The organism is Micromonospora sp. NPDC049049, from assembly GCF_040649115.1.
Taxonomy (GTDB): Bacteria; Actinomycetota; Actinomycetes; order Mycobacteriales; family Micromonosporaceae; genus Micromonospora.
In genome coordinates this window covers 1-57,480 of the sequence record NZ_JBEZEX010000030.1, presented here as the reverse complement: position 1 = coordinate 57,480, position 57,480 = coordinate 1, and the positions used below count along the sequence as shown (strand labels likewise).

The following is a 57,480-nucleotide window of genomic DNA, read 5'->3' as shown; positions in this document are numbered from 1 at the left end:
ATCTCGGTCTGCGTCACGCCGCGGCTGTCGACCTGACGGCCGTCCACCGTCAGCATGATCATTTTTCGACCGTCGGCGCTGAACCCGACGGCGGTGCGGGGTGCGAGGGTCGGGTCGGCGATGGCCTGCACGACGCCGTCGCGGACCAGGACGTTGCCGCCCCCGACCGCCGCGTGCAGGGTGCTGCCGTCGGACGGCTTCGGCCGCCAGGCGACCGCCACCGGGTCACCGGGGCGCAGACCGGCAAGCGCGTCCGCGCCGAGGTCGCGGCCGAGCAGCACGGTGCTGCCCGCGACGATCGGGCCGCTACCGGCCACGCTTCCCACCGCGGCCACCCGACCGCCGGTCACGGTGACCTCGACCACCCGGACCGCGCCCTCCACGGCACGCTGCCGGGAGTACGTCCCCCACAGCTCGGTGAAGGCGCCGATGCCGTCGGCCTGCACCATGTTGTTGAACTGGGTCAGCGGGACCGGCCCGGTGGGCAGGGCGGCGCTGCCGTCGAAGTTCACCTCGATCACCCGCCCGACCCCGTTGGTGGTGACCGCCACCGCGTTGCGATGACCGTTGACCCCCGACTGGATCAGCTCGCCGTCACGGACGCCGACGCCCTGGGCGGCACCGGAGTTGTTGATGTCGAAGAAGTCGCCGTTGACCGCGGCGACAGCGCGCGACTGGTCCACCGCCTTTCGCAGGGGCTCGGCCCGGCTGACCGCGCCGGAGTTGACGTAGTCGACCGTGGAGCCGCCGGCCAGGTCGGTGGTGAGCGCGTCGGCGCGCAGCCAGCCCTCGGCGTCGTACCGGTCGAAGGACGTCAGTTGCACGCCCGGCGCGACCGGCCGGGTGGCCTTCGTGGTCTCCAGCCCACCGGCCGGCTCCAGACCACCAGCGCCGGTGGTCGGGGCGGTCGCGACCGTCGGCGCGGCGGACAGGCTGACCGAGCCGGCCGGGCGGGAGGACGCGGGCGGCGCTTCCTCGGCGATGGTGGGTGAGGCCACGGACGGTGAGGCCGGTGTGGGCGGGTCGATGGTGGGTGCGGCGGTGGCCGGCGGCGACAGGGCCAGGGCGAGCAGCGGCGTCAGCAGCAGGACGCCGGTGCGGCGGGCGGATCGTCTGCGGGTACGCATGGACGACAGTCAACCCGGCGATGAATAGAAGTTTCAATACCTGTCGACTGAACCGAAGGAAAATTCCATCATCTGACGGCGTGGAGGTCATCGCCCGCCGGCTGCGGATGTCGGCTCGGAAACATGACGAAGGGGCACGGCCGCGATGGCCGTGCCCCTTCGTCGTCACCCGGGGATGGTTACTCCCCCGGCGTCGACTTCGCGATCTGCATCAGGAACTCGATGTTCGTGCGGGACTGCTTGAGCCGGTCCAGCAGAAGATCCATCGCGGCCTGCGAGTCCAGCGAGTGCAGCACCTTCCGGAGCTTGTGGATGATGGCCAGCTCTTCCGGTGCGAGCAGGACCTCTTCCTTACGCGTACCGGACGGGTTGATGTCGATGGCCGGGAAGGTCCGCTTGTCGGCGATCTTCCGGTCCAGCTTCAACTCGGCGTTGCCGGTGCCCTTGAACTCCTCGAAGATGACCGTGTCCGCCATGGACCCGGTCTCCACCAGCGCCGTGGCGATGATGGTCAGCGACCCGCCGTTCTCGATGTTGCGGGCCGCGCCGAGGAAGCGCTTCGGCGGGTACAGCGCCGTGGAGTCGATACCACCCGACATGATCCGGCCGCTGGCCGGCGCCGCCAGGTTGTACGACCGACCGAGCCGGGTCACCGAGTCGAGCAGCACGACGACGTCGTGCCCAAGCTCGACGAGGCGCTTGGCCCGCTCGATGGCCAGCTCCGCCACCGTGGTGTGGTCCTGCGGCGGACGGTCGAACGTGGCCGCGATGACCTCGCCCTTGATCGACCGCTGCATGTCGGTGACCTCTTCAGGCCGCTCGTCCACCAGCACCACCATCAGGTGGCACTCCGGGTTGTTGCGGGTGATCGCGTTCGCGATCGCCTGCAGCACCATCGTCTTACCCGCCTTGGGCGGAGACTGGATGAGTGCCCGCTGGCCCTTGCCGATCGGCATGACCAGGTCGATGACCCGGGTGGTGAGGATGTGCGGCTCGGTCTCCAGCCGCAGGCGCTCCTGCGGGTAGAGCGGGGTGAGCTTGTAGAACTCCGGACGACGCCGGGCCTCCTCGGGCTCCATCCCGTTGATCGTGTCCAGCCGCATCAGCGGGTTGTACTTGTCGCGCCGCTGGTCACCGCTGTTGCCGCCCTCTCGGGCCGCCCGCACCGCACCGGTGATCGCGTCACCGCGGCGCAGGCCGTACTTCTTGATCTGGGACATCGAGACGTACACGTCGTTCGGGCCGGCCAGGTAACCGGTCGTCCGCACGAAGGCGTAGTTGTCGAGCACGTCGATGATGCCGGCCACCGGGACGAGTACGTCATCCTCGTTGACCTGCGGCTCACGCCCGCCGGTGTCGGTACCGGTCTCGGTACGCTCGCCGCGCCCACGGCGACGGTCCCGGAAACGGCTGCGCCGGCCGCGCCGGCCGCCACCCTCGTCGTCGTCGTCGCTGTCCCGCTCGACACGCTGACCACGGTCGTTGCGGTCGTTGCGGTCACCGCGGTCGGGTCGGTCGTTGCGCTCGGCCCGCTCGCCCCGGTCGGAACGCTCGCCCCGGTCGTTGCGCTCGCCCCGCTCGGCCCGATCGCCACGCTCGGCACGGTCGCCCCGGTCGTTGCGCTCGCCACGCTCGGTCCGCTCACCCCGGTCGGCACGCTCACCGCGGTCGGCCCGCTCGGTCCGCTCGCCACGCTCGGCCCGCTCGCCCCGGTCGGAACGCTCATTCCGGTCGGCACGCTCGCCCCGGTCGGCACGCTCGCCCCGGTCGGCACGCTCGGCGCGCTCCGGACGCTCGGCCCGGTCGCGGCGGTTCTCGCCACGCTCGGCCCGCTCGCCGGCTTCCGCCTCGTCGCTACGCGGCTCGGTCGTCCGTGCCTCGGTTGCCCGTGCCTCGGTTGCCCGCGGCTCGGTCGTCCGCGCCTCAGCGGGGCGAGCCTCGGTGGTACGGGCCTCCGCCGTTGCGGTCCGGCTCCGCCGGGTGCGGCTACGGCCCTCGGTCTCGGCGGCCGGCTCGGCCGGCGCCTGCTCGGCACCGCGTCCTTCGGCTGCCGGCCGGTCGGCGGTCTCCCGCACCTCGGCGCGCACTCCCTCACGGGTCGGGGCGGCCGCGGCCGCGACCTCGGCCCGTGGTCGAGGGGTCCCGGCGGCGTTGCCGCCCTGCCGCTCGGAAATCGCGGCGATCAGCTCGCCCTTGCGCATGCGAGCCGTGCCGGAGATGCCGAGCGACGCAGCCAGGCTCTGCAGCTCTGGCAGCAGCATCGCCGACAGACCGGTGCCGCTACGCCGCCGACGGGCGGGAGCGGCTGCGGTGGCATCGCCAGCGACGTTGGAAACATCCGACGTCACGTCGGTGGTGTCGCTCAATGGATTCCTTCCCTCGATAGGCCGGGACTGCCCGGAGTCGGAGCTCAGGTGGCCGGGCGGCCTCGGTGCACCCGCCTCGCAAGGACGCGTCGCGGGAGTCTGTTACACAGCAGCCGGTCGGTATCCCGACTCACCAACGTCGGTGAGCAGGTCTCGCCGTCTGCGGCGACCTGTGGAAACTGCGGTGCGGCGTGGGCCTTTGGCAGGGGTAGACGGGCTGACCGCCGAGAGCTTCGGGGGTGCGCCGCCCCGCAGGAGATCGCGTGCTTCGCGGCTGTGCTAGGTCTAGAGCGTAATCAACTCTTCCGACCTGCGGCAACAGGGTCCCGCTCGGCGTGTCCAAGTCTACCCCGTGCGACCCGCGCGCCGCTGACGTCTATCGGTAACTGCCAGATCTCCCAGTCTGTTCCCACTGGGAAGCCCGCCGGAGGCTGACTGAGCGCCAGAACAGTCGGCCCCGCCCCACTGACCACAGCTGCCACATCGGCCGCACGCAGCGCGCTGACCAGGGCAGATGTGCCTGGCATGCCCGCTGCGCGGTAATCCTGATGGAGTCGGTCGACGGTCGCCGGCAGCAGCAGGGTCGGGTCCGTGGTGAGCGCGTGCACCAGCAGCGCCGCGCGCCCGGCGGTCAACGCGGCGTCACCATGCGGCACGGTTGCCGGCAGAGCCTCCCGCGCGGTCGCGGTCAAACCGCGTTCCGCCGGAACGAAAACAGTGGGCCGCACCGCTGCGGCGACCGGCAGCGAAACCGCCCGGGCGCCGCCCGGCTCGGACCAGGCCACAGTGAAACCGCCGAGCAGGCACGGCGCCACATTGTCGGGGTGGCCCTCGATCTCGGCGGCCAGTCGCAGCGCGCCGGCGTCGTCGAGGCGCTGCTCCCCATCGACGACCAGGGCACGGGCCAGCAGCACCCCGGCGACGATCGCGGCGGACGAGGAGCCCAGCCCACGTGCCTGCGGGATCCGGTTGACACACTCCACGCTCAGCCCTGCGGGGTGGGCCCCGAGCACGTCGAACGCGGCGCGCATGGCCCGCACCACCAGGTGCCGGTCGTCGTCGGGCAGCTCACCGGCGCCCTGCCCGGTCACTGTCACCCGGACACCGCCCGAGGCGACCTCGGCGGCCACGTCGTCGTAGAGCCCGAGGGCGAGACCCAGCGCGTCGAAGCCCGGGCCCAGGTTGGCGCTGGTCGCCGGGACGCGGACCCGGACCGGCTCGGCGGTGAAGTTCGTCGGCACGCGCCCATGCTAGGGCTCGGGACCGACGAACCGGTCCCGCGCCCGCTGCCTGGGACCGTCGAGTTCAGCCGGCCGGGTCCGGGACCGGCTCGACGGCCGGATCGGTGAGCGACAGCCGGCGGGTGGCGATCCGCCAGCCGACCGCGTACACGAGGGTGATCAGACCGCAGCCGGCGAGCACCACCCGTTCGTCGACCGAGTCCACCACCAGGGCAACCGCCAGTTGACTCACCGAGATCGCCAGCGTCGCCAGCATCATGTCGGTGGCGAAGACGCGGCCCCGCAACCGGTCCGGGACTTCACCCTGAAGGGCGAAGTTCGACATCACCCAGTTGCTGCCACCCGCGAAGTGCGCCACGAAGACCAGCAGCAGCACCAGCGGAAACCATCGCACCACCGAGGTGCCCAGGTAGGACAGGCCATAGAGCGACATGGACAGCGCGAGCCCGGGCAGCAGCCAGGCCCGGTTGGTCAACACCCGGCGCATCAGGATCGGCCCCACCAACGCTCCCGCGCCGCGTACGGCGAACAGCAGGCCGGCACCGAGCGGGCCGACACCGTACACGCCGGCCAGCAGCGGAAACACTGTCAGCACGCCGTTGCCCAGGCCCACCGCGGACTTGACGGTGACAAGCGCGAGCACCCGGGGGCGGTGACCGATGTAGCCGAGCGCCTCGCGGACCGCCGACCAGGTTCGCTGGGCCGGTTGGTCGGCGTCCCGAGGCGCCTGCAACGGCCGACGGATCCGGGTGGCGAGGGCCGCGGCCGCCGCCAGGCCCACCGCCGCGACCCAGAAGCAGACGTACGGGCCGGCAGCGGTGCTGAGCACGCCGCCGAGCGACGCACCGACCACGGTCATGGTGCCCCAGGCCGAGCCGGCGACGGCGTTGCCAGCGGCGAGTTCGTGGGGCTCCAGCACGTTGGGCAGCGCAGCCTGGGCGGCCGGCGAGTAGAACGCCTTGGCGACCGCCACCACTCCGATGGCGACCAGCGCCAGCCACGCGGTTCCGGCGTTCCGCACGCCGAGCAGCAGCAACACGCCCGCCAGCGCGGCCACGTTCGCGGCGATCATGATCTTTCGGCGGTCGAAGCGGTCGGCGATGGTGCCGGTGTACGGCAGCAGCAACGCCACGATGCCGGTGTCCACGGCCAACACCAGCGCGCCCCAGACGCCGCTGCCGGTCAGGTGCGGCAGCAGCACCAGCAGCGGCACCATGACGAACCAGTCGGCGCCGAAGACCACCAGCTCGGCGGCGAAGAGGTTGCGGAAGCTCCGATTGCCGGTCAGAACCGAGAGGGTGGACGCCACGGAGCGCGACCCTACCTGGTCGGTGTCGTACCCACACCCGCTCCCAGCAGCGCCGAAACCGTGACGAAGGTGTAACCACGCGACCGTAGCCCGTTGATCATGTCGGTCAGACCCCGCAGTGCGACCAGCCGCCGGTGCGCCCCCACATCGTGGCCGAGCACGATCGTTCCCGGTCGAACCTCGGCCACGATCCGTTGGGCGTGACCGGCCGGATCGTCGGGGAACTGGCGCTCCACCATCTGCAACGACCAGAGCACCAGCCGATAGTCCAGCCGGGCCGCCGCGTGCAGCACCGCCCCGCCCAGGTGGCCATACGGCGGGCGGAGGAGCGCCGGCGGCACCCCGGTCAGGTCGGCGATCGCGTCGTGGCTGCGGCGCAGGTCGTCGTACGCCTCGGCGGCGTCCAGTTCGGCCAGGTCCCGGTGTTCCCAGCTGTGGTTGCCCACCTCGTGCCCGGCGAGCCGGTCGCGGACGACGTCGGCGTGTCGACGGACCTGCGCGCCGACCATGAAGAAGGTGGCCGGCACCCGGTGCTGGGCCAGTGTGTCGAGCACCATGGGAGTCCACTGTGGTGCCGGCCCGTCGTCGAAGGTGAGGGCCACCAGGCGCTGGTTGGTCCGCCCGGACCAGACGACGTCCACCGCGCCGGAGCCGACATCCTGTTGGCCGTTACCGAGGGTGGCGCTGGCGGGGCCGCCGGCGATCGGCATCCGGCGATGGGTGATCCACCACGCCTCGGACGTCCCCGCGCCGATGGCCACACCGCCCACCACCAGCAGGCCACGGCGCAGCAGGTCGCGTCGGCCCCACCCGCGCGCGCCCTCGGCCATCTGCCCGCCCCGCTTCACCCACACCCCCACCCGTCTACGAGGAGTATGCAAGAAGTTACACAAAGTGTGGGGTGGTCGAGTCGGAGTGTTTTCGGTCGAATGAACCGGGAACGCCCCCGGCGACAATCCGCCGGGGGCGTTCCGAACTGCTCTGCGACCTACTCGGTCGGCTCCGCCGGAGGCAGCGGGGAGGTACGGCTACGCGGCAACCGCAGCACCTCGAACTGGTCCGTGCCCTCCACCAGCGCGGCCGACGGCGCGGGTCGCGCGGCCGGCTGCACACCCTCGGTCGCGACCGGGGCGGGTGCGCCACTCGGCACCGCGACCTGGTTCGGCGCTGGCGTCTCGTCGGCCTCCGTCGTCGTGGTCACCGCCGACCCGCCGGAACGCCGTCGTGCGCGCCGAGCCCGCAGCGACTCCTTGGTGTGCTCCACCATCGTGTAGAGCGTCGGCACCAGGATCAGCGTGAGCAGCGTCGAGCTGAGCAGACCACCGATCACCACGACCGCCAGCGGCTGAGAGATGAAGCCGCCCTCACCGGTCAACCCGAACGCCATCGGCAGCAGCGCGAAGATCGTCGCTACCGCCGTCATCAGGATCGGGCGCAGCCGGCGACGACCACCCTCGACCACCGCTTCCCGGACCCCCATGCCCTGCGCCCGGTACTGGTTGATCAGGTCGAGCAACACGATCGCGTTGGTCACCACGATGCCGACCAGCATCAGCACACCGATCAGCGCCGGCACACCGAGCGCCGTCCCGGTGATCAACAGCAGACCGATGGCACCGGTCGACGCGAACGGGATGGAGATCAGCAGGATCAGCGCCTGAGTGAGGCTACGGAACGTGGCCACCATGATCAGGAAGACGATGGCGATCGCGGCCAGCACCGCCAGGCCCAGGTCCGCGAAGGCGTCCGCCTGGTCCGCGCTGACACCACCGATGGTGAAGCTCGCACCCGGCACGTTGAGGCCGTCCAGCCGCTTCTGCAACTCCTTGCTGGTCGCGCCCAGGTTCGAGCCGGTCGCCGCGCCGGTCACCGACACGCTGCGCTCACCGTCGATGCGGGTGACCTGCTGCGGGCCCTCACCCTGGGTGACCTGCGCGATGTCGCCCAGCTTGACCGGACCAACCGGCAGTGCCCGCAGCTCCTCCACCGTCATCGGCGGCTGCGTGCCCAACCGCAGCACCACGTTCTGCTGCTGGCCGTCGAGCGCGACCTGACCCAGCGGCGCTCCCCGGAACGCCTGCGACACGAGCTGCCCCACGGCGGCCTCGGTGAGCCCGACCCGACCGGCGGCGACCCGGTCCACCACCACGTCGACCCGCGGCACCCGCGCGGCCAGGCTGGTGGACACGTCCTCGACGTCCGGCAGGCCGGCCATCGCGGCCCGCGCCTCCTCGGCGGCCCGGGTCAGCGCCTCCGGGTCGCTGGCCTGGACGATCACCTCCAGCTGGCTGGTCGACGCCTCCTGCCCGCCACCGAAGCTGATCTCACCCACACCGGCGCCGAGCTTGTCGAACTCCTTGCGCAGCACCTCACGCATCTGCTTCGCGTCGGTGTCACCGTCGAGCGCCAGCGACCAGCTGGCGACGTTGTTGCCGCCGCCGCCCGCCCACGGGTTGTCCCCACCGCCGGCGGTCACCTGGTACGTCTCGACGCCGTCGGTGTTCGACAGCACCGACTCGACCTGCTTGGCCGCCGCGTCGGTGGCCGCCAGGCCACTGCCGGCCGGCAGCTCCTGGCTCATGTTGAGGGTGTCCTGGCCGGAGTCGTCCAGGAAGTTGGTCTCCAACTTCTGCGCCAGACCGAAGGTGCCGAAGAGCACCAGCAGGCCGAGCCCGACGGTGATCCAACGGGTCGACCGCTTGCCGGTGGCGAACCCGATCACGGGCAGGTACGCCCGCTGCAACGGGCTGCGCAGCTCCTTCTCCTCCGCCGCGTGGCGTACCGCCTCGTCGTCAGCGGTGCCGCCGCGCGGCTTGAGGAACCAGTACGCGAGGACCGGGATCACTGTCAGCGACACCAGCAGCGAGGCGAGCAGGGCCACCGTCACGGTGATCGCGAACGGCGCGAAGAGCTGGCCCACGAACCCGCCGACCAGCGCGATCGGCGCGAACACCGCCACCGTGGTGAGGGTCGACGCGGTCACCGCACCGGCGACCTCCCGAACGCCGGTGATGATGGCGTGCCGTTTCTCCTCGCCGTACTCAAGGTGGCGTTTGATGTTCTCCAACACCACGATCGAGTCGTCGACCACCCGACCGACCGCGATGGTCAACGCGCCGAGGGTGAGCAGGTTGAGCGAGTAGTCACCGATCCACAGGGCGATCAGCGCCACCAGCACGGAGAGCGGGATGGAGACCGCGGTGACCACCGTCGAGCGCACCGACAGCAGGAACACCAGGATGACGATGACCGCCATCACCAGGCCCAGCAGGCCCTCGGTGGTCAGCGACTCGATCGACTTCTCGACGAACGGCGCCTGGTCGAAGACCACTGTCAGCTCCGCGCCGGAGGCGTCCTTCAGGTCGTCGAGCCGGTCCCGGATCTCGTGCGAGATCTCCACGGCGTTGCCGTCCGGTGCCGCGGTGACCGCGATGCCGAGGCTGTCCTTGCCGTTGGTCCGGGTGATCGCCGTGGCCGGGGCGAGCTGCTGCTCGACCGTCGCCACGTCACCGAGGCGAACGGGTGCCGCGGCTGGGACGACCACGATGCCGCGCAGGTCCTCCAGGGTGGCGATCGGCGTGCCGACCTGCACCGGGAGGGCCAACGCTCCGTCGGTCACCGCGCCGGCCGGAACCGCCACGCCGTTGGTCTTCAGCGCCGCGCCGATTGCCGTCGGCTGGATCTTCGCTGCGGCCAACTTCGCCGGGTCCGGGGTGACCACCACGACGTCGTCGCGGGTGCCGGTCACCTCGACGGTGCGTACCCCCTCGATGCCCTCCAGCTCCGGCACCACAGTCGCGCGCAGCTTCTCGGCCAGCGCCCGCTCGTCCGCGGCGCCGGCCGCGGCCAGCACCACCGCCGGCAGGTCGTCGGTGCTACCCGCGATGACCTGCGGGTCGACGCCCTCCGGCAGTTGGGAGTCGATCCGGCTCAACGCGGTCTGCATCTTGTTGACGACGTCGTCGAGGTCGGTGCCGAACTCGTACGTCACCTGGACGGTGGCCGCCCCCTCGCGGGAGGTGGAGGTGACCTGGTCCAGCCCCGGGATGCCCTGGAGGGCGTTCTCGATCGGCTCGGTCACCTGCGACTCGACGATCTCGGGGCCGGCGCCGGGGAAGGGAGCCACGATGAACGCGGCCGGGAACTCGAGCGACGGCAGCAGTTGCTGCTTCAGCGACGGCACGGCGAACACTCCGAACACCGTGGTCACCACCGCGATGAGGGCAATCAGCCCTCGGTTGGCGAGGCTGAATCTGGCGAGCAGCGACATCGGCCTGGCTCACTCCTGAACGAGAATGCGGGCGGGGATACCCGAAAGTGTGCCGGACTCGCATACCTCGGCCCCCGCCGCCCCCGGGCCGTCGCGCCGTTCAGCTGCCCGCCGTCGAACACCGCCCGGACGGCGGCGCGCTCAGGCCAGGTCGAGGGCGCGCGCCGCGGCCAGCGGGTCGTTCGCGATGGTCACCGGTGCCGGCGCGGTGGAAATCGCCCATTCCGGGTCCTTCAGCCCGTGGCCGGTCACCGTGCAGACCACTGTGGAGCCGGGCGGCACCGCGCCCGCCGCGGCCTGCTGCAACAGGCCGGCCACGCTGGCCGCGCTGCCCAGCTCGACGAAGACCCCCACCTCACGGGCGAGCAGACGGTACGCGGAGAGGATCTCCCGGTCGGTCACCGACGCGATCAGGCCACCGGAGGCGTCTCGGGCATCCAGTGCCTTGGTCCAGCTCGCCGGGTTGCCGATCCGGATCGCGGTGGCGATGGTGGACGGCTCCGGCACCACCTGGCCGGTCACGATCGGGGCCGCGCCGGCGGCCTGGAAGCCGTACATCTTCGGGGTGCGGGTGGTGGCACCGGCGGCCCGATCCTCCGCGTATCCCATCCAGTACGCGGAGATGTTGCCGGCGTTGCCGACCGGCAGGCAGTGGATGTCGGGCGCGTCGCCGAGCGCCTCGACGATCTCGAAGGCTGCGGTCTTCTGGCCGTGCAGCCGGTCGATGTTGACCGAGTTGACCAACGCGACCGGGTAGTCCTGGGCGAGCTTGGCGGCCGTCGCGAGGCAGTCGTCGAAGTTGCCGTTCACCTGGAGCAGCTTCGCGCCGTGCACCAGCGCCTGGGCCAACTTGCCCAACGCGATCTTGCCCTGCGGCACCAGCACGGCGCAGGTCAACCCGGCCCGGGCCGCGTACGCCGCGGCGGAGGCGCTGGTGTTACCGGTGGAGGCGCAGATGATGGCCTTGTTGCCGGCTTCGACCGCCTTGGACACCGCGAGGGTCATCCCCCGGTCCTTGAAGGAGCCGGTCGGGTTGGCGCCCTCCACCTTGAGGTGCACGTCGCAACCGAGCCGGGCGGACAGCACCGGCGCCGGCAACAGCGGGGTGTTGCCCTCGTGCAGCGTGACGACCGGCGTGGCCGCGGTGACCGGCAGCCGATCCCGGTACGCCTCGATCAGACCCCGCCACATGTCGCTCTCCTCGCCTCTACCGCCGTGCCCACCCGATTGTCAGGGCCACCTTGGACCAGCCTGCTGGAGTGGTCAATGGCACACCCCTGCCTACCCACCTGGCGGGACGCGCGCGCCGCCCCGTCGATGATGCAACGACTCAGGCGCCGCCCTCGACCCGCAGCACACTGGTGACCGACCGGACGATGTCCAGACCGCGCAGCTCGCCGACGGTCGCGGCGAGCGCGGCGTCCGGTGCCACGTGGGTGACGATGACCAGCTCGGCGTCGCCGTCGCGACCCGCCGGCCCGCCCGCCGAGCCCTGCCGCACCGTCGCGATCGACACGTCGTGCCGGGCGAACACGCTCGCCACCGACGCCAGCACACCCGGGCGGTCGGCCACGTCGAGGCTCACGTGGTAGCGGGTCAACGCCTCACCCATCGGCCGGACCGCAAGGTCCGCGTACGCGCTCTCGCTGGCCGCGCGCACCCCGGCGAGCCGGTTGCGGGACACCGCGACCACATCACCGAGCACCGCGCTGGCGGTGGGCGCGCCACCGGCGCCCCGACCGTAGAACATCAACTGCCCGGCCGCGTCGGCCTCCACGAAGACCGCGTTGAACGCGTCCCCGACACTGGCCAGCGGGTGGCTGCGCGGGATCATCGCCGGGTGCACCCGGACGCTGACCGTCTCCTGGCCGGTGGAGTCGACACCCCGGGCCGCGATGCAGAGCAGTTTGATCGTGCAACCCATCGCCTGGGCGCTGGCCATGTCCGCGGCGGTCACCTCGGTGATGCCCTCGCGGTGCACGTCGGCGGCGCCGACCCGGGTGTGGAACGCCAGCGAGGCGAGGATCGCCGCCTTCGCCGCCGCGTCGAAGCCCTCCACGTCGGCGGTCGGATCGGCTTCCGCATATCCCAGGGCGGTGGCCTCTTCAAGGGCCTCGGCGAAGCCGGCGCCGGTCGCGTCCATCGCGGAGAGGATGAAGTTGGTGGTGCCGTTGACGATGCCGGTGACCCGGTTGATCCGATCGCCGTGCAGCGACTCGCGTAGCGGGCGCAGCAGCGGGATGGCCCCGGCCACGGACGCCTCGTAGTAGAGGTCGCCGCCGCCCTCGGCCGCCGCCTCGTGCAGGGCCACGCCGTCCTCGGCCAGCAGCGCCTTGTTGGCGGTGACCACGCTCTTGCCGGCGCGCAACGCCTCGACCAGCCAACTCCGGGCCGGTTCGATGCCACCGACCACCTCGATGACCACGTCCACGTCGTCGCGCTTGATCAGGCCGAGCGCGTCGGTGGTGAACAGGTCCTCGTCGACCGGCAGGTCACCCCGGTCGCGGCCGAGCCGACGGACGGCGATGCCGGCGATCTCCAGCGGGGCGCCGATCCGCGCGGTGAGGTCGGCCGACTGCTCGTGCAGCAGCCGGACCACCTCCTGGCCGACAGTGCCACAGCCGAGCAGCGCCAAGCGCACAGGTGACGTCATCCAACATCCAATGCGAGCAGGTCCTCTTCGGTTTCCCGCCGGACGATCAGGCGCGCCTGGCCGTCGCGCACCGCGACCACCGGTGGCCGGGGCACATGGTTGTAGTTGCTGGCCATGCTTCGGCAGTACGCACCGGTGCCGGGCACTGCGACAAGATCTCCGGGCTGCACGTCGGCGGGCAGGAATTCATCCTTCACCACGATGTCCCCGGACTCACAGTGCTTTCCCACCACGCGGGCGAGCAACGGCTGCGCGGTCGAGGCCCGCGAGGCCAGCGTCGCCGAGTAGGACGCGTCGTAGAGGGCGGTGCGGATGTTGTCGCTCATCCCGCCGTCGACGCTGACGTACGTCCGGAGGCCGTCGAGGTCCTTGACCGTGCCGACCTCGTAGAGGGTGAACACGGACGGGCCGACGATGGCCCGGCCCGGCTCGATCGACAGGTGCGGCACGGCCAGGTTCTCCGCCGCGCACTCCGAATCGACGATCTTGCGAAGCCGCTTGGCCAGATCCTGCGGGGTCGCCGGGTCGTCCTGGGTGGTGTACGCGATACCGAAGCCGCCGCCCAGGTCCAGCTCGGGCAGCTCCACCCCGCGCGCGTCGCGGATCTGCGCCTGAAGGGCGAGCACCCGACGGGCCGAGACCTCGAAGCCGCTGGCGTCGAAGATCTGCGACCCGATGTGCGAGTGCAGGCCGCGCAGCTCCAGCACGCCCTCGTCGAGGATCTTGAAGGCGGCGGTCGCCGCGGCACCGCCCGCGAGGGAGAAGCCGAACTTCTGGTCCTCGTGGGCGGTGGCGATGAACTCGTGGGTGTGCGCCTCGACGCCCACGGTGACCCGGACCAGCACCCGGGGCCGGACCCCGCGCTCGCGGGCCAGCGCGGTGAGCCGGTCGATCTCGGTGAACGAGTCGACGATGATGCGGCCCACCCCGGCGTCCAGCGCCCGGCCCAGCTCGGCGACCGACTTGTTGTTGCCGTGGAAGCCGATCCGCTCCGGCGGCATTCCGGCCGACAGGGCGGTGGCCAGCTCGCCGCCGGTGCAGACGTCGAGGAACAGCCCCTCCTCGGCGATCATCCGGACCACCGCCCGGCAGAGGAACGCCTTGCCCGCGTAGAAGATGTCCTCGGTCGGGAAGGCCGCCCGGAAGTCGCGGCAACGCGAGCGCAGGTCGGCCTCGTCGAGGACGTACACCGGGGTGCCGAACTCGGCCGCGATGTCGCGGACGCTGAGGCCCGCGACGGCGACCGCGCCGTCCGCGCCGCGCGTCACGCTGCGCGGCCACAGCGCCGGCACGAGGGCGTTGACGTCTGCCGGGGTACGCAGCCAGGCCGGCCCCTGGTTGCTGATGTCCGCGTGCAGCGCACCAGCCTCATGAGCCCTCATGTCACATCCTCTCGGGTGCGGAGACGCCGAGCAGGTGCAGGCCGTTGGCGATCACCGTGCGGGTGGCGTTGTTGAGCCAGAGCCGTGCGCGGTGCAGGTCGGTGATCTCCTCGTCGCCCAGCGGCAGCACCCGGCAGTTGTCGTAGAACCGGTGGTAGGAGGCGGCGACGCTCTCCTCCAGGTAGCGGGCGACCCGGTGCGGCTCGCGCAGCTCGGCGGCCGTCGCCACCACCGCGGGGAACTGGGCGAGCGCCTTGAGCAGCTCGTTCTCCTTCTCGTGGTCGAGCAGCTCGGGGCGGAACGCGTCGGCGTCACCCGGGACCAGCCCCACCTCGGCGGCGTTACGGGCCACACCCGCCGTCCGGGCGGCCACGTACTGCACGTAGTAGACCGGGTTGTCGCGGGTCGCCCGGGTCCACAGCTCGATGTCGATGTCGATCGGGGAGTCGCTGGAGTAGCGGGCCAACGCGTACCGGGAGGCGTCCACGCCGATCGCGTCGACCAGGTCCTCCAGGGTGATCACGGTGCCGGCCCGCTTGCTCATCCGCATCGGGGCGCCGTCGCGCAGCAGGTTGACCAGCTGCCCGATGAGGATCTCCAGGTTGCGTTCCGGGTCGTCGCCGAAGCAGGCGGACATCGCCTTCATCCGGCCGATGTAGCCGTGGTGGTCGGCACCCAGCATGATCACGACCCGCTCGAAGCCGCGCTCGCGCTTGTCCAGGTAGTAGGCGCAGTCCGCGGCGAAGTACGTCCACTCGCCGTTGGACTTGCGCAGCACCCGGTCCTTGTCGTCGCCGAAGTCGGTGGTGCGCAGCCAGGTGGCGCCCTCGGACTCGTAGAGGTGCCCCTGCTCACGCAGCCGGTTCAGCGCCAGGTCGAGCTCGCCCCTGTCGTGCAGGTCCTTCTCGTTGAAGTAGGTGTCGAACTCCACCCCGAAGTCGCGCAGCGAGGAGCGGATCTCGTCGAACATCAGCGCGACGCCCTCGACCCGGAAGACCTCCTGGGCCGCGTCGTCATCGAGCGAGGACACCTCCGGCCGGCGGGCCTGCACCTCGGCGGCGATCTCGGCGATGTACGCCCCGCCGTAGCCGTCCTCCGGCGCCGGCTCGCCCTTGGCGGCGGCGAGCAGCGACCGGGCGAACCTGTCGATCTGCGAACCGGCATCGTTGAAGTAGTACTCCGTGCCGACGTCGGCGCCGGTGGCCCGCAGCAGCCGGCTCAGCGCGTCACCCACGGCCGCCCAGCGGACCCCGCCGATGTGCACCGGTCCGGTCGGGTTGGCCGAGACGAACTCCAGGTTGATCTTTTCGCCGGCGAGCCGGTCACTGCGGCCGTACTCCGCGCCGGTCTCGACGATCACCCGCGCGAGCTGACCGGCGGCCGCCGCGTCGAGCCGGATGTTCAGGAAACCCGGCCCGGCGATTTCCACCGATTTGACGCCTTCTGCCCGGCCCAGCTCGTCCGCCAGGGCCGTCGCCAACTCCCGGGGAGGAACGCCGACCTTCTTGCTCAACTGCAGCGCGAGCGTCGAGGCGTAGTCGCCGTGCTCGGGGTTGCGCGGTCGCTCCACCACCGTGCTCGCCGGCAGCGCGGCGCGGTCGAGCCCACGCTGCTCGAAGACGGCGTGGGCGGCGGCAAGGACGACCGAGGCTAGTTCTGCAGGAGTCACCCTGCCATGTTATCGGGGGTAGACTCGGGCACTCGGCGGCTCCCCTGCGCGTCATCCGGCCCGCCACTCCCCTGACCGACCGACTTGACGAGGCACGATGAGCATCAGCACCCCAGGTGGCCCTGAGCGCCGCCCGACCGTGGTCAGCACCGGCAAGAAGCCGGCCGCGGGCCGGCCGGCGTCCGGCGCCAAGGCCGGTTCCGGCAAGCCGACGGGCAGGCCGGCAGGCTCCCCCCGGGCCGGTGGAAAGGGCCCGCGCAAGCCGGTCACACCGGTCAAGGTGAGCCAGGGCCGCGCATGGGGGCCGATCGCGCTCTTCGTCGCGGTCGGCGTGCTCGCGGCCGGCATCATCGGCTACGGCGCCTGGGCGTCGTTCCAGGGCGCCAAGCCGTGGGACAAGCGGGCCAACGCCATCGACGGCATCGCCAACATCCGCAAGTCCGACCCGGACAGCCTGAAGTACGAGTCCCACAAGTCGGGCCCGCTGACCTGGAACTACTCGCCGCCGGTGGGTGGGGTGCACAACGCCGCCTGGCAGAACTGCATGGGCGACGTGTACGACGCCCCGATCGCCAGCGAGCACGCGGTGCACAGCCTGGAGCACGGCGCGGTGTGGATCACCTACCGCCCCGACCTCCCCAAGGACCAGGTCGACAAGCTCGCCGGCAAGGTGCGCGGCGTCGAGAAGATGCTGATGAGCCCGTACGAGGGCCTGGACAAGCCGATCTCGCTGCAGGCGTGGGGCTACCAGCTCAAGCTCGACAACGCCGACGACTCGCGGATCGACGAGTTCATCAAGGACCTGCGGGTCAACGCGTCCGTCGAGGGCCCGACGGCGCTCTGCAACACCGGCATCACCGCCACCGGCACCACGCCGCGTGAGCTCCAGCAGCAGCCCCAGCAGTAAGGACGGCAATGACCGCTCCGGCGACCACCGACAGCGAGTACGACGAGACCCCGGCCGACCCGGCCGAGGGCGGCCGGGCCCCGGCGTCGCGCTACGGCGTGCTGGCGCTCGCCATCATGCTGGTGGTGGGGCTTCTCCTCGGTTACGCGGGTGGTCTGCTGACGCCGCGGCTCACCCGACCCGGTGACGCCTCGGTCGAGGCGGGCTTCGCCCGGGACATGACGACCCACCACGCGCAGGCGGTGGAGATGAGCCTGATCGCGTACCGGTCGGCGACCCTCCCCGAGGTGCGGCAGATCGCCGTCGACATCGCCACCGGGCAGCAGGGCGAGATCGGCGCGATGCAGACCTGGCTGCGCGAGTGGGGCCTCAGCCCTACCGCGTCGAATCCGCCGATGTCGTGGATGTCCGACGGGGCCACCGTCAAGGACGGTCTGATGCCGGGCATGGCCACGCCGCAGCAGATGACCGCCCTGCGCAACGCTGAGGGCATTGAGGTCGACAGGCAGTTCCTGACCTTGATGTACGACCACCACCTGGGCGGCATCCACATGATCGACGCGGCGCTCGACGAGACCGACAACGCCGAGGTCGTACGGGTTGCCCAGACCATGAAGAACACCCAGCAGAGCGAGCTGAACAATCTCCGGCAGCTCCAGGCGCAGGCCAAGGGCTGACCGACCGCACGGGCGCAACCGGCCCGCGTCCCCGCCGATCCGTGGCGGTGACGCGGGCCGCACCATGTCTCCCGACCCCGCCCGGCCTTGATCGACTCGGGTTGCGGGAAACCGCGCCGTCCATGCGACCGAGACGCCCCGAGTTCCACGAACCCGAGTCGATCAAGGAGGCCAGATCCGCCGCGTATGACCTGAACACCCCTCTCGTACCTTCTGGGCGTTTTGCGTGGCACAGGCGATTACGTTGCTTAGAGAGTTTTCTCCCCACATATCGTGACCAGTTGCGATTCGGGCTCGTTGCCCAAGACGTGGGGGTTGCACTCAGAGACGCACGGCGTTCGGTCACCAGTTGGTGCCGACGCCACACCATCGGTGGTGACGGGGCGGTGGCAGCCGTCCGTCGCGGACAGCGGCAGGGCGAGCCGGGAATGCTCAGCCGCGAACAGGAACTCGAGTTGATCGACATGCTGCGGGGCGTCCATCCCGACGAGTTCGGCCTGGACGAGGAGTTGTGGACACGGCAGAGCCTGACCACGCTCATCCAGCGGCGCTTCGAGCTGCCGCTGGACACCGGCGCGGTCGGGGCGTACCTGCGGGCCTGGGGGTTGGGTCCGCGGGAACCGCGGGAGCGGGCCTGCGGGCTCTGCGTCAGCGCGGTCGAGCGCTGGGTCCGCAGCGAGTACCCGGGGATCACCCGGGCCGCCCAGGAGCACCTCGCGGAGGTCTACTGGATCGGCCGGGTCCGGCTGCGCGGCACGATGCCGGCCGCCGACGTGATCTCCGCTGTCTCGTCCCGCGGTCGGGTGCGCTTCATGATCACTACGCCGACGGTGGACCCGCCGCTCCCCCGCGACTTCGTGCTGCGGCTCAGTGGCGAGGAGCAGCGCACCGTCCACCTGATAGTGGACGGCTCCTGGCCACGCAACGAGTGGCCGCGCCGGCTCCCCCGGCGAATCGTCCTGCACCCGCTGCCCAGCTGCGGGCGGGCGGTAGCTGCGGCCTGAGCACCGGGTGAGCCGGTTGCCGACACGATCGGCTCACCCGATACCGATTCGGCGTACGCAGAGGAGGTTTGCTAGTCTTCTCCAGTCGCTGAGCCCCCGTAGCTCAGGGGATAGAGCACCGCCCTCCGGAGGCGGGGGCGCAGGTTCGAATCCTGCCGGGGGCACCAGGAAAAGTTTCACACGACACTGCCGGGCGCAGGGGGATACAGCCTCCACGCGCCCGGTTTTGCGTTTCCACTCGCCGAAGCCCGCAGCGGGCCACCCGGGTGGACGTGAGCCCCGCCGCTCCGCCCGGCCGCCCCGACGAGGGCACGCGAACCCGCAAGATCCATGATGTCGTCATGCTGTTTCTCGGGCTGCTCCTCGCCGCGCTGGGCGGAGCCGCCACCGCGGCGATCCTCACCGTACGTGGGCTCGGCGCGATGCTCAGGAAAGGCGAACGCTCCCGGCTAGGTTGGTTGCGGGCGGCGGCGCTTCTCGCCGGTGCGGGCGCCGTCGCCATGTACGCGTGGGGTCTGCTTCGGACGGGCCGCGTCGGCGTAGCGGCGGGCGAGTCCCGCGAAGGCGGCCTTGAGCTCGACCGGACCGATCACCTCGATGTCCGCGCCGAACCTGCCGAGCGCCGCTGCGAGGGCGACCCAGGACCAGGAGCCCTGTGCGAGCCTGCAGCAATCGGGGCCGAGTTCTTCGACAAGCCCGTCGCGGGTGTACGCGGCGACGACGGCGGCGGGAAGGTCGATGATGACCTCACCCACGCAGGGCCACGCTGAGCTGTCGGTGGAACCTCGGAAGCGGCCCGTGACGTACGTGGCCACGTCTCCCATGGGTAGTTGTCGTGGGGTGAAGCGTGGTCCGGTCGGGGTACGCGGGCTGACCCGGTCACAGCGGAAGGTTCGCCAGTCGTCCCGGTCGAGGTCCCAGGCGACGAGATACCAGCGCCCATTCCAGGTGACGAGGTGGTGGGGCTCCACGCGGCGAGGCGTCGCGTCGGTGGCGGCGCTCGTCGAGGCGTAGTCGAAGCGCAGAACCTCGTGGGCGTTGACGGCCGCGCCGATGGCTGTCAGCACGGTGCGGTCGACCGGGGAGTCCGGCCCGGTGGTGGGTTGTCCGACGGCGGTGACCTGGAGAGCGTCGATGCGGTGCCGCAGCCGGCTGGGCATGACCTGCCGCATGGTGTTCAGCGCTCGCGCCGCGCCCTCCTGGATGTCCGCCCCGGAGAGGGCTGCCACCTGGAGTGCGACGGCGATGGCCACGGCTTGATCGTCGTCGAACAGCAGCGGTGGCAGTTGGGCACCGGCGTCGAGCCGGTACCCGCCGTCCGGCCCCTTGAAGGCGCTGATCGGGTAGCCGAGCTCGCGCAGCCGGTCGACGTCGCGTCGCACCGTTCGTGGGCTCACGTCCAGCCTCTCGGCCAGGAGGCTACCCGGCCAGTCACGTCGGGCCTGGAGGAGCGAGAGCAGAGACAGCAGTCTCGCGGAGGTCGTGGCCATGCATCCGAGTCTGCCCCAGGTAGCGGACACAACCTGACCGCTACCCCTGCCATCGTCGGCGTTGCACCCGGGGCACCAGCCATGGGTCACGTCACACGAGGAGCAGCAATGAGCATCAACACCGTCGCGCACATCAACCTTCGGGGCAACGCGCGGGCCGCCCTCGATTTCTACCGGTCCGTCTTCGGCGGGGACCTCGCCGCGGTGACCTACGCCGACGCCCACAACGTGCAGAGCCCGGACGAGGCCGACCAGGTCATGTGGGGTCAGGTCACGTCCGCCGAGGGCTTCCAGATCATGGCGTACGACGTGCCGTCGGCGCGGCCGTGGAGCCAGGGCGAGAGGCCGTTCTTCGTCTCGGTCCGGGGCAGCGACGCAGACGAGATCACCGGCTACTGGAAGAAGCTGAGCGAGGGCTCGACCGTCCTGGTCGACCTGGCGCCCGCCGGCTGGGCTCCCCTCTACGGCATGCTCACCGACCCGTTCGGCGTCACCTGGGTGCTCGACGTCGCCGTCGGGTACAAGCCTGCCTGACCAGAAGGAGCAGCCCACCGCCGATCACGAGGGATCGGCGGTGGGCTGCGGTGCCGCTCAGTGCGCCTCGGCCGGCACCAACCTCAGGTGCGGCCCGGATGCCGTACCCGCGTTCGGGCCGCCGGAGTCCGAGCGGCGCTCGCGGCGTTTGAGCCACTGGTCGACCATGAGGTTTCCGACGAGCCCGACGGCGCCCCAGATGGCGATGACCAGCAGATTCTGCCCGACGCCGACGCCGTCGAAGTACCGCAACGATCGGGCGATGTCGACCGCCGCGGGCAACGGCAGCACGTCCTGGAGGGGGCGGAACACCTCGGGGACCAGGTACACCGACATGCCACCGCCGGAGGCGGGTACGCCGGCCATCATCAGCACCACCATCATCGGGATGATGCCCGCCAGGCCGACGGTACGGGTGAGCACTCCGGTGGCCAGCGAGACCGAGAAAATGGTCAGAGCGCCGTAGGCGATCGTCTCCAGGGCGTTGCCGCTGATCGCGCCGATGAGGACGTCGAAGAGGAACCACAGCCAGACGGACATGCCGATCGCCCAGCCGCCCAGCAGCGGCAGGAACTGGCGCAGGCGGCGCACGTGCGGGGCACCGCCCCGCAGGACGGCCAGGAACAGGAACCCGGCCATGATCCAGGACATGCCGACGTACATGCTGTTGCTGCCGCCGGTGTCGGTCTCGCTCAGGGGTTGCACGTCGGTGAGCATCAGCGGGAGGCCCTGGGCCGCGGTGATCGGCTGAAAGATCGCGCGGATAGCGGACTGTTGGCTGGCGTTGGCGGCGGACGCCGAGTACAGCGTCGCCGGAGTGTCCGGTGCCGACGGCAGGACGAAGGCGGCCACCACGTCGCGGGACTGGATCTGCTCGGTGGCTTCGGCAACCGTGTCGGCGACGGTGACGTCGAGGATGCCGTCGAGCTGCGCGTTGAGACCGGCAGCAGTCTGCTGAGCCTGCCCAGGGGCAGCGGCGACCACGACGACCGGGATGTCGTGCGGTTGCGGTTTGTGCATGGAGAACCCCATGGCACCCACGACCACCACGAGGATGGCCAGCGGGAAGCCCGCTGCGGCCACGTACCGGAATCGCTTGGAGCGCGGCGGCCCGCCGGCCAGAGCGGGGGCCTTCGCGTCGGGGTCGGTGATCGGCGGGACGCCGGGGATCATGTTCCCGCTCGCGCTGCGCTCCTTGAGCAGGCAGAGCGCGAGGGCGGCCACGATCCACACAGCCAGAACGATCAGGTGGGTGCCCAGACCGTTGCCGTCGAAGTACAGGACCGAGCGCAGCGCCTCACCGGCCGCCGGGAGCGGCAGCACGCCATGGAGGAACTGGAAGAACCCGGGCATGTTGTGCACGGACAGGGCCAGGTTCGACGCGGGCATGCCGAACACGACCCAGAGCAGCATGCCGGGCAGCACCGCGAGGGGCCCGATCAGCTTGGAGAGCAGCAGCTGGGCCAGGCCGACGGCTGCGGTGGCGAGCATGCCGACGCCGAGGAAGGTGGGGTAGTGGCCGTCGACGGCACCCACGACGGGCCCGAGGATGAGCCAGATGATCGAGCTGGTGAGCGCGGACCAGCCGGCCAGCACGGGCAGGAACCGTCGCAGCCGCAGCAGGTGGGGGACGCCCATCACCATGATGCTCAGTGGCACGTAACCGGCCAGCATCATGCCCATCGCCGCGAACAGGACCGCGATGCCGGCCGAGTCACCCGCGGGTAGCGGTGCGACGTCCTCGGTGGTGGCCTGCAAGCTGTTCTGGAAGACCACGGGCGCGAGCAACTGCTGAACGGTGGCGTTCTGCGAGGCTCCGGCCGCCGAGGCGGTGAGGATTGTCGCGTTGGCGCTGCCGTCGGCGGGCAGGACGAGCGCGCCGGCGGCTTCCTGGCCGTGCAGCAGGTCGACGGCGTCGTCGCGGGTGGTCACCAGCGTGGCCTCGGTGCTGTCGCCCGAGTTGAGCCCGTCGACGAGGGCCTGCGCCGTGGCGCCGCTGCCGACGACCGCCACCGGCATGTCCCGGGGGTGCGGTGAGTGCATGGTCGACATGTAGGTCGCGAACATCATCGTGACCATGAGGAACGGCATCACGAACAGGGCGACCATTCGGATGACCTGTTCCTTGCGGTCCGCGCCGGGCGGGCGGCCGTCCACCACGTCGGCAGCCTCGATCACGGCTTCGGTATCCATGCACGCTCCAGCTCATATTTGTACGCCAAGTGACTTACAAACTGTAGGCGGCGGATGCCGGGAGCGGGAATCCGGCTAGGTTGACCTGAGTCACATCCGGGCGAGGACACGAGGGGGCCGGTCATGAGGCGGTCCGAGGCGGCCCGCACCGCGCTGCTCGACGCGGCGGAGCGGCTGTTCGCCGAATCGGGAGTCGCCGAAGTCTCCGACCGCAGGGTGGCTGAAGCGGCCGGCAACACCAACCATTCAGCAGTGCGCTACTACTTCGGCGGGCGCGAGGGCCTGCTCAAGGCACTGATGGCCCGCCACGTGCACGACGTGGCGCAAGTGCGCGCCGGCATGCCCCCAACCGAGGACTCCGTCCTCGGCGACATACGCGGTCTCGTGGCACCGAGCATGCGCGTCCTCGACCAGCTACCGCGCCCGAGCTGGCGGGCCCGGTTCCTCGATCACGTGCTGCACAACCCCGCCACTGAGCCGTTCATGCGGGAAGCCCAGGACACCACGCCACAGGCACTACAGCTGCGGGCCTCACTGGCCGCGCGACTACGGCACCTCGACCCGGACGTGGTCGCCGGTCGGGCGCGTCTGATCACCCGCATCGTCAGCACCGCGACAGCCGAGGTCGAGGCACTCGCCGAACGCAACGGAGAAGACCCCCGATGGCCCGAGGTCGGCGACTTCCTCGTCGACGCCATCACCGGAATGCTCAGCGCCCCCATCAGCCGGCCACGCCGAGCGGAGCGCTGATCGCCGTCCACGGGCTCACCTGCCGACGTACGCCGCCAGGTGCTCGCCGGTGAGGGTGGAGCGGGCGGCGACGAGGTCCGTGGGTGTGCCCTCGAAGACGATCCGGCCACCGTCGTGGCCGGCACCGGGGCCGATGTCGATGATCCAGTCGGCGTGCGCCATGACCGCCTGGTGGTGCTCGATGACGATCACCGACTTGCCGGCGTCGACCAGGCGGTCAAGCAGGCCGAGCAGTTGCTCGACGTCGGCCAGGTGCAGGCCGGTGGTCGGCTCGTCGAGGACGTAGACGCCGCCCTTCTCGGCCATGTGGGTGGCCAGCTTGAGCCGTTGCCGCTCGCCGCCGGAGAGAGTCGTGAGCGGCTGCCCCAGGGTCAGGTAGCCGAGCCCGACGTCGGCGAGCCGCTCGAGGATGGCGTGCGCTGCCGGCGTACGCGCCTCGCCGGCGCCGAAGAACTTCTCGGCCTCCGTCACCGACATCGCGAGCACCTCGCTGATGTCCCGGCCGCCGAAGCGGTATTCCAGCACCGACGCCTGGAACCGCTTGCCCTCGCAGTCCTCGCAGGGTGCGGCGACGCCCGCCATCATCCCCAGGTCGGTGTAGATGACGCCGGCACCGTTGCAGCTCGGGCAGGCGCCCTCGGAGTTGGCGCTGAACAGCGCCGGCTTCACCCCGTTGGCCTTCGCGAACGCCTTGCGGATCGGGTCGAGCAACCCAGTGTAGGTGGCCGGGTTGCTGCGCCGTGAGCCGCGAATCGCGCCCTGGTCGATCGAGACCACGCCCGCGCCGGCCGGGATCGAGGAGTGCACCAGCGAACTCTTGCCGGAGCCGGCAACGCCGGTCACGACGACGAGCACCCCGAGGGGTACGTCGACGTCCACGTCCTGGAGGTTGTTGGCAGTGGCGCCGCGGATCTCCAGCTTGCCGGTGGGCGTCCGCACCGTCTCCTTGAGGGCCGCCCGGTCGTCGAGGTGGCGGCCGGTGATGGTGCCGCTGGCCCGCAGACCTTCCACTGTGCCCTCGTAGCAGACGGTCCCGCCCTCCGTGCCTGCGCCGGGCCCGAGGTCGACGACGTGGTCGGCGATGGCGATGGCCTCCGGCTTGTGCTCCACGACCAGCACTGTGTTGCCCTTGTCGCGCAGCTGGAGCAGCAGCTCGTTCATCCGTTGGATGTCGTGCGGGTGCAGCCCGATCGTCGGCTCGTCGAAGACGTAGGTGACGTCGGTGAGCGAGGAGCCGAGATGGCGGATCATCTTGGTGCGCTGCGCCTCTCCGCCGGAGAGGGTGCCCGACGGCCGATCGAGGGACAGGTAGCCCAGCCCGATCTCCTCGAACGAGTCGAGGAGGTGTTGCAGGCCGGCCAGCAACGGGGCCACCGACGGCTCGTCGATCCCGCGGACCCAGACGGCCAGGTCGCTGATCTGCATCGCGCACGCGTCGGCGATGTTCCTGCCCTTGATCTTCGACGATCGGGCCTCCTTGCTGAGCCGGGTGCCGGCACACTCGGGGCAGGTCGTGAACGTCACCGCGCGCTCCACGAAGGCGCGGATGTGCGGCTGCAGGGCGTCGATGTCCTTGGCGAGGAAGGACTTCTGGATCGACGGGATGAGGCCCGCGTACGTCAGGTTGATCCCGTCAATTTTGATCTTGGTTGGCTCCCGGTGGAGCAGGTCGTGCAGCTCCCGCTTGGTGAACTTGGCGATCGGCTTGTCCGGGTCGAAGTAGCCGCAGCCCCGGAAGATCCGGCCGTACCAGCCCTCCATGCTGTAACCCGGGATGGTGATCGCGCCCTCGTTGAGCGAGAGGTTGTCGTCGTAGAGCGCCGACAGGTCGATGTCGGTCACCGCACCCATGCCCTCGCACCGTGGGCACATGCCGCCGAGACGGTTGAAGGTCGCCTTCTCGGTCTTCGTCCTGCCGGCGCCGCGGTCGACGGTGATCGCCCCGGTCGCCTTCACCGAGGGAACATTGAAGGAGTACGCGTTTGGCGAGCCGAGGTGCGGCTGCCCGAGCCGGCTGAACAGGATGCGCAGCATCGCGTTGGCGTCGGTGGCGGTGCCGACGGTGGAGCGGGAGTTGGCGCCCATCCGCTCCTGGTCCACGATGATCGCCGTGGTCAGGCCATCCAGCAGGTCGACCTCGGGCCGCGCCAACGTCGGCATGAAGCCCTGCACGAAGGCGCTGTAGGTCTCGTTGATCATCCGCTGCGACTCGGCCGCGATGGTGCCGAACACCAGCGAGCTCTTGCCGGAGCCGGAGACACCGGTGAACACCGTCAGCCGCCGCTTCGGGATCTCGACGCTGACGTCCTTGAGGTTGTTCACCCGCGCGCCCTGCACCCGGATCAGGTCGTGGCTGTCGGCGACGTGCGGCGCGGACGGCTGGGCGGCCGTGCTCATCGTGTCTCCATCTGTCGGGCGCGCAGGAATCAGCGCACTTCCTGGATGCGGATCATGTTGCCCGCCGGGTCCCGGAAGGCACAGTCGCGCACGCCGTACGGCTGCTCGGTCGGCTCCTGGACGACCTCGGCGTCGCTGGCCTCCAACTTGGCGAAGGTGGCGTCGAGGTCGGTGGTGGCCAGGTTGACGCCGAAGTAGCTGCCCTTGGCCATCAGCTCAAGGATGGTCTGCCGCTCGTCGTCGGTGATGCCGGGGTTGGCGGCCGGCGGGTGCAGGACGATGGCGGTGCTGGGCTGGCCGACCGGCCCGACCGTGATCCACCGCATCCCCTCGTACCCGACGTCGAGGCGGACCTCGAAGCCGAGGATGTCGCGGTAGAAGGCCAGCGAGGCCTCCGGGTCGGTGTGCGGCAGGAAGCTCGAGTGAATGGTGATGTCCATGCTGGTCACGCTAGTTGCGGCTCGGCGACCCGCGCTTCTCGATTCCTGACCGGTCTGGTCACCTGTTTCGCCACGCACGACGGCATCCCGGCCGTCGCCGGCGCCGCCTGCCGCCGGTAGACGCTGGGCGGCACGCCCACCAGCTCGGTGAAGCGGGTGCTGAAGGTGCCCAACGACGAGCAACCAACAGCGAAACAGACGTCGGTGACGCTCAGGTCGCCACGGCGCAACAGGGCCATCGCCCGCTCGATCCGCCGAGTCATGAGGTAGCTGTAGGGAGATTCGCCATAGGCGAGCCGGAACTCACGGCTGAGGTGCCCGGCCGACATGTGCGCGCCACGGGCGAGCGCCTCGACGTCCAACGGAGACGCGTACTCCCGGTCGATCCGGTCGCGGACCCGGCGCAGCCGCGCCAGGTCGGCCAGTCGCTGGGTCGCGTCGGATTTGCTGCTCACCTGCGAAATCGTGCCACAACCCACCGACAATCCGCCGCCCGCCGGGCGGAGGCCGGCGGGCCGGCGGGCCGGTCAGCCGGCCTCGCGGCGGGCGCGGGCCCGGCGCTTCCCCTCGTGCATGGCCTGCACCCGGGCGACCGGGATGGTCCGGCCCTCGGCGACCAGGTCGGCGGGGAGCGGTTGCGGGGCCGGCATCAGCGCGGCCCACGGGTCGCCGTCGGCGAGCAGTGCGGGCGCGGTCCGGATGGTGAAGTCGGCGGGGGTCACCTCGGTCAGGTCCGCCCAGTCGACCGGGAACGAGACCGGCATTCCGGGGCGTAGCCGGGGGCTGTACGCGGCGGCCACCGTCGCCCCGCCCGCCCGGGTGGCGTCCACGAAGACCCGGCCTCCCCGGTCCTCCTTGATGTACGCGGTGGTGGCCAGCGCCGGGTCGAGCCGCTCGGCGCGGACGGCGAGCGCCCGGGTGGCGGCGGCCAGCTCCTCGGCCGTTGGTTCGTCGGTCACCGGAACGAAGACGTGCACGCCCTTGGCGCCGCTGGTCTTGACCGCACCGGCCAGGCCGGCGTCGGCGAGCGCCTGACGGACCAGCAGGGCGGCGTCGACCGCCGCGCGGAACCCGTCGCCGTCCGGCGGGTCCAGGTCGAGGATCAGGTGGGTCGGGCGATGCAGATCCGCCACGGTGGCCAGCGTCGGGTGGTACTCCACCGCCCGCTGGTTGGCGAACCAGAGCAGGGTGCGGCGGTCGTCGCAGAGGGCGTACGAGATCTCCCGGTGCGACGCCTCCGCCCAGACCGGTGCCCGGCGGACCCAGTCCGGGGTGTAGCGGGGCAGGTTCTTCTGCATGAACGGCGGCTGGCCGGGGCGGACCCTGATCACCGACAGCGGCCGGCCCCGCAGCTGCGGGAGGATCCGGTCCCGGACCGCGTCGAGGTAGTCGACCAGGTCACGCTTCGTCGCGTCGTCCCGGTCGGACAGCGGCTGGTCCAGGTTGGTCAGGGCCACGCCGTCCCGGGTCTCGTCAGCCTTGCTCACCCGACCACCCTCCCGGCCGCACCGCCGTCGGTCAACTGGACGCGGCGCTTCGCTACGGATCGATTCCGGCACCCACCCCGGCCGGCTCCGACGGGTCGGCCGCCGACGACGGCCGGGCCGGGCGTCGGGGCAGTGTGGTCAGCGCCACCAGCCACGCGGCGACCACGAGACCCACGGCCACGGCGAACGCCGTCCGGTAGCCGCCGGCGAGCGCGGCGGTCTCGGCCCAGCCGGCGGCCCGCAGCCCGTCGGTGCGGGTGGCGGCAATTGTGGCCAGCGCGGCCAGGCCGACCGCTCCGCCTACCTGTTGGGTGGTGTTGACCAGGCCGGAGGCGAGCCCGGCGTCGGTGTCGGTCGCGCCGGCCATGGCCGCCGTGGTGACCGCCGGCAGGGTCAGGCCGCCGGCCACCCCAAAGATCAACATCGCGGGGAGTACGTCAGCGACGTAGGCGCCGTCGGCGGGCAGCCGGGCGAGCAGGAGGAAGCCGACGCTCGCCAGGCCGAGCCCGACCAGCAGGACCATCCGGGCACCGAAGCGGGCGATCAGCCGACCGGCCAGGCCGAGCGAGACGACGGCGATCACGACCGGGGTGGGCAGGAAGGCCCAGCCGGTCGCGGCGGCATCCAACCCCAGCACCAGTTGCAGCTCCACGGCGAGCAGGAACTGGAACCCGAAGTACGCGCAGACCATGAGGAACTGCACGGCGTTCGCCGCCACCAGGCCCGGGACGCGCAGCACCCGGGACGGCACGAGCGGGGCGGCCGCCACCCGTTGGCGCAGCGCGAACCCGCCGAGCAGCAGCACCGCGAGGGCCACCGCGCCGAGCGTCCGGGGGCTGGTCCAGCCGTGCTCGCCCGTTCCGACGATGCCCAACACGGCGGCCATCAGACCGGCGGTGGCGAGCAGCGCGCCGGGCAGGTCCAGGCCGGCGCGCAGGCCGATCCCTCGTTCGGCCGGCAGCCGGCGGAGGGACGCGATGAGGATGACCGTCCCGATCGGCACGTTGACAAGGAAGATGGTCCGCCATCCGGCGGCCTCGGTGAGCACCCCTCCGGCGACCGTGCCGACCGACGCACCGGCCGCGCCGGTGAAGCTGAAGACGGCGATGGCGCGGGCCCGCTCGGCCGCTTCGGGGTAGAGCCGGACGATCATGCCGAGGCTGACCGCCATGGCCAGAGCGCCGCCGACGCCCTGCCCGAACCGCGCGCCCACCAGCAGGGCCGGCCCGGTGGCGACCGCGCAGGCCAGCGAGGCGACCGTGAACATCGCGACGCCGGCCAGGAAGACCCTGCGGCGGCCCAGCAGATCTCCGAGCCGGCCGGCGAGCAGCAGCAGCCCGCCGAACGCGACCAGGTAGGCGTTCACCACCCAGGCCAGGCCGGTGGCGCTGAAGCCCAGGTCGCGTTGGATGGCGGGCAGCGCCACCGCGACGACGGTGCCATCCAGGATGATCATCAGGCTGCCGGCGCAGAGCACCAGCAGCGCCGGCCAGCGGGATGGGACGACACGTTCCACGGAACCCCTCCTTGGTGCACGGTTTGTTACCGAGGTCATCGTCTGTGACCATTAACCGCGGCGGAAGGAGGCACTTTGATGTCCCAGAGGAACAGCGATGTGTCCGCGCTGGTCAAGGCCGAGCTGACCTGCTCGGCCGAGAACGTGCCGTTCACCCCGGGCCAGGCTCGCGCGTGCACAGTCCGCGAGGTGCTCGACCGGGTCGGCGGCAAGTGGAGCATCGGCATCCTGGTGGCCGCCTCGCACGGCCCGGTGCGCTTCACCGAACTGGAGCGGCACATCGAGGGGATCAGCCGGCGGATGCTCACGCTGACGCTGCGCAACCTGGAGCGGGACGGCCTCCTGCACCGCACCGTCTACCCGACCCTCCCGCCCAAGGTCGAGTACACGGCCACCCCGATGGCGCTGGAGCTCTACGAGTCGCTGGTCGCGCTGACCAGTTGGGCCGAGCGGCATCGGCGGGCCATCGCCGAGGCCCGGACCAGGTACGACACCGAGCACGCCTGAGCAAACCCGCCAGGAGTGTGGTGAACGCCACCGCTTCCATCTGACCGATCGGTCAGGGTCTGACCGATCGGTCAGGCATGCTGGTCTGCGGGAGGTGGACCGGGCATGGGCAGAGCGGTACCCGACACGCACGGCGAGATCCTCGCCGCGGCGGCGCGGCAGTTCACTGTGACCGGCTACCGGGGCACCTCTCTGCAGGACATCGCCCGGGAGGTCGGCTGCTCCAAGGCCACCGTGCTCTACCACTTCGCCAACAAGGAAGCCCTGCTCGCCGAACTGATGGCACCCGCGATCGAGGTGCTTCGCAGCCTCGACGACCAGCTCAACGGCCTGACCGGGGCTGCCGCCCAGGAGGTCGCCGCAAGCGGCTTCGTCGACCTCGCGGTGCGGTTCCGACAGGAGATCGCCGTCCTGCGCGGCGAGTTCCCGGAGCTGCTGTGCCAGCCCGCCTTCGCGCACATCCAGGAAATCTCCGACCGGCTGCGGGACGCCCTTGCCGGGCACTCCGACCGGCCAGGCGCCCGGATCGCCGCGCTGGTGCTGCTCGCCGGCATCTCCGAGGCGTGCGGCGAGTTCGCCGACATCCCCGACGACGAACTGCGCCTCGCCCTGCTCACTCTCGCCCGGCGGGCCGTCGAACCCGTCGACGCACCAGTGCCCCATTCACCCACGACCGAGGACAAGGACTCCTGATGGCCACCCTGCTCTACCGGCTCGGCCGGGGCGCGTTGCGCCGGCGACGGCTCGTCGTCGCGCTCTGGCTAGTCGTACTCGTCGTCGCCGGCCTGGCCGCGGCGACCCTGCGCGGCCCGACGGCGAGCAACTTCACAATGCCCGGCACCGAGAGCCAGCGCGCGCTCGACCTGCTGGCCGACCAGTTCCCCGCGGCCAGTGGTGCCACCGGCACCATCGCGCTCAAGGCACCCGCCGACGGCCAACTGGCCACCCCGCAGGGCCAGGCCGTGGTGCAGGAGCTGGTCCAGGAGGCCTCGGCTCTGCCCGGCGTGGTCGGCGCGGTCAACCCGTTCCAGGTCGGCGCGGTCTCGCCCAACGGCCGGTACGCGCTGGTCCAGGTCCAATTCGCCACCGGCGGCGACGATGTGACCGACGAGCAGCGCACCGCGTACGAGGAGGTCGGCGCCGCCGTCGAGGCGAAGGGTTGGCAGGTCGCCCCGGGTGGCGAGGTGCTGGGCGGTGAGCCGGAGATCGGCTCCACCGAGGCGCTCGGCGTGCTGGTCGCCGCGATCGTCCTGATCATCACCTTCGGTTCCCTGGTCGCCGCCGGCATGACGATGCTCAACGCCCTGATCGGCGTGGGCGTCGGCATGGCTGGACTGTTCGCGCTGAGCGGTGTCATCGAGTTGACCAGCACCGCGCCGATCCTGGCGCTGATGCTCGGCCTCGCCGTCGGCATCGACTACTCGTTGTTCATCACCTCCCGGCACCGACAGAACCTGCTCGAAGGCCTGTCCCCGGAGGAGGCGGTCGGCCGCGCGGTGGGCACCGCCGGTTCCGCCGTGGTCTTCGCGGGCGCCACAGTTGTCATCGCCCTCGCCGGTCTGGCCGTGGTGAACATCCCGTTCCTCACCGTGATGGGTCTCGCCGCCGCCGGTACGGTCACCATCGCCGTGCTCGTGGCGATCACCCTCCAGCCCGCGCTGCTCGGCTTCGCCGGCAACCGGGTGCTCCCGCGCCGGCTGCGCTCCACCGTCGACTCCGCCGCGCCAGGTGAGCCGGTGGGCGAGGAGACGCTGCCGGTCGAGGACCGCTCAGGGTTCGGCTTCCGCTGGGCGCGGTTCGTCACCCGCTTCCGGGTGCCGGTCATCCTGGTCGCGCTGCTCGGCCTGGGGCTGCTCGCGCTGCCCACGCCGGACATGCGACTGGCTCTGCCGGACGCCAGTACGGCGACCGAGGGCTCACCGGCCCGGGTGGCGAGCGACCTGACCACCGAGGGCTTCGGTCCGGGCTTCACCGGTCGGCTCGCGGTGGTCGTGGCGGGCGACGACGCGCAGGCGACGGCGGCCGCGGTGCCGCAGGTGACCGCGATGATCCAGCGCACCGAGAACGTCCTCGCCGTGGCACCGCCGCAGCTGAGCCCGGACGGCCGGACCGCGCTGCTCGGCGTGGTACCGAAGACCGGCCCGACCGACGAGGCCACCGAGACCCTGGTGCACGACGTCCGCGACGCGGTCGGCGGGGTGCAGGGCGCGGAGGTGCTGCTCACCGGCGCCACCGCCATTGGTATCGACGTCTCGGAGAAGCTCTCGGACGCACTGCCGATCTACCTGCTGCTGGTCGTCGGGCTCTCGGTGCTGCTGCTGATGTTGGTGTTCCGGTCGCTGCTGGTGCCGCTCAAGGCGGCGCTGGGCTTCCTGCTCACCGTGGCCGCCACGTTCGGCATCACGGTGGCGATCTTCCAGCAGGGTCACCTCGCCGACCTGGTCGGCCTGGACACCCCTGCTCCCCTGGTCAGCTTCCTGCCCATCCTGCTGATCGGCATCCTGTTCGGGCTGGCCATGGACTACGAGGTGTTCCTGGTCTCCCGGATGCGGGAGGACTTCGTGCACGGCGACACCGCGCGTGAGGCCACGATCAGCGGCATGGGCCACGGTGCCCGGGTGGTCACCGCCGCCGCGCTGATCATGATGTCCGTCTTCGGCGGCTTCGTGTTCCTCGAAGACCCGATCATCAAGTCGATGGGCTTCGCGCTCGCCATCGGCGTGGCCATCGACGCGTTCGTGGTCCGGATGACCATCGTCCCGGCGGTCATGTCGCTCCTCGGCGACCGCGCCTGGTGGCTGCCCCGCTGGCTCAACCGCGCCCTGCCCAACGTGGACATCGAGGGCGAAGGCCTGCGCACCCACCTGGAAGACCGCACCCCCACGCACGTCTGACCGCACCACCCGGTCGATCATGGAGTTGTGGTGCCCGTCGTGCCCCGATCAGAGGCCTTCGTCCAGCACCACAACTCCATGATCGACGCCAGCGGGCGCGGGTCAGACTCCTGCTGGGTAGGTTTCCATCTCGCCGGGGGCCGCTGGCACCGGTAGCGGGTGCAGGGCCGTGGTGTCGTCGCACCAGATGAAGGCGTCATAGCGGTCGCCCAGCCGGGTGGGCACGTAGTTGCCCCAGGACTCGAACGACGGGTCGTAGACGACCCCGATCGCCCGGTGGTCAACGGTTTCGGTGACCCAGCCCGGCTGATCGTCGCCGCCGAAGATCAGCACCGCCCGCTCCGGCATCAGCTCGTGCAACCGCCGCTCGACCGAGCCCTCCCGAGCCGGGGGCACCACCATCGCCTCGGGCGGCGAACCCCAGCGGGGTGCGGCGATCACTGTGCCCCGGTAGCTGCCGAAGCCGACCAGTGCCACCGCGTCCTCGCCGTGCCGCTCCCGGGCCAACTGACCAATGTTGACCATCCCGTCGGCGGCCATGTCGGTGGCCCGCGCATCTCCGACGTGCGTGTTGTGCGCCCAGACGACGCCCCGTGCGTCCGGGCCGTACCGTTCCAACAGCCGGTCCAGGGTGTCCTGCATGTGGGTGTCGCGGATGTTCCACGAGTCCGGCCCGCCTGCCACCATCGCCCGGTAGTAGCGCTCGGCGCCGGCCACCACCTCCGCGTTCTGCCAGGCCGAGAAGCGGTCCGGGCCGTCGGAGAGGGCGTGTTCACGGGTCCGGGCGAGCAACCGGACGACCTCCTCCTCGCACCGGGCCGAGACGAAGCGGCTGGCCGCGCCGTACTCCTCGACCCTCTTGCCGTACGGCTCGAAACACCGGTAGGCGTCCTGCGCCGCCTCCAGCGACTTCGGGTCCTCCTCCCCCAGGTAGTCGAAGATCGCCTGCATCGACTCCCAGAGGCTGTACACGTCGAGGCCGTGGAACCCGGCCCGTTGCTCCTCCGGCAGCTCCAGGTTCCAGGCCCGCAGCCAGCTGGCGAACCGGGCCACCTCGGCATTGGCCCACATCCAGGTCGGCCATCGCTCAAACTGGTCGAGTGCGAGCTGCGGTTCGAGCGCGCCACCCGGCGCGGCCGTCACCGATCGGTGCACCCGATCGCAGTCGGGCCAGTCACCCTCCACCGCGACGAAGGAGAACCCACACTCCGCGATCAACCGTCGGGTGAGCTGCTCGCGCAACCGGTAGTAGTCGTAACTGCCGTGGGTGGACTCGCCGATCATCACCACCCGGGCATTGCGAACGCGCTCCAGCAACGGGTCGAAATCGCTCGGCGCGCCGAGCCGCTGAACCAGCATGCCAGCGGCTACCCGACCGCCGCAGCGGCAAACCGTGGGCGCGTCGCGGGCCGACACGCCGGCCGCCGGGCCGTCGTGGGCTCCAACCAAGCCGGTGTACGACCACCGCGAGCGGGTAGCCGGCCGACATGACCGTCACCGGGGTTCAGTTGCAGGAGTACCTGGCCGGGCTCGACTACCCGGTCTCCCGGGAGGACCTGATCCGCTGGGGTCAGGAGAACGGGGCCAGCACGGCAATGTTGCAGATGCTCCAGGCCCTACCGCCCGAGCAGTTCAACAACCCGGACGAGCTGAACGCCGCCCTAACCACCCCCACCTAAACCCAACCAGCCCCGCCCCGCCCCGCCCCGCCCCGCCCCGGTGATCATGAGGTTATTGCCATCCGCCACGGCGTGTCGCGCCGCTAACTCCATGATCACCGGGGCGACGGGCGGTGGGGGTTGGGGTTCGGGTTGATTAGGGGAGGGGGATGGTGCGGGATTCGGTTCGGGCGGTTTCGGCGGCGGCGAGGATGGCGACGACCTCGCGGCCGAAGCGGACGTCACAGCGGTGGTCCCGGGTGCCCGCCCGCACCTGCTCGACGAGTTGGTCGATGGCGACGCCGAACGCGGTGGCGGCGTCGTTCTCGCCGAACGGGACGTTCTCGATGCCGTTCTCGCCGTAGAACACGAACTCCCGGGCCATCGACTCGGTCGGGGCGTCCAGGGAGAGCGAGGCGCTGCTCGTGGCACCGCCCTCGTGGGTGAGCAGCAGATGCACCATCCCGCTCGGTCCGTCCATCGCCGCCACCTGCGTCACCCGGCCCAGCACCGGCAGGAGGATCGAGAGCGCGTGCGGGGCGATGTCCCAGAGCGCACCGTGCTCCCGACGCCACAACGAGCCGCCGTACGGGCTGCCGTCCTGGAAGATCGAGGCGAACGCGGTGGTCCGGCCGTGCTGCCAGCCCCCGGCGGCGGCGGTGGCGGCCAGGAACGCTGTCACGTTCGGCTGGAACCGCTGGGTGAAGAAGACGACCGAGGCGACCCCGGACTCCTCGGCGGCGGCCACGACCCGGTCGGCGTCGTCCACGCTGAGCGCCAGCGGCTTGTCCAGCAGCAGGTGCCGACCGGCGCGGGCCGCCCGGACCGCGATGTCGGCCTGGATGTCCGGCGGCAGGGCGACGGCGATCGCCTCGCACTGCTCAATCAGCGCGTCGACGTCGGCGTAGGCGGGCACCCCGTACCGCTCGGCCAGCGCGGAGGCCCGCTCCGGGTTGCGACCCCACACACCGACCAGCTCCGCGTCGGGATGGGCGTGCAGCGCCTTCCCGTGCGTCTCGATCGCCCAGTGACCGGTGCCGAACAAGCCGAACCGCAGCACGTGTACCTCCGCTGTTTCCCCGCACCGCGACAACGCCACGGACGTGATCCACGCTAGTCGCCCGGGCGGCCGGAACGGCGGCGGGTTCGACCAATCGAAGCAGCTCACCTTTCATTTCCGGTCGGTGGTCGAGGTACCCGCCCGGCTGTCGGTGAGCAGCGGTCCGCCAGCACCGCTCTCGGCAGCGTCAGGTCCGATCACCGCCAGACACACCACGTACGGCGGGGCAGGCTCGACGGCATGCGGAGCTCGGATTCAGCGATCACCAGCGGTGTCGTGGCGTTTGAACACTGGTACGACTTCACCGAGGGCGGCCCGGTGCACCGCGCGCTGCTGCCGTTCCCGTCGACGGCGCCCGCCCCGTTCGAGGTCGCGCGCTGGTCGGTGGCCCCGAACACCTCCAACGACCTGGATGTCCATCGCTCCCGTGAGGTGTGGATCATCGTGTCCGGGACCGGAACCCTGACGTTCGCCGACCAGGCGCGTGTCCTGCGGGCCGGCGACGTCGCGGCGTTCGACAGCAGGGTGCCGCATCAGATTCGGAACGACGGACCGGACCCACTCCTCGCCGTCTCCGTCTACTGGCTGCAAGCAGGCGACTGACGCCCACCCGAAAAGCTGGGCACCGGGAGCATGGGCACCGGGGCCGCGGACCCTCGACGGGCGCGCGTCACACGCGGAGAGGCAGGGCACCCCTTTACTACGACGGTTAGTAGGCTGTGCCGGTGACCGAGGCAACGACCGGGTGGTGCCGGTGACCAGCGCGGGCGTCGATTCGCCGGTGGACGGGATCGTCGCGGCAGTGCCGATCGTGCTGTCGCTGCTCGTGGCGGTGTGGGCGCTGGTGGCTGCGGTACGCCACCGACCACCGGACCCTGTGCAGTTCGTCGGTCTGGCCGTACTCGAAGTGGCGTTGCTGGTGTTGAGCGTGCTGGCGCTCGTCGCGGTCGGCGGTGGGGATCGGCCCGGCGAGCCCGGCGCCTTCTTCGGCTACCTGGTCACGCTGGTGTGTCTGCCGCCACTGGCCTGGGTGCTGGCCCGGATGGAACCGACCCGCTGGGGCTCGGCGATCGTGTGCGCGGTCTGCCTGGTGGCCCCGGTGGTGGTGGTCCGGTTGCAGCAGACCTGGGAGGTGCTCGGTGGTTGAGACAGGATCGGCTCGACAGCGCACGAACTCCGGCCCGGGGCGGCTGCTGATCGCCGTCTACCTGCTGTTCGCGATCGCGGCGACGAGTCGGGCGGGTTTGCAGATCGCCACCAAGTTCGACGAGGCGCCGGTGGCGTACCTGCTCTCCGGGGTGGCCGCGCTCATCTACATCGTTGCGGCCGTGGGGTTGGCCCGCGCCGGGCACACCGGCCGTCGGGTCGCGCTGGCGTGCTGCTCGGTGGAGCTGGTCGGGGTCGTCGCGGTCGGCATCCTGAGCCTGGTCGACAAGGATCTCTTCCCGGACGAGACGGTCTGGTCGCAGTTCGGCAGCGGGTACGGCTACATCCCGCTGGTGCTGCCGGTGCTCGGCCTGATCTGGCTCTGGCGCACCCGCCGCGCACCCGCCTGACCCACCGCGCCGCACCCGCCCGACGCGCTCTCGGCTGACCCGGCGCCAGGGCCCGGCGACGAGGGCGCCGGCTTGTCTGCCGGAGCGCCCTCGTCGGGAGTACGGGTCAGTCCCGTGGGCCGCCCGCGACGTAGATGACCTGACCGGACACGAAGCCGGCGCCCTCGCTCGCCAGGAACGAGATGGTGTGCGCGACGTCCTCCGGGCGGCCGGGGCGGCGGACCGGGATCTCGGCGGCGGCGTGCTTCTGGAAGTCGTCGAAGTCGACCTTCATCCGGGCCGCGGTGGCCGCTGTCATGTCGGTGACGATGAAGCCGGGTGCGACGGCGTTCACCGTCACCCCGAACGGACCCAGCTCGATGGCGAGCGTCTTGGTGAAGCCCTGTAGGCCGGCCTTGGCGGCGGCGTAGTTCGCCTGGCCCCGGTTGCCCAGCGCGGAGGTGCTGGAGAGGTTGACGATCCGCCCCCACTTCTGGTCCACCATGTGCTTCTGGGCGGCCTGGCTGAACAGGAACGCGCCGCGCAGGTGCACCCCCATCACCGTGTCCCAGTCGGCACTGGTCATCTTGAACAGCAGGTTGTCGCGGAGCACACCGGCGTTGTTGACCAGTACCGTGGGCGCGCCCAGCTCGGCGGCGACGCGGCTCACCGCCGCCTCGACCTGGTCGCGGTCGGACACGTCGGCGCCCACCCCGAGCGCCCGGCCGCCGGCCCCGGCGATGGCGTCCACCGTCTCCTTGGTGGCCGCCTCCTCGATGTCGACCACGGCGACGGCCATTCCGTCGGCGGCCAGCCGTCGGGCGGTGGCCGCGCCGATGCCGCGTGCGGCTCCGGTGACGATGGCGACGCGGGACTCCTCCGACATGATTACCTCCCGGTAACGTGGGGTCGATCGGAGGAGCTTAACCTCAACAGGCCGACCCTCGGCATAGGCGAATCCACCGGTATCCGTGGCCGGAGACCTTGACCGCGCCGAGCTTTCCCAACTCTCCGTAGCCACGGTCGGCGAGCACGTCGATGGGCAGGTCGGCCTCCGGCTCGAGGCTGCTGAGGTCCACCTCGACGTCGTCGGTGCCGAGGTTGTGCACGAAGACCATCGTTCCGGTCGGCCCGTCGGCCCGGTGGGCGAGCACGCCGGGCGGCATCGCCACGTCGATGTGGGTCGTCGAGCCGGACCCGATCTCCGGGGCCTCCCGCAGCGTACGGATCATCCGCTCGAACCAGGCGAGCAGCGACTTCGAGTCGCTGCGCTGGGCGGTGACGTTGACGTTCTGGTAGCCGAACTCACCCTTGTCGATCACCGGGCGGACCAGCTTCTCCGGGTCCGCCGTGGAGAAGCCGGCATTCGGCTGGTACGACCACTGCATCGGGGTACGGATCGCCTCCCGACCGGGCAGCGACAGGTCCTCGCCCATCCCGATCTCCTCGCCGTACCGCAGCACCGGCGTGCCGCGCATCGAGAACTGGAGGGCGTACGCCAGTTCAATGTGCCGCCGGTCGTTGCCGAGCATCGGGGCGAGCCTGCGACGGATGCCCCGGTCGTAGATGCGCATGTTCTCGTCCGGGCCGAACTTCGCGTACACCTGGTTGCGTTGTTCGGTGGTCAGCCGGGACAGGTCGATCTCGTCGTGGTTACGCAGGAAGGTGGCCCACTGCCCTCCGACCGGAAGCTTCGGGGTGTCCCGGAGCGCCTCGATCAGCGACTCCGGGTCCTCGCGGGCCAGGGCGAGCATGAGTCGACCGTTGAGCATGAAGTCGAAGAGCATGTGGATGCGGTTGCCCGAGCCGCTGGTGTCGCCGAAGAACGTGGGAAGCTGGTCGGGTTCGACGTTCGCCTCGGCCAGCAGGACGGCGTCGCCGCGCCGCCACTGGACGTGCTGGCGCATCTCGGTGAGGAACTCGAAGTCCTTCGGCGAGTCCGGGTTGCCCGGCTCGGTCAGCTCGATGATGAACGGCACCGCGTCCATCCGGAAGCCGGAGACGCCGAGCTGGAGCCAGAACGACATGATCTTCTTGACCTCGGCCCGGACCTCCGGGTTGGCGAAGTTGAGATCCGGCTGGAACTTGTAGAACCGGTGGTAGAACCACGCCTTGGCGGTGCGGTCGTAGCTCCAGGTCTCCTTCTGCTCGCCGGGGAAGACCATGCCCTGGTGCCGGTCGGCCGGCTCGGTGTCGGACCAGAGGAACCAGTCCCGGTACGGCGAGTCCGGCGAGGAGCGGGCCGACTGGAACCACGGGTGCTCGTCGGAGGTGTGGTTGACCACCAGGTCGATGATCACCCGGATGCCCCGGTTCTGCGCCTGGTGCAGCAGCTCGGCGAAGTCGCCCAGGGTGCCGAAGCGCGGGTCCACGTTGTAGAAGTCGGTGACGTCGTAGCCGTCGTCGCGGTTGGGTGACGGGTGGATCGGGTGCAGCCACAGACAGGTCACGCCGAGGCGGGCCAGGTAGTCCAGCCTCCCGATCAGGCCACGGATGTCACCGACCCCGTCGCCGTCGGAGTCGGCGTACGTGTCGATGTCGAGGCAGTAGACGACGGCTTCGGAATACCAACGGTCACCCATGCCGAAGAAATCTCTCCAGTTGATCATCGCGGCAAACCAGCCGGGCCGACCGGCGACCGGCGACCGGCGACCGGCGACCGGCGACCGGCGACCGGCGACCGGCGACCGGCGACCGGTTACCGGTTACCGTGCCCGTCATGGAGAACGACCTCGTGCCGCCGAGCGAGTTGTTGGACTGGTCCCAGGGCAGCTGGCTGCACCCGCCGGTACGCGTCGAGGAGGGCCCGGCCGGCGAACTGGTCGTCGAGCCGGCCGCGGAGAGCGACTTCTGGCGGCGGACCAGTTACGGCTTCGTGCACGACGACGGCCCGGCCCTGCTGGCGCCGCTGCCGGTCGGCACCGCGATGGAGGTGAGCTTCCGGCTCGACTTCTCGGCGCAGTTCGACCAGGCCGGCGCGTTCGTCCGCGTCGACGAGCGGACGTGGACCAAGGCCGGCGTCGAGGTGAGCGACGGCGAGGCGCAGCTCGGCGCTGTGGTGACCCGGGAGTTCTCCGACTGGTCGGTGGCGCCGGTGCCGGAGTGGGCGGGCCGGGAGGTGACGGTCCGGGTCAGCCGGGCGGGTGACGCGGTGACCGTTCGCGCCCGGGTCGACGACGAACCGTGGAGACTGGTCCGGCTCGCTCCGCTGGACCCGACGGCCGAGGCCCTGGCCGGCCCGTTCTGCTGCGCGCCGTCCCGCGCCGGTCTGACAGTGGTGTTCACCGGTTGGCGGCAGGGTCCGGCGGACACCGCGCTGCACCCGGAGGTGTGAGTCGGGCCCCGCTGGGTATGACCCTCTGATCCCCGACCGCCGACCGGAAGGACCACCATGGCGTACGCCCAGGCTGGCGACCCGTCCGAGTTCACCGGGTTGACCGGCTGGGTGGCCTCGGTGATCGAGGTGATGGGCCCGGTCGGAGTGGCGCTGCTGGTGGCGCTGGAGAGCATCGTCCCGCCGATTCCCAGTGAGATCGTGCTGGCGCTCGCCGGCTTCCTCGCGCACGAGGGCAAGTTCAACGTCTTCGTCGTGGTGCTGGCCGCGACGGTCGGCTCGCTGGTGGGCGCGTTGGTGCTCTACTGGCTCGGCGCGGCGCTGGGCGAGGAACGACTCAAGCGCTGGTTGGACCACATTCCCCTGGTGGACAGCGACGACCTGGAACGGGCCGACAAGTGGTTCGAGCGGCACGGCCGGTGGGCGGTGCTGATCGGCCGGGTGGTGCCGGTGGTCCGCAGCCTGGTCTCCGTGCCGGCCGGGGCCAACCGGATGCCGATGGGTGAGTTCATCCTGCTCACCACGATCGGCAGCGGGGTGTGGAACGGTCTCATCGTGGGGGCCGGCTATGCGCTGGGCAGCCAGTGGCAGGACGTGGCCCGCTACAGCGACTGGTTCAACTACGCGATCGTCGCGATCTTCGTCGTGATGGTGGCCAGTTGGGCGATCCGCAAGGTCCGCAAGCGTCGGGACCGCGACGACCGGCGGTCGGTGACCGCCGGTCGCTGATCCGCTGCCGCTGGCGCTTCGGAAGGCCAGCGGGGTGGTCAGGGCAGGGTGTCCAGGTGCGGTCCCACGGTGTTGGCGAAGCCGTTGCCGTTGCTGACGTCCCAGTTCACCGACCAGGTCATCGCGCCCCTGATGCCCGGGTAGGTGCGCGGCGGACGGAAGCTGCCGCAGTTGGTGCCCCGGGCCAGGCAGTCCAGGGCGGCGTTGACCACGCTGGGCGCGACGATGCCACCGCCGGCCGCCCCAGCTCCGGCGGGCAGGCCGAGGCCGACCTGGTCGGGGCGGAGCCCGGCCTCCAACTGGATGCAGGCCAACGCGACGATGAAGTTGACGGTGCCCTGGCCGTACGCGGCGTTCTGGTCGCAGCCGAGCATCGCGCCGGAGTTGTAGTACTGGGTGTTGACGACGGTGAGGATGTCCTTGATGTCGAGCGCCAGCTTGAAGTAGCCGCCGGCCGGGTTCTGCATGTCGATGGTCTGCGGCGCCATCGCGATGATCAGGCCCGATCCGATCTTGGCCCGCAGGGCGCGCAGCGCCTGCGCCATGTACGTCGGGTTGAGTCCGTTCTCCAGGTCGATGTCGATCCCGTCGAAGCCGTACCTGGCGATCAGCGCGGCGGCCGTGTCGGCGAACGCGGTGGCTGAGGCGGCGTTGTTCACTGTGACCCGGCCGGTCTCGCCGCCGACGGAGAGGATCACCCGCTTATCCCGGCTGTGCAGGGTGCGGACGTCGGCGGTGAAGTCCGCGTCGGTGTAGCCACCGAGCGAGGCGGCCAGTCCGGGGTCGACGCCGAAGGTGAGCGCGCCGGGCGTCGAGGTGGCCTCGGCGAAGGCGACCGCCACCAGGTCGTACTCGGTGGGGACGTCGCGCAGCCGCAGCTCGACCGCGGGGTTGTCGAAGTTGTGCCAGTACCCGGTGAGCAGGTGCTTCGGCAACCCACCGGTGGGTGGGTCGGTCGGCGGTGGGGTGGTCGGCGGAGGCGTCGTCGGCGGAGGCGTGGTGGGTGGGGGCGTGGTGGGTGGGGGCGTGGTGGGTGGAGTGCCGCCGCCGCAGGACACGCCGTTGAGCTGGCAGCCGCTCGGCGAACCGGAGCCGCTGGCCAGGAAGCCGAAGGAGACCGACGCGCCCGGGGCGACGGTGCCGTTCCAGGACCTGTTGGTGAAGGTGTGCCGCTGGCCGGTGGAGCTGAGCAACGCGTCCCAGTAGCTGCCGAGGGTGGTGCCGGACGGCAGGTCGAAGGTCAGGTTCCAGCCGTTGATGGTCGAGCTGCCGCCGTTGGTGATCGTGTACTTCCCCTCCCAGCCCGAGCCCCAGTCGGCGGTCTTGACGAAGCTGGCGGTGGCGCCGGCGGCGTACGCGGGCAGCGCCACCCAGGCCGCGCCGAGGGTGGCCGCGAGGGCGGCGACGAGGGACAGGACAAGGGATCTGGAGCGTTTCATGCGACCCTCCGGGCCCGGACGGGCATTTATGGACGTCAACGTTGCCGCTAATTATTAAGACAGTTAACTGTTTCTGTCCAGAGCACCCGTCGGAGAGGCCTGCGGGCGGCGGAGCACCGCCTGCTCAACTGCCGACCACACGCTCGTGGTGACCAGGTAGATCACCGCGGCGAGCGGCAGCACCAGCGCCACCAGCACCGTCGTGAACGGCAGCAGAGGCAGCAGCCGGCCGAGCGTGGCCGCCCCCGGCCCCTCGGTCGGCGTACCGGCCACAGTGCCCACCGCCGCCGACGCCCGCCGGGCCCGCCGCGACGACCACCAGGCCACCGCCAGCAACACCACCAGCAGTAAGCCGAACAGCGGTCCGGCAGCACCGGCCAGCCCGTCGCTGAGATGGTGACCCAGCGGCACGCCGGCCAACCGCTCGTCCAGCAGCCCGGTGCCGCCCTCGCTGGTGCTGAACAACCGGTACAGCACCAGCAGGAACGGCGCCTGGATGAGCAGCGGCAGGCAGCCGGTGACCGGGTTCGCGCCGGCCTCGCGGTACAACGTGAAAACCTCGCGCTGAAGCGTCGCGGGGTCGTCCGCGTACCGCTGCTGAAGCTCACGCACCTGCGGGGCGAGCGCCGCGCGGCGCCGCTCACCGCGGACCTGCGCGACGGTCAGCGGCGAGATCAGCAGCCGGACGGCGATGGTGAAAAGCACGATGGCGGCGGCTGTCGCTCCGCCGCCGGCCAGTGGTTCGAGCAGCTCGGTGAGCCAGTTCAGCGCGCTGCCGGCAGCGGCGACAGCGTCGTGCAGTGGTGCGAAGGCAAGCATGGGAAACCCCTCGGTCCGATTCCGGTGAGGCCCTCCCCCGGGCGGCGTCCGCCCAGCAAGGGGGGCCGGTGACGGCGGGATCGGCCGCGCGGCGGCGAGGCGCTACGCGGCCGAGGGGTGCCCCGGAGCACGGGGACGAGGTCGACCCGCCGCATCCGGGTCGATCTGGCGGGGCATTCGGCGACTGCGGGAGCGGGCCCGCAGGCCGGCCGAGCGCGGCCCGGCACCAGGCGCGCCCGCCCGGTCGCGCACCCGGGCCGCGAGCACCACCGCGAGCAGCACCAGGGCGGTCATCGCGGCGCCCGCAAGCAGGTCCACAGGGCGGCCCGCGAGCAGGGTGAGCTGGGCGAACGCGGACATCCACGCGACCCCGACATACCCCAGCAGCACCGGCACGGGCTCAGCATAGGACCCGCTGTCTCGTCACCCGGCCGAATCGGCGGCCCGCCTTCGAGGACGACGTGCCGCCGCCACGTTTCCCGGCATCGCCACGTTGGGTAACCAAGCGAAGGACCGACGCGGACGGACCGCGAACGGCAGAAACGGACGGGTGATGTCGATGACCGGTCAGGTGGCGGACGCGCTGAGCGACAGGGCTGCGGCCACCGGGTTGCTCACCGTAGGTGTCGAGGAGGAGTTCCTGCTCGTCGACCCGCACACCGGGGCCGCGGTCCCGGCCGTGGACCTCGTCATGGAGCAGGTGCCGGCCGAACTTCGCGGGCAGGTGGAGCGGGAGTTCCAGACCAGTCAGATCGAGATCGGCAGCCCGCCCGGCCTGGAGCTCTCGTCGATCCGGCACTCCCTCGGCGTCCTGCGTAAGGCGCTCTCCGACGCCGCCGAGCGGGCCGGCGTACGCCTGCTCGCCATCGGCACCGGCCCGGTCGACGGCCCGGTGCCACCGGTGGTCGACAAGCCACGCTTCGACCGCATGATCGAGCGGTTCCGGCTGCTCGTCCCCGGCCCCGGCAACAACGGCATGCACGTCCACGTCGGGGTGCCCGACCCGGACACCGGCGTGCAGGTGCTCAACCATGTACGGCCGTGGCTGCCGATGCTGCACGCGGTTACCACCAACTCGCCGTTCTCCCGGGGCGAGGACACCGGCTACGCCAGTTGGCGCTCGGTCGAGTGGGAGCGCTGGCCGTCGGTGGCGCCGACCCCGTTCCTGGAGTCGCACGAGCACTACCAGCGGCTGATCCGTCAGTTGATCTCCAGCGGGGTGATGCTCGACGAGGGGATGCTCTACTGGTACGCCCGCCTGTCGGCGAAGTACCCGACCGTCGAGCTGCGGATCGGCGACGTCTGCCCGTCGGTGGACGACGCGGTGCTCGTCGCCGCGCTGGTCCGGGCACTTGTCGCCACCGCCATGGCGGATGTCGAGGCCGGCCGACCGGCGTTGCAGACCGACCACCACCTGCTGGTCGGGGCGCACTGGCGGGCCGCCCATGACGGTCTGGAAGGCGAAGCCGTCGACGTCACGAACGGTGAGCTGCGCCCGGCCTGGGAGCTGTTGGACCGGTTCGTGGAGCGGATGCGGCCAGCGCTGGAGCAGCACGGCGACTGGGCCGAGGTGAACGACCTGCTGGGCGGCTTGCGCCGGCACGGCAGCGGCGCGGCGCGGCAGCGTGCGGTGTTCGAACGCACCGGCCGACTCACCGACGTGGTGCAGGACGTCGCACGGCAGACCCGCGGCTGATCACCGCGTGACAAGATGAGCCCGTGGCGCAACGGCTGATCGTCATCGGCGGGGACGCCGCCGGAATGTCGGCGGCGTCCCAGGCCCGACGCCGCCGTGACCGTGGCGACCTGGAGATCGTGGTCTTCGAGCGGGGCAACTTCACCTCCTACTCGGCGTGCGGCATCCCGTACTGGATCAGTGGCCTGGTGCCCGGCCCAGAGGCGTTGATCGCCCGCGACCCGGAGACGTTCCGCACCGAGTACGCGATGGACGTCCGGATGCGCCACGAGGTCACGGCCATCGACCTGGAGCGCCGCGAGGTCGTGGCCCGGGACCTGACCGGCGGCGGCGAGGTCCGCGAACGCTTCGACGACCTGATGTACGCCACCGGCGCGGTGCCGGTCAAGCCGCAGTGGGCGGTCACCGACGCGGACGGCGTGTTCGGCATGCAGACCCTCGACGACGGTGCTGCGCTACGACACTGGCTGGACGCCGACCCGCAGCCGCGCCGGGCCGTGGTGGTCGGCGGCGGCTACATCGGCGTCGAGATCGCTGAGGCCCTGATCCAACGCGGCCTCTCGGTGACCCTGGTGGAGGCGGGCGAGCAGCCCATGGCGACGGTCGACGCCGACATGGCCGAGCTGGTCACCGAGGCCATGCGGAGCCTCGGCGTCACCATCCGCACCAGCCTGCCGGTGACTGGCCTGGAACAGCGGGACGGCCGGGTCTCCGCGGTGGTCACCGCCGAGGGGCCGATCCCGACCGACGTCGTGGTCCTGGGCCTCGGCGTACGCCCCAACGCGGCGCTCGCCAAGGCCGCCGGGCTGCCCCTCGGACCGACCGGCGCGATCCGGGTGGACCGCCGGATGCGGGTGCCCGAGCACCCCGGCGTCTGGGCGGCCGGTGACTGCGTGGAGACCCTGCACCGGGTCAGCGGGTTGCCGGTTCACGTGCCGCTCGGCACGCACGCCAACAAGCAGGGCCGAGTCGCCGGGATCAACATCGGCGGCGGGTACGCCACCTTCACCGGCGTGATCGGCACGGCTGTCACGAAGGTCTGCGACCTGGAGGTGGGCCGGACCGGCCTGCGCGAACGGGAGGCCACCGCCGCCGGCTTCGAGTTCGTCTCGGTGATCGCCGAGTCGACCAACCGGGCCGGCTACTACCCCGGCGCCCGGCCGATGACGGTCAAGCTGATCGCCGAGCGCCCCAGCGGTCGGTTGCTCGGCGCGCAGATCGTCGGCTGGTCCGAGGCGGCCAAACGGATCGACACACTGGCCGTGGCGTTGTGGAACGGCATGACGGTGGACGATATGACGCAGCTGGACCTGGGCTACGCTCCGCCGTACGCGCCGGTCTGGGATCCGGTGCTCATCGCCGCCCGAAAAGCGGTCGACGCGCTCGCCGCCCTCGACCGTTGACCCGCGCCCGCCGTGGAGGACCACCCCGTGACCCAGACCCCGACCCGGCCGACCGTGCGTCGGCGTCCCACGATGGTGGACGTGGCCCGGCGGGCCGACGTCAGCCTGAAGACGGTCTCCCGGGTCGTGAACGACGAGCCGGTGGGGCAGGAACTGGTCGGCCGGGTGCTGGCCGCCATCGCCGAGCTGGGCTTCCGACGCAACGACATCGCCCGTAACCTGCGCTCCCGGCAGCTCAACGCCACCGTCGGGCTGCTGATCGAGGAGATCGCCAACCCGTTCTACGCGACCATCGCCAGCGTCGCCGCCGAGATCGCGGCCGCGCACGGCACCATGCTGATCACCGCGTCGTCGGAGGAGGACCCGGAGCGGGAACGCGCCCTGCTCCAGGACTTCACCCAACGCCGCGTCGACGGTCTGCTGGTGGTGCCGGCGGGCCTGGACCACTCGTTCCTGCGTCGCGAGGTCGAGCTGGGCATGCCTGTGGTGTTCCTGGACCGGCCGCCGCAAGGGCTGCACGCCGACGCCGTGCTGTTGGACAACCGGGGTGGCAGCCACGCCGGGGTGAGCGCGTTGCTCGACGAGGGGCACCGACGGGTGGGTCTGCTGCTCGGCGCGCCGAGCGTGCCCACCATGCGGGAGCGGCTGGCCGGGGCGCGGTCGGCGCTGGACGCTGCCGGCGTCGAACCGGACGAGTCGCTGATCCGCGAGCGGCTCATCGCGCCAGAGGAGGCCGGCCGAGCGGTCGCCGCGCTGCTCGACCTCCCGGAACCACCCACCGCGTTTTTCTGCGCCAACAACCGGCTCACCGTCGGCGCGCTCCAGGAGCTGCACCGGCGGGGCAGTGACGCCGCGCTTGTCGGTTTCGACGACTTCGAGCTGGCCCACCTGATGCCCCGACCGCTGACTGTCGTCGCCTACGACACGAGAGAGCTGGCCAAGGTGGCCACCGAACGCCTCTTCCAGAGAATCGCCGGAGACGACACCCCACCCGATACGACGGTCCTCCCCACCAGGCTCCTAAAACGCGGCCTAACCTGACCCCCTGACCCCCGCGCCCCGCCTGATCCCCGCCTGTTCCCCGCGATCTTGCACTTACTGTTGGCGACCTGCGCAGGAATGCGCCTTTTGCCGGGACAGAATGTGCAAGATCGCGGGGGTCAGGGCGCGGGGACGGGGGTCAGGGCGTGAGGGCGGGGGTCAGGGCGCGGGGGTCAGGAGGGCTTCGACCTCTGCTTTTGTGGGGGGGTTGGCGCCTCGGCGGGCGCAGGTCAGGGCGGCCACCGTGGCGGCCTGTCGGAGCACCGCACCCCACTGCTGCGGAGTCACCGCGGCGAGCCGGTCAGCCGGGCGGTCGCCGAGCGCGTCGAGGTCGGCCAGTGCGGCCAGCAGGCCACCGGTGAACGAGTCGCCGGCGCCGACGGTGTCGACCACCGTGGTGCGGACCGCCGGCTCCTCGTGCAGCGAGCCGTCGGGCGCGAGCAGCAAGGCGCCGTCCCCGCCCCGGGTCACCACGGCGCAGGACACACCGGCGGTACGCCATTCGGTCATCACGTCGGCCACCGAACGGTCCGGGTAGAGCCAGGCGAGGTCCTCGTCGCTGGCCTTGACCAGGTGCGCGATGCGAACCTGCCGGCGTACCCGCTCCTGCTCCGCCGCCCGGTCGGTGACGATGCTCGGGCGCAGGTTGAGGTCGATGGAGACGGTGAGTCCGTCCCGCTGGTGTTCCCGGGCGAGCAGGCCCTCCAGCGCCTCCGCGCCGGGTGCCAACGCGAGCGCGAGGGACCCGGTGTGCAGCGCGATCGCCGGTGACCCCGCCAGCTCGGGCAACTCCTGCGGCGTCCACTGCCAGTCGGCCGCACCGGCCAGCCGGAACTCGTAGCTGGCCTGCCCGGCGGCGTTCAGAGTGGCCACCGCCACCGACGTGGGCTCCGCGGCGCGTACCGCCCACTCCAGGTCCACCCGGTTGGCGCTCAGATGATCGACGAGTTGCCGACCGTAGTCGTCGTCGGCGAGTCGGGCCAGCAGTCGTACCGGCTGGTCGAGCCGGGCCAGGGTGACGGCGACGTTCGCCGGCGAACCACCCGGGACGGCACGTTGCCCTTCGGCCGTCACGACCAGGTCGATCAGCGCCTCACCCGCGACGACGATCACGCGGTCACCTCGCCCGGTGCGAGCGGGCCGGGGCCGCCGAGCCCGTCGGCCGCGCGGGACAGCAGTACCGCCTGGTAGGCGTGGTAGACGTCCGGCCGGCCATGCCAGACCGTGTCGGCGGGCAGGTTCTGCGCGTCCAACTCGTGCCGCCATCCGGTCTGGTCGATGAGAGTGCGGCGGGCGTACGCCCAGAAGACCCGGTACCAGTCGAGGTAGACCGCGTCCCCGGTACGGCGACGAAGGGTGATCGCCGCGCCGATGGCCTCGGCGAGAACCCAGTGCATTCGGGAGCGCACCACCGGCTGGTCGTCCCAGTCGATGGTGTAGACGAAGCCGTCCGCCCCGTCGACCGCCCAGCCGCGACGCACGGCGGCGGCGAACAGGGCACGGGCGTCGGCGAGCAGCCAGCGGGGTGGCTGCGGCAGCACCGCCTCCAACTCCAGCAGCAGCCGGGCCCACTCCAGCCAGTGCCCGATCGTGGAGCCGTACGGCCGGAACGGGTCGGCGGGCTGGTCCCGGTTGTAGTCGGGCAGCGGCGTCCAGTCGGTGGTGAAGTGCTCGGGGAGCCGCCAGTCGTGTCGGGCCGCCTCACCGTGCACGAGGTGGGTGGCGATCCGCAGGGCCCGGTCGGCCCAACTCGCGTCACCGGTGGCGGCGGTAGCGCCGAGGAACGCCTCGACCATGTGCATGCTGCTGTTGGCGCCCCGGTAGTCCTCGGTGACCGTCCAGTCCCGGTTCCACGATTCGCGGACAGCACCGGCGTCGTCGTCCCAGAACCGGTCCCGCACGACGGCCAGCACGTCGGCGAGCAGCCGGTCCGCGCCGGGGCGTCCGGCGCGCGCGGCGCTGGAGGCGGCGAGCAGCACGAACGCGTGGTCGTAGCCGGCCTTGCGGTCGTTGACGGGTGCTCCCTGCTGGTCCACCGCGCCGAACCAGCCGCCGTACCGGTCGTCACGCAGCAGCGTGCTGAGCGCGGCGATCCCGTGGTCGACCAGGGCGGCGGCGTCCGGGTCGCCGTTGCGGTGGGCGAGGGCGGCCACGTGGGTCATCCGGCAGGTGATCCAGGTGTGGATGGGTTCTCCGCGATCCGGGGTGCGGTCGTCGGTGAGCCACCAGAAGCCGCCCTCGGGCCGAAGCGAGCGGCGGGCGGTGTCGAGCAGCGTCCGGGTCTGGTCGACGAGGAACTCGTCCAGCTCGGGCAGGTCTGGTGACCCCGGCGGGGCAGGGGTCGTTGCGGCGTCGGATCGGGGCACGTCGGTCATTTCAGCTGGTCACCGTGGGGTAGGAAAGGGACATACGGCCAGGATCGGCGAACGGACCGGGTCCGCGCCGCAAAACTGCCAACGGTACGCCACGAAGCGACTGGCCAGGGTCGGCGCGCAGCTAGAGGGTTTTCCTCCTATTTGACCGTTGACATCGTTGTCACCGTTCAACCCTGCTCCGGCAGCCGGCCGACTGTCAATTCCGGCTGCGTCACACCGACCCGGAGCGGCTCCGCTCAGTAGTAGTCGTCGATCGGCTGGCGTGCTTCGTCGAACAGCGCCGGCCCCTCGTAGCGGACCGGGGGCAGCGGCGGGGTGGCCGGCTTGACCTCCTCGAACTGCTCGGTGGACAGCGCGTACACCACCCGCCCGAGGCCGGACCGATCGATTGCCGTCGCGCACATCGCGCAGGGCTGACAACTGGTGAACATGGTGGTGCCGGCGGCCACCTCGGGAGAGAGTTCCCGAGCCGCCCAGCGGGCCAGCTTCAACTCCGGATGGGCGCTGATGTCCGCGTCGGAGACCACGGTGTTGTGGTCCTCGATCAGGACGACGCCGGCCGCGTCGACAAGCAACGAGCCGAACGGCCGTTCGCCGGAAGCCCCCGCCCGCCTGGCGATGTCGACGGCATGGCGGAGAAACTTCTCGTCGTCGGGGGTCATCCGTCCTCCTGGGTTCTGTGATGTGCGGCCACTGCCGCAAGGGTCCGCCAGGCGCGTTCGGGCTGGCGAATCTCGGTCAGGTCGCCGTTGAACGGGTCCAGCACCACCGTCTCCGCGCCGAGCACGCGAAGCTGGTCCAGGTCGGCGACGATCTGGTCGATGGTGCCGACACCGGCCAGCCGGTCCGGGTCGGTGATCGGTTCCCGGGTCTCCTGAAGCGCGATCCGCGGCACCAACGCGGGCACCGGGCGACCCAGCTCGCCGGCGATGTCCGTCAGTCGTCCGACCGCCTCGGCCAGCCGTCCCGGTGTGACCCGCAGCGGGTGCCAGGCGTCACCGAGCAGTACCGCGCGGCGCATGCCGGCCTCGCTGTTGCCACCGACCCAGATCGGGATCGCTGCCGTGTCGTAGTCGTCGGTGTCCTGCCAGGCCGCGCGCATCGTGTGCAGGTACTCGTCCGTCAGCGCACCGCGCTGCCGGAACGGCACGCCGAGCGCCTCGAACTCCTGCCGGGCCCAGCCGACGCCGACACCGAGGACGAGCCGGCCGTCGCTGAGCCGGTTGAGGTTCGCCGCCATCCGGGCGGTGAGCAGCGGGTGCCGGTACGGGACGATGAGCACCGTGGTGCCCAGCCGAACCCGGCTGGTCACCCCGGCCAGCCAGGACAGCGTGGTGAACGGCTCGTAGAACGGCGCCGGATACTGCTCGGCCACGTCCGGGGTCACCGCGATGTGATCGGAGACCATCAACAGGTCGAAGCCGAGACCCTCCACCGTCTGCGCCCACCGACGCAGCACGTCGGGGTCGGTGCCCGGGGCGAAGTTCGGTACGTTCACACCAATCTGCACCCGTCCACGCTAGCCACTGTGGACCGGTGTGTGAACGCCGCAGCCCGGCTGAGTCACCTGGCAGCCGCCGCGGATTGCCGCACGACTCAGGAGCGCCGGATGGATCTGCCCGAAGGACTCGACTGGGTACGAGGATCACCGGCCGGTCGCGCCTGGCTGGCCGCACTCCCGACGTGGCTGAACGAGTGCGCCGAGCGCTGGTCGCTGCGGGTCGGGCCGCCCTTCCGGCAGGCGTACGCGTCACTGGCGCTCCCCGCCCACCTGCCCGATGGCACCGCTGTGGTGCTGAAACTCCAGTATCCCGACGAGGAGAGCCGGCACGAGGCCGACGCGTTGGCGCTCTGGGACGGCGTCGCGGCGGTCCGTCTGCTCGCCCACGACCCCGGGCGGCGTGCCCTGCTGCTCGAACGCTGCCAGCCCGGCACTCCCCTGCACGACCTTGCGCCGGACCGGGCGCTGGACGTGGTGGTCGGACTGCTCCCCCGGCTCTGGCGACCAGCCGACACGCCGTTCACCCCGCTCGCACGGGAGGCCGCCGGCTGGATCGACCGGATGCCCCGGGCCTGGGAGCGGGCCGGCCGACCGTACGAGCGACGACTGCTGGATGCGGCGCTCGACCTGCTCAGCGGACTGGCGTCGAGCCAGGGCGAGCAGGTGCTGGTCAACCAGGACCTGCACGCCGGCAACATCCTCGCCGCCAACGCGCTCGGCGGCGACGCGCTCGCCGGCGATCGAGGGCCGTGGCTGGCGATCGACCCGAAGCCGCTGACCGGGGAACGGGAGTTCTCGGTCGTGCCGATGGTGCGCGGCCCGGAGTTGGGCCACTCACCGGCCGCCGTCCGGCATCGACTGGACCGGCTCAGCACCGACCTGGGACTGGACCGGGAACGGGTCCGAGGCTGGACGATCGGACACACCCTGTCCTGGGGCCTCGCCGACAAGGCGGTCTTCCCCGAGAAGATCGAGGTGGTCCGCTGGCTGCTCGACAAGGACTGAGTTCCAGCAGCGCGCGGGCTTTCCGCACCCGCCCCAACTCCCGCGATCTTGCACTTTCTGTCCCGACACAGCGCGCGTATCCACCCATACCGACAACACAAACCGCAAGATCGGCGGGCGCGGGGCGGGGGGTGCGGGTGCGGGGTGCAGGGGTGCCGGCGCGGGTGCGGGGTGCGGGGTGCGGGGTGCGGGGTGCGGGGTGCGGGGTGCGGGGTGCGGGGTGCGGGGTGCGGGGTGGCCCGGGTGGGTGGGTCAGCTGGGCTGGCAGGTGCGGCACCAGTACAGGTTGCGGCCGGCCAGTTCGCCGCGACTGACCTCGGTGCCGCAGACGTGGCAGGGTGCTCCCGGGCGGCGGTAGACGTACACCTCGCCGCCGTGCCGGTCCACGCGCGCAGGCCGGCCCATGGCCTCTGGCAGGTGCGCGTCGCGGACCGTGTCGATCCGACCGTGCTCGACAGCCAGCCGCATCAAGCCGACCAGGTCGGCCCAGAGCGCGTCCCAGCCGGCCCTGGTCAACTGTCGACCCGGCATCGTGGGCGGCAGCCCCGCCCGGAACAGCGCCTCGGTCACGAAGATCAGACCGGTGCCGGCCACCACCGACTGGTCCAGCAGCAGAGCGGCGAGAGGGGTGGGGCTGCGGGCGATCCGGGCGTACGCCCGCTCGGGGTCGGCGTCGGCACGCAACGGATCCGGCCCGAGACGGTCCCGCAGCGCGGCCACCTCGGGTGGGGTGATCAGCTCACAGGCCGTAGGCCCGCGCAGGTCGAGCCAGTGCCGGTCGCTGGCCAGCCGGAGTCGCACCTGCCCGACCGGCTCCGGCGGCTCCCCCGGCCCGTCGGTGAACTTGCCATACAACCCGAGGTGTACGTGCAACGTCAGCTCGCCGGCGTAGTGGTGCAGCAGGTGTTTCCCGTACGCTTCGGTGCCCTCCAGCACTGTCCCGGAGAGCCGGGCGGCACCCTCGGCGAAGCGGCCCTGCGGGCTGGCGGCGAGCAGCTTGTCCCCGGCGAACAGCTCGGCGTGCCGGGCCGCCAGGCGATGGATCGAGTGTCCCTCTGGCACAGGTGCCAAGGATAGCCAGCCCCGCCCGACCGGCCCGCGCGCTGATCCGCACCGGGCCCGCCGCCGCCTCGACCGACCCGGTCCCCGTCGCGTTGATCGACTCGGGTTTCCGGAAATCGGGGTGTCCACGGAGGCGGGAAACCGCGACTTCCAGGAAGCCGAGTCGATCAAGGCGAGCCGGGGCTGGTCCGGGCCAGGCGGGGAGGCCGGCCGAGGCCGGTCTTGGCGGCCGTACCCAGGATTGGTGTCAGGAAACGCCCAGGTGGGTAGTTGAGAGCCGACACCGCGTGGGTGCCACCCTTTCCGTCGGCCACCACGCATTCATCAGGAGGTGTGTAGTGGTCAGGATTCCTTCGCTGTCCCGCCGGTCCGAGCCGGCACCGACGCGGGACGAGAACCTCGACGGCCAAGTGGACGGCCGCGACACCCCGGTCACCGAGACCGCCCAGTCCGACGACAGCGTCGGCCGCCCGGTGGTCACCGACCGGGACGCCGACCAGACGACGTACCGCAGCGCCGGCACGACCGACGGCCAGACCAGTGAGGCCGAGCGGCGGGCCAACGAGCGTGCGGCGGTGGCCCGAGCCGCCACCGGTCGACCGGCGGAGGTCGACTCCCGGGGCACCGCCCACCCGGTCGCGCCCGACCCGTCGAACGGCACGGCCCGCCCGGTCGCGCCGGAGCCCGTGAACGGCACGACCCGCCCGGTCACGCCGGAGCCCCGCACCGGCACCACCAGCAAGGTGGAGACCGAGGCCCGGCCCGCCGTCGTCCCGGCCACGGCGCGCACCGCCGAGCGGGACGCCGACCTCGACAGCACCACCCGTCGGCCCGACACCACCGACCGGGTCACGGCCGACAGTGCCGTCACGGACCGGACCACCACGGACCGCACTGTCGACCCGACCCCGGGCGCGACCACGCCTGAGCCGCCGGTGACGCGTGGCCCGAAGCCGCGGGCCAGTCTGCTCGCCACCCTCGGCCTGATCGTCTCGGTCGTCGGTGCGACGTTCGTGCTGACCGGCACCTTGGCCGGGTACGGCATCGGGCTCGGCGCGTTCGGCGCGGTGCTGTCGGTGCTCGGCCTGATGGCAACCCGCCGCCGGCACGTCGCCGGCAAGACCGACGCGCTCTTCGGCGTGCTGATCGGTCTGGCCGCGGTCGTGATCGGGGTGCTCGCGATGACCGGCCAGTTCGACTGGCCGACCACCGACGGCGACTGGGTGCAGCGCTTCCGTGAGTGGCTTGACTCACAGTTTGTCGATCGTTTCTAGCGGGCACTGTTCCGCTCGCCGGTGATGCACCGGCGAGCAGCCGGCGGTTCGCCGGCAACCCGATCAGTCCGGTGGTTCACCGGCCGGGAGACACCCTTTCAGGGGCGGCGGTTCGCCGCCCCTGAAGTGTTTCCGGGGTTCGACGTCTCCGGTCCAGATCGCCGGAGGATTCGCGCGTCACCCGGCGATCCCCCACCCCACACTGCCGGGCGAACCATGTACGCCAGCCTTTGCTCTGCTGCCCTATATGCGCCAGGGGGTCGGGGCCAGGTGTCCGATGAGTGGCGCCGGGAAGTGGTGGCGGATTCCGCTACTCGCCGGTGAGGGCGACGCCGTCTGGTGGCGCACATAAGGCAGCAGAGCAAAGGCTGCGAACCAGCCTCCCGGCCCTGCCTCTGAGCTCTGCCTGCCGGATCTCGGCTCCGACGCAACGAATCGCCTCGGAGGTCTCACCACACGCAACGGATCTACGCCCTGCGCAACTCCTGGCGGTGGATCCTGCCGCTCACGCCGCATACCGTTGAGCAACGGCGCCAGCCCGTGGGCCACGGTGGCCGGGCGCGCCCGACCCCTGGGAGCAGGACAATGACGATGGACGCCACCAGCCAGCGCCTGTTGATGTGCCGGCCGACGTACTTCGCCGTCGACTACGCGATCAACCCCTGGATGGACCCGAACGCGCCGGTCGACGCCGCGCTGGCCGTCCAGCAGTGGGAGCAGCTGCGCCAGACGTACCTTGACCTGGGCCACACCGTGGAGGAGATCACTCCGGTGCCCGGCCTGCCGGACATGGTCTTCGCCGCCAACGGCGGCACCGTGATCGACGGCAAGGCGATGGCCGTGCAGTTCCGGGACCCGCAGCGCGCCGACGAGGCGCCGGCGTTCCGGGCCTGGTTCGAGGCCGCCGGCTTCGAGATGTACGACCCGAAGCACGTCAACGAGGGCGAGGGTGACGTCCTGCTGGCCGGTGACCACCTGCTGGCCGGCACCGGCTTCCGTACGGCGCACGCCGCGCACGCCCAGCTGCAGGAGGTCTTCGGCTACCCGGTGATCACCATGCAACTGGTCGACCCGCGCTTCTACCACCTGGACACCGCGTTGACAGTGCTCGACGAGCGGACCGTGGCGTACCTGCCGGAGGCGTTCTCCCCGGGCAGCCAGGCTGTGCTGCGCCGGCTCTTCCCCGACGCGGTGCACGCCACCATGGCCGACGCCGAGGTGCTGGGGTTGAACGCGGTCAGCGACGGGCGGCACGTTGTGCTGCCCGCGCAGGCCACCGACCTGGCCGCCAAGCTGCGCGACCGGGGCTACGAAACCATCGGGGTCGACCTGTCCGAGCTACGTAAGGCCGGCGGCGGACCGAAGTGCTGCACGCTGCGACTCCGTCAGGGAAAGGCAAGCAAGTGATCGTGGATGACAAGCTGCGTACGCCGGGAGCGGTCCGGGACGCCGAGCGCTGGACCGCGCACAACTACCACCCCCTGCCGGTGGTGATCTCGTCCGCCGAGGGCGCCTGGCTCACCGACGTTGACGGCCGCCGCTACCTGGACTGCCTGGCCGGCTACTCCGCGCTGAACTTCGGTCACCGGCACCCGCAGTTGATCGCCGCCGCGCACGCCCAACTGGACCGGCTGACGCTGACCAGCCGTGCGTTCATCCACGACCAGTTCGCTGACTTCTGCCGGGAGCTGGCGGAGCTGTGCGGCAAGGACCTCGTGCTGCCGATGAACACCGGCGCCGAGGCGGTGGAGACCGGGATCAAGGTGGCCCGCAAGTGGGGCTACCAGGTCAAGGGCGTGCCCGCCGGCCAGGCCAACATCGTGGTCGCCGAGGGCAACTTCCACGGCCGGACCACCACCATCGTGAGCTTCTCCACCGACGAGGACGCCCGCGCCGACTTCGGGCCGTACACCCCGGGGTTCACTGTCGTGCCGTACGGCGACCTGGCGGCGCTGACCGCCGCGATCGACGAGAACACAGTGGCCGTGCTGCTGGAGCCGATCCAGGGTGAGCAGGGTGTGGTGGTGCCGCCGGAGGGCTACCTGCCGGGCGTGCGCCAGGTCTGCACCGAGCGCAACGTGCTGTTCATCGCCGACGAGATCCAGTCGGGTCTGGGGCGTACCGGCGCGACCTTCGCCTGTGACCACGAGGGCGTCGTGCCGGACATGTACCTGCTCGGCAAGGCGCTCGGCGGCGGCATCGTGCCGGTCTCCGCGGTGGCCGCGAACGCCGACGTGCTCGGGGTGCTCAAGCCCGGCCAGCACGGCTCCACGTTCGGTGGCAACCCACTCGCCTGCGCGGTGGCGATCGAGGTGGTCCGGCTGCTGGCCACCGGCGAGTTCCAGCGCCGTTCGGCCGAGCTGGGTGAGCGGCTGCGGGCCGGCCTGGAAGGGTTGGTCGGCAAGGGTCTGGTCGGGGTACGCGTCCGCGGCCTGTGGGCCGGGCTGGACATCGACCCGGCGCTGATGAGCGGTCGGGAGGCGTGTGAGCGGCTCGCCGAGCGCGGAGTCCTCGCCAAGGACACCCACGGCTCCACGATCCGGCTCGCCCCACCCCTGGTCATCACCGAAGCGGAGATCGACCTCGCAATCGACGCCCTCGCCGAGGTCCTGGCCCCGTAACCCCTGCGTCGATCATGAAGTTATTGCCCTGCGCCTCGGCGTGTCGTGGCAATAACTTCACGGATGCCCCGGTCGGCGCCGACGAACTCGCGTACGAACGTGGTGGCGGGTGCGC

At 71.2% G+C, this 57,480-nt stretch carries 50 protein-coding genes and 1 tRNA gene (1 of these 51 only partly in view); 22 read left to right on the top strand and 29 right to left on the bottom strand.

The window, feature by feature from the left end:
• The 10 genes from AB0B68_RS25820 to argS form a co-directional block, all read right to left on the bottom strand.
• Positions 1-1,127, bottom strand: partial view of a phosphodiester glycosidase family protein gene (locus AB0B68_RS25820; protein ID WP_357263233.1) — the 5' portion only. The gene continues 2,368 nt to the left of window position 1, outside the view; 1,127 of the gene's 3,495 nt are visible here — the first part of the coding sequence; the start codon lies at positions 1,125-1,127; its stop codon lies beyond the left edge, outside the window.
• Positions 1,128-1,306: 179 nt separating this feature from the next.
• The gene (gene rho, locus AB0B68_RS25815) at positions 1,307-3,493 is read right to left on the bottom strand and encodes a transcription termination factor Rho (RefSeq protein ID WP_357195685.1); all 2,187 of its coding nucleotides are present in this window, start codon (positions 3,491-3,493) and stop codon (positions 1,307-1,309) included.
• 296 nt (positions 3,494-3,789) lie between these two features.
• The gene (gene thrB, locus AB0B68_RS25810) at positions 3,790-4,734 is read right to left on the bottom strand and encodes a homoserine kinase (RefSeq protein ID WP_357195682.1); all 945 of its coding nucleotides are present in this window, start codon (positions 4,732-4,734) and stop codon (positions 3,790-3,792) included.
• Between the two features lie 64 nt (positions 4,735-4,798).
• Entirely contained in the window at positions 4,799-6,043 is a 1,245-nt protein-coding gene (locus AB0B68_RS25805) for an MFS transporter (protein WP_357195679.1), read from the bottom strand.
• 11 nt (positions 6,044-6,054) lie between these two features.
• A complete protein-coding gene (locus tag AB0B68_RS25800) occupies positions 6,055-6,897 on the bottom strand; it encodes a polysaccharide deacetylase family protein (protein ID WP_357195676.1) in 843 nt (280 codons plus the stop codon).
• Between the two features lie 134 nt (positions 6,898-7,031).
• Entirely contained in the window at positions 7,032-10,313 is a 3,282-nt protein-coding gene (locus tag AB0B68_RS25795; protein ID WP_357195673.1) for an efflux RND transporter permease subunit, read from the bottom strand.
• A 141-nt stretch (positions 10,314-10,454) separates the two neighbouring features.
• Positions 10,455-11,504, bottom strand: coding sequence for a threonine synthase (gene thrC, locus AB0B68_RS25790; RefSeq protein ID WP_355008081.1), 1,050 nt, complete (start codon positions 11,502-11,504; stop codon positions 10,455-10,457).
• A 139-nt stretch (positions 11,505-11,643) separates the two neighbouring features.
• Positions 11,644-12,954: a homoserine dehydrogenase gene (locus AB0B68_RS25785; RefSeq protein WP_357195705.1), complete on the bottom strand. Its 1,311-nt coding sequence runs from the start codon at positions 12,952-12,954 to the stop codon at positions 11,644-11,646.
• 8 nt (positions 12,955-12,962) lie between these two features.
• Complete coding sequence (lysA, locus tag AB0B68_RS25780) at positions 12,963-14,348, bottom strand: diaminopimelate decarboxylase (protein WP_357263230.1); 1,386 nt, start codon at positions 14,346-14,348, stop codon at positions 12,963-12,965.
• Between the two features lies 1 nt (position 14,349).
• Positions 14,350-16,017, bottom strand: coding sequence for an arginine--tRNA ligase (gene argS / locus AB0B68_RS25775; protein ID WP_357195666.1), 1,668 nt, complete (start codon positions 16,015-16,017; stop codon positions 14,350-14,352).
• A gap of 97 nt (positions 16,018-16,114) precedes the next feature.
• On the opposite strand from argS, the gene AB0B68_RS25770 reads away from it, so the two are divergent.
• From AB0B68_RS25770 to AB0B68_RS25755, 4 genes are all read left to right on the top strand, one after another.
• Entirely contained in the window at positions 16,115-16,924 is an 810-nt protein-coding gene (locus AB0B68_RS25770) for a DUF3105 domain-containing protein (protein ID WP_357195663.1), read from the top strand.
• A gap of 8 nt (positions 16,925-16,932) precedes the next feature.
• Complete coding sequence (locus AB0B68_RS25765; RefSeq protein WP_357263227.1) at positions 16,933-17,601, top strand: DUF305 domain-containing protein; 669 nt, start codon at positions 16,933-16,935, stop codon at positions 17,599-17,601.
• A 308-nt stretch (positions 17,602-17,909) separates the two neighbouring features.
• Positions 17,910-18,605, top strand: coding sequence for a winged helix-turn-helix domain-containing protein (locus AB0B68_RS25760; RefSeq protein WP_357263224.1), 696 nt, complete (start codon positions 17,910-17,912; stop codon positions 18,603-18,605).
• A 92-nt stretch (positions 18,606-18,697) separates the two neighbouring features.
• Positions 18,698-18,772 (top strand) — tRNA-Arg (locus AB0B68_RS25755).
• A gap of 282 nt (positions 18,773-19,054) precedes the next feature.
• On the opposite strand, the gene AB0B68_RS25750 is transcribed toward AB0B68_RS25755, so the two are convergent.
• Positions 19,055-20,095 carry a YafY family protein gene (locus AB0B68_RS25750; RefSeq protein ID WP_357263221.1) on the bottom strand — a complete coding sequence of 347 codons (1,041 nt, stop codon included), beginning with the start codon at positions 20,093-20,095 and terminating at the stop codon, positions 19,055-19,057.
• A 108-nt stretch (positions 20,096-20,203) separates the two neighbouring features.
• Between AB0B68_RS25750 and AB0B68_RS25745 the strand changes: the two genes are divergently transcribed.
• Positions 20,204-20,629: a VOC family protein gene (locus AB0B68_RS25745; RefSeq protein ID WP_355008089.1), complete on the top strand. Its 426-nt coding sequence runs from the start codon at positions 20,204-20,206 to the stop codon at positions 20,627-20,629.
• Positions 20,630-20,686: 57 nt separating this feature from the next.
• Here the strand turns inward: AB0B68_RS25745 and AB0B68_RS25740 are convergent, their stop codons facing one another.
• Positions 20,687-22,822 (bottom strand): ABC transporter permease, encoded by a 2,136-nt coding sequence (locus AB0B68_RS25740; RefSeq protein ID WP_357263218.1) that lies wholly within the window; start codon positions 22,820-22,822, stop codon positions 20,687-20,689.
• Between the two features lie 123 nt (positions 22,823-22,945).
• Here AB0B68_RS25740 and AB0B68_RS25735 point away from each other — a divergent pair, with 123 nt between their 5' ends.
• Complete coding sequence (locus AB0B68_RS25735) at positions 22,946-23,572, top strand: TetR/AcrR family transcriptional regulator (protein ID WP_124855056.1); 627 nt, start codon at positions 22,946-22,948, stop codon at positions 23,570-23,572.
• Positions 23,573-23,587: 15 nt separating this feature from the next.
• On the opposite strand, the gene AB0B68_RS25730 is transcribed toward AB0B68_RS25735, so the two are convergent.
• The 5 genes from AB0B68_RS25730 to AB0B68_RS25710 all read right to left on the bottom strand — a co-directional run bounded on the left by AB0B68_RS25730 (position 23,588) and on the right by AB0B68_RS25710 (position 29,412).
• Positions 23,588-25,969: an excinuclease ABC subunit UvrA gene (locus tag AB0B68_RS25730; RefSeq protein ID WP_357263215.1), complete on the bottom strand. Its 2,382-nt coding sequence runs from the start codon at positions 25,967-25,969 to the stop codon at positions 23,588-23,590.
• Between the two features lie 29 nt (positions 25,970-25,998).
• A complete protein-coding gene (locus tag AB0B68_RS25725) occupies positions 25,999-26,409 on the bottom strand; it encodes a VOC family protein (protein WP_357195648.1) in 411 nt (136 codons plus the stop codon).
• 5 nt (positions 26,410-26,414) lie between these two features.
• On the bottom strand, positions 26,415-26,864 hold the full coding sequence (locus AB0B68_RS25720; protein WP_357195645.1) for a helix-turn-helix transcriptional regulator: 450 nt from the start codon (positions 26,862-26,864) through the stop codon (positions 26,415-26,417).
• Positions 26,865-26,936: 72 nt separating this feature from the next.
• Positions 26,937-27,896 carry an ATP-dependent DNA ligase gene (locus AB0B68_RS25715; RefSeq protein WP_357195642.1) on the bottom strand — a complete coding sequence of 320 codons (960 nt, stop codon included), beginning with the start codon at positions 27,894-27,896 and terminating at the stop codon, positions 26,937-26,939.
• A 52-nt stretch (positions 27,897-27,948) separates the two neighbouring features.
• Positions 27,949-29,412 carry an MFS transporter gene (locus tag AB0B68_RS25710; RefSeq protein WP_357195639.1) on the bottom strand — a complete coding sequence of 488 codons (1,464 nt, stop codon included), beginning with the start codon at positions 29,410-29,412 and terminating at the stop codon, positions 27,949-27,951.
• Positions 29,413-29,487: 75 nt separating this feature from the next.
• Between AB0B68_RS25710 and AB0B68_RS25705 the strand changes: the two genes are divergently transcribed.
• The 3 genes from AB0B68_RS25705 (at position 29,488) to AB0B68_RS25695 (ending at position 32,813) form a co-directional block, all read left to right on the top strand.
• Positions 29,488-29,919: a helix-turn-helix domain-containing protein gene (locus AB0B68_RS25705; protein ID WP_357263212.1), complete on the top strand. Its 432-nt coding sequence runs from the start codon at positions 29,488-29,490 to the stop codon at positions 29,917-29,919.
• Positions 29,920-30,024: 105 nt separating this feature from the next.
• Complete coding sequence (locus tag AB0B68_RS25700) at positions 30,025-30,612, top strand: TetR/AcrR family transcriptional regulator (protein WP_357195634.1); 588 nt, start codon at positions 30,025-30,027, stop codon at positions 30,610-30,612.
• Positions 30,612-32,813, top strand: a complete 2,202-nt coding sequence (locus AB0B68_RS25695) for an MMPL family transporter (RefSeq protein WP_357195631.1) — start codon at positions 30,612-30,614, stop codon at positions 32,811-32,813. The genes AB0B68_RS25700 and AB0B68_RS25695 overlap by 1 nt, the downstream gene beginning before the upstream one ends.
• A 102-nt stretch (positions 32,814-32,915) precedes the next feature.
• Here AB0B68_RS25695 and AB0B68_RS25690 read toward each other — a convergent pair whose 3' ends face one another.
• Positions 32,916-34,172 carry an erythromycin esterase family protein gene (locus AB0B68_RS25690; RefSeq protein ID WP_357195628.1) on the bottom strand — a complete coding sequence of 419 codons (1,257 nt, stop codon included), beginning with the start codon at positions 34,170-34,172 and terminating at the stop codon, positions 32,916-32,918.
• Positions 34,173-34,300: 128 nt separating this feature from the next.
• Between AB0B68_RS25690 and AB0B68_RS25685 the strand changes: the two genes are divergently transcribed.
• Positions 34,301-34,492, top strand: a complete 192-nt coding sequence (locus AB0B68_RS25685) for a DUF2795 domain-containing protein (protein ID WP_355008100.1) — start codon at positions 34,301-34,303, stop codon at positions 34,490-34,492.
• 136 nt (positions 34,493-34,628) lie between these two features.
• On the opposite strand, the gene AB0B68_RS25680 is transcribed toward AB0B68_RS25685, so the two are convergent.
• The gene (locus tag AB0B68_RS25680) at positions 34,629-35,531 is read right to left on the bottom strand and encodes a Gfo/Idh/MocA family oxidoreductase (protein ID WP_355008101.1); all 903 of its coding nucleotides are present in this window, start codon (positions 35,529-35,531) and stop codon (positions 34,629-34,631) included.
• Between the two features lie 240 nt (positions 35,532-35,771).
• Between AB0B68_RS25680 and AB0B68_RS25675 the strand changes: the two genes are divergently transcribed.
• From AB0B68_RS25675 to AB0B68_RS25665, 3 genes are all read left to right on the top strand, one after another.
• Positions 35,772-36,134 (top strand): cupin domain-containing protein, encoded by a 363-nt coding sequence (locus AB0B68_RS25675; protein ID WP_357263209.1) that lies wholly within the window; start codon positions 35,772-35,774, stop codon positions 36,132-36,134.
• 151 nt (positions 36,135-36,285) lie between these two features.
• On the top strand, positions 36,286-36,678 hold the full coding sequence (locus AB0B68_RS25670) for a hypothetical protein (RefSeq protein WP_357195623.1): 393 nt from the start codon (positions 36,286-36,288) through the stop codon (positions 36,676-36,678).
• Positions 36,671-37,087: a hypothetical protein gene (locus tag AB0B68_RS25665; protein ID WP_355008104.1), complete on the top strand. Its 417-nt coding sequence runs from the start codon at positions 36,671-36,673 to the stop codon at positions 37,085-37,087. Before AB0B68_RS25670 ends, AB0B68_RS25665 begins: the two co-directional genes overlap by 8 nt.
• A 106-nt stretch (positions 37,088-37,193) precedes the next feature.
• Here AB0B68_RS25665 and fabG read toward each other — a convergent pair whose 3' ends face one another.
• Positions 37,194-37,952 (bottom strand): 3-oxoacyl-ACP reductase FabG, encoded by a 759-nt coding sequence (gene fabG, locus AB0B68_RS25660; RefSeq protein WP_357195617.1) that lies wholly within the window; start codon positions 37,950-37,952, stop codon positions 37,194-37,196.
• A 43-nt stretch (positions 37,953-37,995) separates the two neighbouring features.
• Positions 37,996-39,648: an alpha-amylase family protein gene (locus AB0B68_RS25655; RefSeq protein WP_357195699.1), complete on the bottom strand. Its 1,653-nt coding sequence runs from the start codon at positions 39,646-39,648 to the stop codon at positions 37,996-37,998.
• A 137-nt stretch (positions 39,649-39,785) separates the two neighbouring features.
• Between AB0B68_RS25655 and AB0B68_RS25650 the strand changes: the two genes are divergently transcribed.
• Entirely contained in the window at positions 39,786-40,400 is a 615-nt protein-coding gene (locus tag AB0B68_RS25650) for a DUF1349 domain-containing protein (protein WP_357195614.1), read from the top strand.
• Positions 40,401-40,457: 57 nt separating this feature from the next.
• Positions 40,458-41,129 carry a DedA family protein gene (locus AB0B68_RS25645; RefSeq protein ID WP_357195611.1) on the top strand — a complete coding sequence of 224 codons (672 nt, stop codon included), beginning with the start codon at positions 40,458-40,460 and terminating at the stop codon, positions 41,127-41,129.
• A gap of 38 nt (positions 41,130-41,167) precedes the next feature.
• On the opposite strand, the gene AB0B68_RS25640 is transcribed toward AB0B68_RS25645, so the two are convergent.
• The 3 genes from AB0B68_RS25640 to AB0B68_RS25630 form a co-directional block, all read right to left on the bottom strand.
• Complete coding sequence (locus AB0B68_RS25640) at positions 41,168-42,568, bottom strand: cellulose binding domain-containing protein (RefSeq protein ID WP_357195608.1); 1,401 nt, start codon at positions 42,566-42,568, stop codon at positions 41,168-41,170.
• Between the two features lie 63 nt (positions 42,569-42,631).
• Positions 42,632-43,387 carry a membrane protein insertase YidC gene (yidC, locus tag AB0B68_RS25635; RefSeq protein ID WP_357263204.1) on the bottom strand — a complete coding sequence of 252 codons (756 nt, stop codon included), beginning with the start codon at positions 43,385-43,387 and terminating at the stop codon, positions 42,632-42,634.
• Positions 43,388-43,489: 102 nt separating this feature from the next.
• Positions 43,490-43,783 (bottom strand): DUF6412 domain-containing protein, encoded by a 294-nt coding sequence (locus tag AB0B68_RS25630; RefSeq protein ID WP_357195602.1) that lies wholly within the window; start codon positions 43,781-43,783, stop codon positions 43,490-43,492.
• Positions 43,784-43,946: 163 nt separating this feature from the next.
• On the opposite strand from AB0B68_RS25630, the gene AB0B68_RS25625 reads away from it, so the two are divergent.
• The 3 genes from AB0B68_RS25625 (at position 43,947) to AB0B68_RS25615 (ending at position 47,527) form a co-directional block, all read left to right on the top strand.
• Positions 43,947-45,083, top strand: a complete 1,137-nt coding sequence (locus AB0B68_RS25625) for a glutamate--cysteine ligase (protein WP_357195599.1) — start codon at positions 43,947-43,949, stop codon at positions 45,081-45,083.
• Positions 45,084-45,106: 23 nt separating this feature from the next.
• Positions 45,107-46,486 carry an FAD-dependent oxidoreductase gene (locus AB0B68_RS25620; protein WP_357195596.1) on the top strand — a complete coding sequence of 460 codons (1,380 nt, stop codon included), beginning with the start codon at positions 45,107-45,109 and terminating at the stop codon, positions 46,484-46,486.
• Between the two features lie 72 nt (positions 46,487-46,558).
• The gene (locus AB0B68_RS25615; RefSeq protein ID WP_355008237.1) at positions 46,559-47,527 is read left to right on the top strand and encodes a LacI family DNA-binding transcriptional regulator; all 969 of its coding nucleotides are present in this window, start codon (positions 46,559-46,561) and stop codon (positions 47,525-47,527) included.
• 159 nt (positions 47,528-47,686) lie between these two features.
• Here the strand turns inward: AB0B68_RS25615 and AB0B68_RS25610 are convergent, their stop codons facing one another.
• The 4 genes from AB0B68_RS25610 to AB0B68_RS25595 form a co-directional block, all read right to left on the bottom strand.
• Positions 47,687-48,640, bottom strand: coding sequence for a carbohydrate kinase (locus tag AB0B68_RS25610; protein WP_357263201.1), 954 nt, complete (start codon positions 48,638-48,640; stop codon positions 47,687-47,689).
• Entirely contained in the window at positions 48,637-49,902 is a 1,266-nt protein-coding gene (locus AB0B68_RS25605; protein ID WP_357263199.1) for an AGE family epimerase/isomerase, read from the bottom strand. Before AB0B68_RS25605 ends, AB0B68_RS25610 begins: the two co-directional genes overlap by 4 nt.
• A 236-nt stretch (positions 49,903-50,138) precedes the next feature.
• Positions 50,139-50,564, bottom strand: coding sequence for a nucleoside deaminase (locus tag AB0B68_RS25600; RefSeq protein ID WP_357195587.1), 426 nt, complete (start codon positions 50,562-50,564; stop codon positions 50,139-50,141).
• Entirely contained in the window at positions 50,561-51,412 is an 852-nt protein-coding gene (locus tag AB0B68_RS25595; protein ID WP_357195584.1) for an LLM class flavin-dependent oxidoreductase, read from the bottom strand. Before AB0B68_RS25595 ends, AB0B68_RS25600 begins: the two co-directional genes overlap by 4 nt.
• A 99-nt stretch (positions 51,413-51,511) precedes the next feature.
• On the opposite strand from AB0B68_RS25595, the gene AB0B68_RS25590 reads away from it, so the two are divergent.
• Entirely contained in the window at positions 51,512-52,408 is an 897-nt protein-coding gene (locus tag AB0B68_RS25590; protein ID WP_357263196.1) for an aminoglycoside phosphotransferase family protein, read from the top strand.
• A 252-nt stretch (positions 52,409-52,660) separates the two neighbouring features.
• Here the strand turns inward: AB0B68_RS25590 and AB0B68_RS25585 are convergent, their stop codons facing one another.
• Positions 52,661-53,470 (bottom strand): DNA-formamidopyrimidine glycosylase family protein, encoded by an 810-nt coding sequence (locus AB0B68_RS25585; protein ID WP_357263193.1) that lies wholly within the window; start codon positions 53,468-53,470, stop codon positions 52,661-52,663.
• A gap of 338 nt (positions 53,471-53,808) precedes the next feature.
• Between AB0B68_RS25585 and AB0B68_RS25580 the strand changes: the two genes are divergently transcribed.
• The 3 genes from AB0B68_RS25580 to rocD all read left to right on the top strand — a co-directional run bounded on the left by AB0B68_RS25580 (position 53,809) and on the right by rocD (position 57,365).
• On the top strand, positions 53,809-54,744 hold the full coding sequence (locus tag AB0B68_RS25580; protein WP_357263189.1) for a thrombospondin: 936 nt from the start codon (positions 53,809-53,811) through the stop codon (positions 54,742-54,744).
• Between the two features lie 591 nt (positions 54,745-55,335).
• Positions 55,336-56,151, top strand: coding sequence for a dimethylargininase (gene ddaH / locus AB0B68_RS25575; RefSeq protein ID WP_357263250.1), 816 nt, complete (start codon positions 55,336-55,338; stop codon positions 56,149-56,151).
• A complete protein-coding gene (gene rocD, locus AB0B68_RS25570; protein ID WP_357195691.1) occupies positions 56,151-57,365 on the top strand; it encodes an ornithine--oxo-acid transaminase in 1,215 nt (404 codons plus the stop codon). Before ddaH ends, rocD begins: the two co-directional genes overlap by 1 nt.
• Positions 57,366-57,480: the final 115 nt, after the last annotated feature.

What these genes read in the sequence shown, in the direction of transcription:
- AB0B68_RS25795 (WP_357195673.1), bottom strand. Translation starts at nt 10,313, where the DNA reads ATGTCGCTGCTCGCCAGATTCAGCCTCGCCAACCGAGGGCTGATTGCC.
- thrC (WP_355008081.1), bottom strand. Translation starts at nt 11,504, where the DNA reads ATGTGGCGGGGTCTGATCGAGGCGTACCGGGATCGGCTGCCGGTCACC.
- lysA (WP_357263230.1), bottom strand. Translation starts at nt 14,348, where the DNA reads ATGAGGGCTCATGAGGCTGGTGCGCTGCACGCGGACATCAGCAACCAG.
- AB0B68_RS25770 (WP_357195663.1), top strand. Translation starts at nt 16,115, where the DNA reads ATGAGCATCAGCACCCCAGGTGGCCCTGAGCGCCGCCCGACCGTGGTC.
- AB0B68_RS25765 (WP_357263227.1), top strand. Translation starts at nt 16,933, where the DNA reads ATGACCGCTCCGGCGACCACCGACAGCGAGTACGACGAGACCCCGGCC.
- AB0B68_RS25750 (WP_357263221.1), bottom strand. Translation starts at nt 20,095, where the DNA reads ATGGCCACGACCTCCGCGAGACTGCTGTCTCTGCTCTCGCTCCTCCAG.
- AB0B68_RS25745 (WP_355008089.1), top strand. Translation starts at nt 20,204, where the DNA reads ATGAGCATCAACACCGTCGCGCACATCAACCTTCGGGGCAACGCGCGG.
- AB0B68_RS25740 (WP_357263218.1), bottom strand. Translation starts at nt 22,822, where the DNA reads ATGGATACCGAAGCCGTGATCGAGGCTGCCGACGTGGTGGACGGCCGC.
- AB0B68_RS25735 (WP_124855056.1), top strand. Translation starts at nt 22,946, where the DNA reads ATGAGGCGGTCCGAGGCGGCCCGCACCGCGCTGCTCGACGCGGCGGAG.
- AB0B68_RS25730 (WP_357263215.1), bottom strand. Translation starts at nt 25,969, where the DNA reads ATGAGCACGGCCGCCCAGCCGTCCGCGCCGCACGTCGCCGACAGCCAC.
- AB0B68_RS25725 (WP_357195648.1), bottom strand. Translation starts at nt 26,409, where the DNA reads ATGGACATCACCATTCACTCGAGCTTCCTGCCGCACACCGACCCGGAG.
- AB0B68_RS25700 (WP_357195634.1), top strand. Translation starts at nt 30,025, where the DNA reads ATGGGCAGAGCGGTACCCGACACGCACGGCGAGATCCTCGCCGCGGCG.
- AB0B68_RS25695 (WP_357195631.1), top strand. Translation starts at nt 30,612, where the DNA reads ATGGCCACCCTGCTCTACCGGCTCGGCCGGGGCGCGTTGCGCCGGCGA.
- AB0B68_RS25690 (WP_357195628.1), bottom strand. Translation starts at nt 34,172, where the DNA reads ATGCTGGTTCAGCGGCTCGGCGCGCCGAGCGATTTCGACCCGTTGCTG.
- AB0B68_RS25685 (WP_355008100.1), top strand. Translation starts at nt 34,301, where the DNA reads ATGACCGTCACCGGGGTTCAGTTGCAGGAGTACCTGGCCGGGCTCGAC.
- AB0B68_RS25675 (WP_357263209.1), top strand. Translation starts at nt 35,772, where the DNA reads ATGCGGAGCTCGGATTCAGCGATCACCAGCGGTGTCGTGGCGTTTGAA.
- fabG (WP_357195617.1), bottom strand. Translation starts at nt 37,952, where the DNA reads ATGTCGGAGGAGTCCCGCGTCGCCATCGTCACCGGAGCCGCACGCGGC.
- AB0B68_RS25655 (WP_357195699.1), bottom strand. Translation starts at nt 39,648, where the DNA reads ATGGGTGACCGTTGGTATTCCGAAGCCGTCGTCTACTGCCTCGACATC.
- AB0B68_RS25650 (WP_357195614.1), top strand. Translation starts at nt 39,786, where the DNA reads ATGGAGAACGACCTCGTGCCGCCGAGCGAGTTGTTGGACTGGTCCCAG.
- AB0B68_RS25645 (WP_357195611.1), top strand. Translation starts at nt 40,458, where the DNA reads ATGGCGTACGCCCAGGCTGGCGACCCGTCCGAGTTCACCGGGTTGACC.
- AB0B68_RS25640 (WP_357195608.1), bottom strand. Translation starts at nt 42,568, where the DNA reads ATGAAACGCTCCAGATCCCTTGTCCTGTCCCTCGTCGCCGCCCTCGCG.
- yidC (WP_357263204.1), bottom strand. Translation starts at nt 43,387, where the DNA reads ATGCTTGCCTTCGCACCACTGCACGACGCTGTCGCCGCTGCCGGCAGC.
- AB0B68_RS25625 (WP_357195599.1), top strand. Translation starts at nt 43,947, where the DNA reads ATGACCGGTCAGGTGGCGGACGCGCTGAGCGACAGGGCTGCGGCCACC.
- AB0B68_RS25615 (WP_355008237.1), top strand. Translation starts at nt 46,559, where the DNA reads ATGGTGGACGTGGCCCGGCGGGCCGACGTCAGCCTGAAGACGGTCTCC.
- AB0B68_RS25605 (WP_357263199.1), bottom strand. Translation starts at nt 49,902, where the DNA reads ATGACCGACGTGCCCCGATCCGACGCCGCAACGACCCCTGCCCCGCCG.
- AB0B68_RS25600 (WP_357195587.1), bottom strand. Translation starts at nt 50,564, where the DNA reads ATGACCCCCGACGACGAGAAGTTTCTCCGCCATGCCGTCGACATCGCC.
- AB0B68_RS25590 (WP_357263196.1), top strand. Translation starts at nt 51,512, where the DNA reads ATGGATCTGCCCGAAGGACTCGACTGGGTACGAGGATCACCGGCCGGT.
- ddaH (WP_357263250.1), top strand. Translation starts at nt 55,336, where the DNA reads ATGGACGCCACCAGCCAGCGCCTGTTGATGTGCCGGCCGACGTACTTC.